This window comes from Crossiella sp. SN42 (assembly GCF_023897065.1).
In the GTDB taxonomy this organism is placed as follows: domain Bacteria; phylum Actinomycetota; class Actinomycetes; order Mycobacteriales; family Pseudonocardiaceae; genus Crossiella.
On record NZ_JAMHIV010000052.1, the window covers coordinates 1 to 47304 of the forward strand.

Consider the following 47304-nt stretch of genomic DNA (forward strand, 5'->3'; position numbering starts at 1 on the left):
TTGCCCCATGCCACGCCCCAGCGTCCGCGAACTCATCGTCGAGACCGCCCTCACCGAGTTCCACCGCAAAGGCTTCTCCGCCTGCTCCGTCGAGGCCATCACCCGTGCCGCGGGCGTCCCCAAGGGCTCCTTCTACAACCACTTCCGCAGCAAGGAAGAGCTCGGCGTCGAGGTGATCGGCCGGTACGCCGGCAATCCCGACTGGTACCGCGACGCCAAGTCCGACGCGCCGCCGCTGGAGCGGCTGCGGGCGCGGTTCGTGGTGATGCGGGATGTCATGGCGGACAACGAGTTCACCCAGGGCTGCCTGATCGGCAACATGGGTTCCGAGCAGGCTGACCACAGCGCGTCGATCCGGGCCGAGGTGGACGCCAGCCTCGCCTCCTGGTCCGACGTGATCGCCCAGACCATCCGGGAGGGGCAGGCCGACGGGACCGCCAGGGCGGGGCTGGACCCGGACCGGACGGCCCGTTTTGTGCTGAACGCGTGGCAGGGCACGTTGTTGCGGGCGAAGGCGGTCAAGTCGGAGCAGCCGTTCGACGACTTCTTCGCCATGGTGTTCGACGACCTGCTCGCCCCGAACTGAGGCTCGCGCGCCGCGTCAGGTCAGCGTCCGCCGACCTTGCGCGGCGACCGCATCCCCCAGCGCCGCGCCCCGCGCCCGCTCAGCGCGCCCGGCCCTCCTTGAGCATGGCCACCGACTTCGCGATCCGCCGTGCCCTGGTCTCCTCGGTCTTCGCGCCGTCCACGTTGAGCAGGTGCCAGCGCTGGTTGCTGTAGGAGATGCCGTGGAAGAACTCGGCGGCGGCCGGCTCGGCGGCCAGTGCGGCGGCGAAGTCCTCGGGCAGCTCCACGGTGCGGGGCGCGCTGTCCAGGGCCACCGTCACCTCGACCTGCTCACCGGCGGCCACCCCGGCCGCGGTGCGGTTCTCCGCGCTCAGCGGCAGCCAGAACTCCCCGCCCATCACCGCCACCGTGCTGCGGTAGGTGTGCCCGCCGACGGTGACCAGCACCGCGGGCCGCTTGCCCGCCCCCAGCGCCTCGACCACCTCCGCGGGGACCTGGAGCCCGGTCGCGGTCTTGCCGCCGAGCACGACCGTGGTCGAGAACTTCATCGCGGTGTCCTTTCTCCTGTGGTACCAACGCGATCGTGACCACCGCAACGGATCGACTGGATCAGTGGATCCGGACGGAGTTCGCCGACCTCAACACCGAGCTGGAGCAGCGGTACTTCGCCGCCCGCACCGAGATCCTGCTCGGTGACCCCGACATCGACCGCCTGAAGCACACGATCGCGACCCGCGGCGCCGCGCTGATCGCCGAGCTGGACCCGGTGGACAGTTACGACCTGCTCGGCCTGGTCGGCTTCTACCTGGGCGCCTGCCGCCGCCACGAGACCGGCACGGACGCGGAACTGGCCCCCGCGCACGCCGCGGCCAACCGGATCGGCCTGGCCCTCGGCGTCGCGCCGCGGTACGTCTTCGCGCACCAGTCGCTGCACAACCTGGCCGGTCGCGAGGGGTACCGCACCTTCACCACACTGCCGGACGAACGCGTCTTCATCGAGTACAACGGCCTGTCCGTGCTGGCCTACCAGCGCGCTGCCACCGCGCTGCGCCGCATCCCGACCCTGGGCGTCGGCAACCCGCTGGCCGGCTACCTGCTGGCCGAGGCGCACAGCGCGCTGCTGGACGTGCTGCGGTTCAACCAGAGCCTGGCCAAGGAACTGGACGTGGACCGGTTCTTCTTCAACATCCGCCCGTACTTCAAGTCCTACCGGGTCAACGGCATCGACTACCGCGGCGCCAACGCCGGCGACTTCGCCGCGGTGAACGAGATCGACCTACTGCTGGGCCTGTGCCGCCCCCAGGACCCGTTCTACCAGCACATCCTCACCGAGAAGGCGCCGTACCTGCCGCCGGAGGACCAGCCGCTGCTGCGCGCCGCGATGACCCAGCAGCCGCTGCTGACCGCCTTCCTCCGCGAGTCCGCCGCGCCGATGCCCGCCCAGCTGCGCGCCAACGCCGAGCTCTTCCTCGACGTCTGCCGGGCGCACGCGGCCGCCTACACCTATCACCACCACCAGCTGGTCAAACCGTTCCTGGAGGCCCCGGCCCGGCACGCCCCGCCCAGCCGCCAGGACGGCCTGACCGCCAGCGGCCCACCGCTGGCGGTGGTCATCGAGGGCCTGGCCCGGCTCGCGGACCTGCGCGCGGCCAGGGACCGCCCCGGCCTGACCACCGCCCGCGCCGACCTGGACCTGTTGCGTGAGCGCTGCGCCTAGCAGGCCTCGGCGGGCACCAGGTCGCGGAACCGGGCCGCGTTCACGTGCGCGCTGTCGCCGGAACAGTTGTTGAAGACCACGTACGCGGTCTCCGCCCGTGCCGCCAGGTCCCGCACCCGCTCGGCCCAGTCCGCCAGCTCGGTGTCGTCGTAGCGGTACCGGTACCGAGCCAGCTTGTCGCCCCACTCCCACTCGGGGCTCCGGCCGTGCAACCGCAGCACGGCGTCCGGCGCGGTCACCGCCGTGATCGGTGGCACCGAGCCGGGCAGGCCCTGCGTCATGTCCACGCACACGTACGCGATCCCTTGCCTGGCAAGGAAATCCAGCGTGCCGTCCCGCTCCTCCTCGCTCAGCCAGGCCGGATTGCGGAACTCGGCGCACATCCGCAGCGGCGCCACCCGCCGCGCGCACTCGGCCAGATAGTCCCGCGCCCGCTCGCCCGGCCGGAAGTAGGGCGGGAACTGGAACAGCAGCAGCCCCAGCTTTCCCGCTGCCACCAACGGATCCAGCTCACCGAGGAACCGCTGCCACACCTGGTCGAACAGCTCCGGTTCCAGGTCGCCCGGCCGCACCTCGCGCGGACCGGCCGGCCGCAGCTCCGGCGGCAGCATGGCCACCGGCGTCCGGTGCCGGGTCAGCAAGCTGAAAGCCTTGACGTTGAAGACAAAACCCGCCGGCGTGCGGTCGGCCCAGGCCTTGGTGACGGAGGCCCTCGGCAGTCCGTAGTAGGTCGAGTTGACCTCCACGAAGTCGAAACGCTCCGCGTAGCAACGCAACCGCTGCTCCGGCGTGTACACCCCCGGCGGGTACCAGCCCGTCGCGATCAGCGAGGAGTCGGACCAGCCCGCCGTACCAACCCGTATGGCTCCCACCCGCATCGGCTGCCCCGCCGCGCCGCGCCCGAAACGAGGCCAGATGGCGGCTCTACCTATTTAATTCACCGGCTCTTGACCGTGCCGAGCGCCACCGGTCACGCTCCGTACCGTCTTGCTACTCGCAAGTAGGGAAGGTCCCCATGGCTCGGTTCCTGCTCGTGGCCGGTCTGGTCGCGACGATGGCACTGCCCGCCGCGTCGTCCCTCGCAACGGCCGCGCCGACCGCCGTCCAGCGCTATGTGGCACTGGGCGACTCCTTCGCCTCCGTCGGCACCATCACCAACATCCACCTGGACCCCGTGGGCTGCGCGCGGTCCAAGGACAACTACCCGGCCCAGCTCGCCGCCCGCCTCAAGCCCAAGACCTTCGTCGACCGCAGCTGCGGCGGCGCCAGGACCCCCGACATGACCGCGCCCCAGACCGTCCCCCTCGGCGTCAACCCGCCCCAGCTGGACTCCCTCACCCCCGACACCGACCTGGTCACCCTGTCCATCGGCGGCAACGACATCGGCTTCGCCGAGATCGTGCTGACCTGCGCCACCCTGAGCGCCACCGACCCCGCCGGCGCGCCTTGCAAGAAGCACTTCACCAAGGACGGCGACGAGATCAACCGCCGCATCGCCGATCTGGGCCCCAAGGTCACCAAGGTGCTGGAGGGCATCAAGTCCAGGTCTCCCAAGGCCCGCATCGCGGTGGTCGGCTACCTGCGCATCCTGCCGCCCACCAAGGGCTGCTGGCCCCTCGTGCCCATCTCGGCCGGAGACGTGGCGTACTTCGAGCAGGTCCAGTCCCACCTGAACACCAGCATCGGCAGCTGGTCGACCCAGGCAGGCGCCACCTTCGTCAACCCAGGCCTGGTGACCGGGCACGACGTGTGCCAACTGCCGGGCGTGAAGTGGGTGGAGGGCCTGATCCCGACCTCGCTGTCGGTCCCGGTGCACCCCAACGCCAAGGGCCAGGAGTACGTGGCCGGCCTGACCGCCACCGCCCTGCGCTGACCCGCGTCGCGGCTGCTCGCCCCGCTCAGCCTGAGGCGAGCAGCCGCCGCACCCGCTCCGCTTCCTGTCCGCGCCGCTGCTTCTGGAACAACTCCAGCGCTTCCGCCCGCACCGCCTGCGCCTGCGCCGGATCCACCTCGGCCAGCGCGTCACCCAGGCGGTCGAGCACATCCGCCTCCGTGGCGGCATCGGTCCGCTGGCGGCACAGCTCCAGCGCCTCTCGGTAGAGCCGGATCGCCTCGTCCAGATCGCCGCTGCGGTGCGCCAGGTAGCCCAGGCTGAGCAGGCAACGGGGGATGCCGCGCAGGTTGTCGTCCCGCTGGCAGCGGGCCAGCGCGTCGAGGCAGTGCGCCCGCGCGGTGTCCAGGTCCCCGAGCTGCGCGGTGTACCAGCCGACCTCGTTGAGCGCGTGCGCGCCGCTGACTGCCTGGAGCTCCTCGTACAGCGCCAGCGCAGCCTGCGAATGCGTCAGCGCCTGCTGGTAGTCCTTCAGCTGCGCCCAGGCCGAGGCCACCGCGCGGTGCGTGTGCGCCTGCCCGAGCCGATCGTCGGCTGCCTGGGCTGCTTCCAGACCCAGTTGCAGCTGTCGCAGCGCCTCATCGTGTTGCCCGAGCTGCGTGCAGGCCCGCCCCAGGTGCCGATGCGCCTGGATGCGGCAGGTCCAGTCGCTCAGGTGCGCCGCCGCCGCAGTCCCGGCCTGCCACATGGTGAGGTTGTCGCGCAGGTAGCCCTGGCTCAGGTTGTACGAGGTCAAGGTCCAGGCCAGCTGCCACACGGCCGCGTGCCAGTCCAGCTCCACCGCCAGCTGCTGGGCCGCCATCAGGTTGGCGTGCTCGGCGGCGAACCACTCCCCGGCCTCAGCCGCGGTCTCCGGCAGCACGGGCGCGCAGCCCTCCCGCAGACTGGGCAGCTCGATCGGCATGTGGTGCCGGTCGATCAGCACGTCCGCGCCGTGCGCCATGTGGCAGTAGAAGTCGAGCAGCCGCCGCTGGGCCTGCTCCCAGTCCTGCTCGGACAGGCGCTGCCGGGCGACCTCACCGGCGTACAACCGCACCAGGTCGTGCATCCGGTACCGCTCGTGTTCGCGCTGCACCAGCGACACGTCCACCAGCTCGTCGAGCAGCCGCTCGACCTCGGCCTCCGGCAACCCGGCCAGGCTGGCCGCGGCCGCAACGCTGATGTCCTGCCCCGGCGCCAGCCCCAGCAACGCGAACACCCTGGCCTCAGCGGCTGGCAACGCCTGGTAGGAGCAGGACAGCACGGTCCGCACGGAGTGCGACTTGCCGCCATCCAGGGCAACCAGCCGCCGGCTCTCCTCCCGCAGTTTCTTCGCCATCCGGGCCAGCGACGCTCTGCTGTCCAGCCGCGCGGCCACAATGCTCAACGCCAGCGGCAGTCCGGCACACCAGCGCAGCAGCTCCGCAGTCGCCTCCGGCTCAGCTGCCAGTTGCGCCGCATCCAGCCGCCTGGCCAGCAGCGCCCGCGCCGCCTCGTCATCAAGAACGGTGACTTCCAGCGGGTGGAAAGGCGTGCTCACCCGCAAGCCAGCCAGCCGGTCCCGGCTAGTGATCAACACGGTGCAGGTCGGATTCCCTGGCAGCAGGTCAACGACCTGGCCCCCGTCCCTGGCGTTGTCCAGCACGATGAGCATGCGCCGCCCGTGCAGCTCACTCCGGTACAGCCCGATCAGGGCGTGCTCTTCCGCCGGAATCCGTTCCGGCGGAACGTTCAGGGCGTTCAGGAATCCGCGCACCGCCTCCTGCGGGGACATCGGCTGCTCCCGCGGATCGAAGCCCCGCAGGTTCACGAACAGCTGCCCGTCCGGGAACCGGTGCGCGTTCTGGTGCGCCCAGTGCACCGCCAGCCAGGTCTTGCCCACGCCACCGGCGCCGTTCAACGCCGAGATGGCCACCGTGGCGCCTTCGGTCGCCGAGCCGGCAAGCGCGTCGTTCAGCGCCGCCAGCTCAGCTTCCCGGCCGGTGAACGCGCTGGGCGAGGGTGGTAGCTGCTGCGGCCGTGGCCACTCCCGATCGGCCGCGAACCAGACCCCGCCGTGGATGACCCCGGCTTGCACCGACGGCCCGAGCACCGGCCCGTTGACGGTGTTGCGAACCTCGCGGGCGGCTGACATGGCGCACAGTTTGCCCGACTGGCAACCACTATCGAAGGAACTCGCCAGTGTTGTCGCGGCCCGATCACCGCTACTTCGTGTACACCGCGTCGCTTCCGTACAGCTCACGGGTGAAGCTGGAGATGTAGGAAGCCGAGTCAGCCGCGCCCAGGTTGTAGGTCAGGAACACGCCGTACCCCTCGCTCACGGTGCGCCGGGCGAGGCCGGCCGCGGTGCCGGTGGCGGTGCGGCCGATCTCCACGGCCGCGGGGGAGAGGCGCTGCTTGGGCAGGGAGATGTTCGGCACGCCCCAGGAGCCGTAGTACGGGTTCCAGGCGTAGCTGAACTTCGGGCCGATGTTCACCCCGCCGTAGGAGAGCCGGGTGGCCGACGGGCCGATGTTGTACAGCGAGATGATCTTGTTGGGCAGGGTGTTCCGCAGCGCGGTGACCAGGTGCACGAACGAGCTGGCGTTGGGCTGGCCGGTGCCGTTCTCGCCGTACTTGGCGTACTCGTCGTCGAAGTCGATGCCGTCGAGCCCGTACCTGGTGACCGCGTCGGAGAGCTGCTTGGCGAAGGCCTCCGCCGCCGCCTTGGTCGGGAAGTTCGCGAAGCCCGCGCCCTGGTGGTTGCCGAGCACGGACAGCACCACCTTGATGCCCTTGGCCTGCAGCGGGCGGATCTGGGTCGCCGCGTTGTCCAGCACCCGCCGCACGTTCTCGTTGAAGTGCAGGTACGCCGCCTTCTTCGCCGCGTCGTAGTTGATGTTGGCGGCGAAGATGATGCCGATGTCGAAGACGTTCGCGCCGCCCTTGGCCAGCGTGTACTTGCCGACGTTGAGCATGCTGTGGTTGTTGACCTCGACGTAGGCCACGGAGACCGGCCCGTTCTTGGCCCGGGGCGCCGGGCTGCCCGACGCGGCGGCGGGGGTGGTCACGCCGACCGCGAGGGTGGCCGCGGCCAGTGCTGCGAGCGCGGCCGACCGCGCGGTGATCCGACCGAACTTGACCATCGTTGATCAAACTCCCGTCGACTGAGCTGCTGGGATCGCGTGCTGGTCCAGACAACTATCGGCCGCGAGAGCACACTGGTCCATCCGCCGAAGTGTGGGCGCCTGCCTTAGCCGGCGGCGGTGACCGCGGCCAGGCGACGGTGCTCCAGCACGGCCGCGACCAGGAAGCCGCCGGTGCCCGCGATGGCCAGCACCCAGAACAGGCCGGGCGCGCCGAGGAAGAGCGCGGCCGAGGAGATCAGGGTGAGGTAGCTGCCGAGCACGTAGTGCAGGACGTTGCGGCGCACCGCGCCCTCGCCCAGGTACAGCAGGCCGACCACAAATCCGGCCCCGGCCGGCCACAGCATCGAGTGCACGTTCGGCATGCCCGGCAGCGCGTGCAGCCCGTTGATGGTCAGCGCCAGCCCGGCCATGCCGATCACCCAGGCCGCGCCGATCAGCTTGCCGGAGAACGCTTCCGGCCCGCTCAGGCCCTTCTGGGCGCGCAGCGCGGCGAGGGTGGCGAAGACCGTGCCCGCGGCGAGCCCGGCGATCAGCAGCGCCATCGGCAGCCAGCCGGGCAGGGGGACCAGCGGGTTGTCGCCCTTGCTGAGCGCGGAGGCGCCGTGCCCGAACAGGTAGGCGAAGGCGAAACCGAGGTAGGCGGCGCGGCTGTCGACCTCACCGGCGCGGGCGGCGAGGCGGGGGGCCGTCGGGACGGCGAAGGTCGCGGTGGTCATGGCTGTGGCCTTCCGTTCGTGAGGTGGCACAAGGGGATGGTGATCCGCTGGTTGATGTCGGCAGGCCAGGGAAACGGCGTGCACATGGCGCGCTGGTGGGCAAGCCCGTGCAGGCCGAGCCACAGCGCGACCGCGTCGGCCGCCGGTGCGGTGCTGTCGCCATGGCCTCGGGTGACGCAGTCGCGCAGGAGCCCGGCGATGAGCTCCAGCGACGCCGCGCCCAGGGTGGCCACCATGTCGGCGATGAGCCCACCGCGGCCGAGCACGGGTTTCTGTGCGGCATACCTGGGCTTCGCCCGCGGCCACCCGGAGCGCTACCGCCTCATGTTCGACGGCGCGTGGAGGTAGATCGACGGGGCGGCGATGCCGGTGCGGCGAGCCACCGCGCGCAGGGTCACCGCCCGCTCGTCACCACCGTCGTTGATCAGGCCGGCGGCCGCGGCCAGGATCTCCGCGCGCAGCAGCGCCCTCGCCCCGGCGGTTCCTGGTGTGCGCGCGGATGGCGCTGGTCACGGGTGCGGCTGCGCGACGATGACCACCTTGCCCAGCACAGTCCGCGACTCCGCCAGCGCCAGCGCCGCACCGGCCTCCGACAGCGGGAACCGCCCGGCGATCTGCGCGGTGAGCACGCCCTCGGCCAGCAGCCGCAGCACCTGCGTGAGGTCCTCGGCCAGCCGGGCGCGGAAGTCGGCCAGGCGGCGCTTGCCCGCCCAGAAGTTGTAGAACGTCGCGCTCTTGCCGTTGGGCAGCAGGTTCCACACCAGCAGCCGCCCGAACGACTTCAGCACCGGCAGCCGCGAGTTCCCGTCCTCGTTCTTGGTGGCCGCGGTGCCGTAGGAGACGAGGGTGCCGCCGCGGCGCAACAACCGCCACGACTCCGCCAGCCCCGCCCCGCCCACGTGGTCGAACACCGCGTGCACGCCCTCCGGCGCGATCTCACGGATCCGCTGGTACATGTCCGGATCGCGGTAGTTGACCGGGATCGCGCCCAGCTCACGCACCGAGTCGTGGTGCTGAAGGGAGGCGGTGCCGATCACCCTGATCCCGGCATGCCGGGCCAGCTGCACCAGCGTGGACCCAACCCCGCCATTGGCGCCCAGCACCACGATCGTGCCGCCCTCGGGCACCTTGGCCGCCCGGTGCAGCATCTGCCAGGCGGTGATCCCGTTGACCACCACCGTTTCCGCCGCGGCGGGATCCACCCCGTCCGGCACCGGCACCAGATCGGCGGCCTCCAGCACCAGCGAACTGGCCCAGCCCCCGATCTTGGTCACCGCGGCGAACCGCCGCCCGGCCAACGCGCCGTCCACCCCAGGCCCGACCGCGGTGACCGTCCCGACCACGTCGTACCCGGGCACGAACGGAAACGGCGGCTGGTCGTAGTACTTGCCCCGCCGCATCTGCTGCTCGGCGAACGAGACCCCGGTCGCGTCCATCCGCAACACAACCTGCCCCGCGCCCGGCGCAGGCAGCTCCGAGGTCCGCACCTGGAGCCCACTGGAGTCGACCTTGCCAGGCAGAACAACCTGGGTGGCCTGGGTGGTGACAGTGCTACTGGCCATGGCGTGCTCTCCTCCAACGCTTGAACTTACGTCCGTAAGGCTACGCACGTTAGCTAGCTCAGCGCAACGGCTAACACCCGTAAGCCTTTGCTTGTAAGCTAACGCCCATGGAAGACGCCAAGGCCGCGCCCAAGCCCGCCCGCGCCCGCAACCGCCGCGGCGAAGGCGCCCGCCTGCGCGAGGAGATCGTGACCGCGGCAGTCGCCCTGCTCGACGAAACTGGCGACGAAAGCGCCGTCACCCTGCGCGCGGTGGCCCGCCAGGTGGGCATCGCCGCCCCGTCGATCTACCGCCACTTCCCCGACCAGCCGAGCATCATGCTGGCCGTGGTCCAACAGGCCTTCGCCGAACTGGAAACCCGCCTCAGCACCGCCAGAGACGCCGCCCCCCAGCACCCCCGAGCCCGCCTGACCGCCGTCTGCACCGCCTACCTGAACTTCGCCCAACAACACCCCGGCCGCTACCGCACCATGTTCGGCGGCCTGTGGATGCCCGACCTGGACAACAGCACCCTGACCGAATCCGACATGACCGAGCTCGGCCAAGCCGCCATGCGCCTACTCGCCGAGGTCTTGTCGTACTGCGTCACCGCTGGCCTGTCCACCAGCACCGATCCGGCTGCGGACGCGGTTGCCCTGTGGCTGGGGCTGCATGGCCTCGCGCACCAGCGCGCGGTGACCGTGGTCTTTCCGGGACCGGCGGACATCGCCGACCGCATGATCACCGCGCTCGCGCACCTGCGCGGTTAGCGGGGTTACGAGGGGTCTCCGTCTGGCGTGGACAGTGCGACTACGTCGAGCCCCGCGGCTCTGGCACGGAGCACCATGCCCAGGTCGGAAGTGACCAGTTTGATCTTGCGTCCGATCCAGGTCTCGACGACGAGGGCGCTGGCAACGATCTCGTCGTCGGCGCGGGCATGCCGTACGTGTCCAGGCGGGTCGAACAGCAACTCGATGGTGTCGTCAGGGTGGCCGACCGGAGGCGATGGTTGAGCGAGGTCCGCTACTTCGCGCAGCCTGCCAACCGAGTCCGGCTCGGTGAGTTCACGGCTCAGAACCGCAAGGGTGACCCTGGCTCTGCTTCGCGCGCCAGTGCGCTTGAGCCGGTCGAGTTCATCTACGACCACGAGGGGCACCACCACGTGTACGGGAGAGGCCGGAATGCCGATAGCCGCCGCGTAGTCGATGTGCCTGATGCTGTTGCTGTGATGGAGGTAGACGTTGGTGTCCGGCATGACGAACGTGCCGGAACGCTTCCATCTCGCTCGTTCGCGGACCAGTTCTGCGCAGGCCGCTTCGAGCGTGGCCACTCGCTCGTCGAGTTCGAGGGCGGCGATGTCCGCAAGCCGAGTAGCCTCCGAGATCGATCCGGGTTCGGTTAAAAGAAGAACATAGCGTTTTGTCATCACCAGTCGCGAGATGTCTTCCGCGTCGATCTGGGCTCGTAGCTTGCGGTAAGATTCAATTGCCCATTGATGGTAATCGCGGAGGTACTGCTTCGGGTCGGTTCCCCGGACCAAGTTCTGTGCCCCCATGCGTACCTGCTCCAGCGCCATATACAGGTTGGAGATGTTCGCGCCGGGGTGCGGAGTGATGTGCATCGGGTCATCGTTGCAGCAGTTTGTCCTCTGCTGGTCAAGGTGAGATTGCGACACCGGGTTGAGTTCGGTATCAACAGGTTGAGGGAAGCCCGCTGGGTCGATTCCATGCCCCTGGTCCTGGCAGTTTTCCGCCCAGGGGGCCGGGCTATCCGATTTCCGTCCCGATTGCCTCACCGCTCCCCGGGCGATATCCGAGTCGCCTCGAATTCGACTAGCCTGGCGAGGCTGGAAGACCTGTTTTCGACGCTTCAGTCAGAAACGCGCTAGCAGTCATGATCCGACTGTCCGAAGTGGCCTTGCGCGAAGAAGGCTCGGCATCGTCAGTTCCTGTGACGTGAGCCGCGTACGACGCGGCGTGCCTGCTGCCGTCACGTTGAAATTATGGCAAGCTCTGGTTATGAGTCACAAATCTGCCGCAGTCAGACGAGAAGAAGATGCAGAAGCCTTTGTCAGGGCAAGGATGGCTGCGCCCGTAATTGGCTATACGACCGCATTCTTGGCGCAGTCACCGTTGCCGTACAGAGCTCCGCGTGACGGGTTCATGTGGCGGCGCGATTTGTCGAACTCAACATTTGTAGCGAACTCTGGTTTTGTGGCTGATCGCCATGGCGATATGCAGCCGATCGGTCTCCCGTATGGCATTTACCCGCGTCTTCTTTTGATCTGGCTGTGCACCCAGGTGTATCGCAGTGGAAGTCTGCAGATCAAGTTCGACAGTAGTTTTGCGGAATTTGCTCGTGAATTGCGACCAGGGTTTCGATCCAGTGGAGGGCGCAATGGAAGTCTGACGCGTCTCAGGGACCAGAGGGCGAGGCTGTACGGCTCTTCCCTTTCTTTCTGTGGATTCGAGACAAATGCTACTGTCGACGCCAGGTACCTTGCGGGTATGACTCCGGTGGCAACAGAGAATATGGATGGATCGGTGACCGTTGCATCCGAACTTCTGCGGCAGGTGCAGGAGTACTGTGTTCCCCTTAATCTCAGGGTGCTCTGGGCTTTATCGAGGTCGCCTATGTGTATGGATCTGTATGTCTGGCTGGCGTACTTCCTCAGTCGGCGGCGTCATGATATCACTGTTACATGGGATTCTCTTCACAAGCGGTTTGGTGCGGAATTTAGAGACAATCATCAGGGTAGGTTTGCGTTTCGCAAGACGTTCAAAGAGTACCTTAACCAAGTGCTACTTGCTTGTCCCGATGTCAGGGCTGAGGTGTATGCGACCGGAGTTCATATAATGTCGGAATCAAACTCTCTCCCTGTCGGCGATCTAGCGGCAATAGATAGGTCTGCTGGAGATCGAACGCTACAGCTGGGAATTCACAATGAATTATCGGGAGTCATTTATGGTTCTGTAGTGCAAATTGGCAAATTGTGCCACTGTGTTAAGTTAGGGGATCGATGACTTTCTGTGCACCTTCTTAAGCAGGAGGCGTTGAGTTTGATGGAAGAGTTTTATGCCCCTTGGATCGGCCGGTGACAATCTGTCTCCGTTGCGGTGTGCGGCCCAGGATGCCTGGTCGATCTCTGCGAGATACCCTCGCCCGTGTGGCCAGGTTGTCGCCAGGTCGTCCTGGTTGTCCCAGGGAAGGTGAACTCGGGGCGCTCCAGCGAGGCGTCCACTCGGCGAGACGGTGCGACTCAACGGTTCCACGCCGTGTGGATCCCGCCAGAAGGGGGTGGGGCGCTGCACGGCGTGAAGTCGGAGCTTCTGGCGGATCTGTACGGCATGGTTGACCCGCAAATCCGCTACACACAAACGGCCCACGTGGCTGATGCGAGCATCAAGTCAGTAGGCCGTGTGAGTAGTGCTGGTGTCCGAGGGGGGACTTGAACCCCCACCCCCTTTCGGGGACTAGCACCTCAAGCTAGCGCGTCTGCCATTCCGCCACCCGGACCGGTGGTGACCCCCTGACCTGCGTCAGCGGGCTCATCCCGCTCAGCGTAGCGCACACCGCCCGTCCCCTGGTCCGCGGGTCGTTCAGACCGGCCGTGACGGGGCTGTCGGGGGTGGTGGTTACCCTCGCGGCCGTGCTGACCGTGTCGACCGTGAACGTCAACGGCCTGCGGGCCGCCGCCAAGAAGGGCTTTTTGCCCTGGCTCGCCGCTACCAAGGCCCAGGTGGTGTGCCTCCAGGAGGTGCGGGCCGAGCCGGGGCAGTTGAGCGATAAGGTGCGTGAGCCTGCGGGGTGGCATGTGGTGCACGCGCACAGTGAGCTCAAGGGCCGCGCCGGGGTCTCCCTGTTGACCCGGGAACAGCCCAGTGCGGTGCGGATCGGGTTCGGCGTGGCCGAGTTCGACAACAGTGGCCGCTACGCCGAGGTCGACCTGCCCGGGCTGACCGTGGCCAGCCTTTACCTGCCCAGTGGCGATGTGGGGACCGAGCGGCAGGACGAGAAGGAGCGGTTCATGGCCGCCTTCCTGCCCTACCTCATCGAGCGCCGGGAGAAGGCGGCGACCGAGGGGCGGGAGGTGCTGGTGTGTGGGGACTGGAACATCGCGCACCGGGAGATCGACCTCAAGAACTGGAAGAGCAACCAGAAGGAGTCCGGGTTCCTGCCCGAGGAGCGGGCGTGGCTGGGGCGGGTGCTGGACGAGGGGGGTTACGTCGACGTGCACCGTGGGCTGCAGCCGGAGGGGCCTGGGCCGTACACCTGGTGGTCCTACCGCGGCAAGGCCTATGACAACGACTCGGGCTGGCGGATCGACTACCACATGGCCACGCCCGGACTGGCCGAGCGGGCCCGGACCGCGGTGGTGGAGCGGGCCGCGACCTACGCCGAGCGCTGGTCCGACCACTCGCCGGTGACGGTGGAGTACGCCGCCTGATCCCCGGACCAGCTGGGTGTCTTATTCCCGAACTCTCGGTGATATTCGGAACGACCCGACCGGTCCGCGCGTCGTTCCCTCCGCTCACCGCACATGCCTAGGCTGCGGGAGTGACCGCGGATGATCAGCGACCCAGCCCATCGGCGATCCGGCGTGCGCTTCGGCGGGCCCGGGACGGTGTCAGCCTGGACGCGGCGGAGGCGGCCGTGTTGCTGGCCGCGCGGGATGAGGAGTTCGAGCAGCTGCTGGCCGCGGCGGCCACGGTGCGGGACGCGCACCTGCGGGCCGAGGGTCGGGAGGGCCTGGTCACCTACAGCCGCAAGGTGTTCATCCCGCTGACCCGGTTGTGCCGGGACCGCTGCCACTACTGCACCTTCGTCACCGTGCCGCACCGCGTGCCCGGCGCCTACCTGGAACGCGACGAGGTGCTGGAGATCGCCCGCCAGGGCGCGGCGATGGGCTGCAAGGAAGCGCTTTTCACCCTCGGGGACCGGCCGGAGGAGCGCTGGCCGCAGGCCAAGGAGTGGCTGGACGAGCGGGGCTATTCCTCCACCGTGGAATACCTGCGGGCCTGTGCGATCGCGGTGCTGGAGGAGACCGGGCTGCTGCCGCACCTCAACCCCGGCGTGCTCAGCTGGGAGGAGCTGCAGCGGCTCAAGCCGGTGGCGCCGAGCATGGGCATGATGCTGGAGACCACCGCGACCCGGCTGTGGAGCGAGCCGGGCGGTCCGCACTACGGCTCGCCGGACAAGGAACCCGCGGTCCGGCTGCGTTCGATCACCGACGCCGGCCGGGTCGGCGTGCCGTTCACCACCGGCATCCTGATCGGCATCGGCGAGAACCTCACCGAGCGCGCCGAGTCGCTGCTCGCGATTCGCCAGATCGCCCGCCAGTACGGGCACATCCAGGAAGTCATTGTGCAGAACTTCCTGGCCAAGCCGGGCACCGCGATGATGCACGCGCCCGACGCCGACCTGCGCGAACTGGCCGCCACGGTCGCGGTCGCCCGGCTGCTGATGCCCTCGGGGGTGAGCGTGCAGGCGCCGCCGAACCTGGTCGGCAACGAGCACCTGCTGATGCTGCGCGCCGGTATCGACGACTGGGGCGGGGTGTCGCCGCTGACCGCCGACCACGTCAACCCGGAGAAGCCCTGGCCGCAGATCGACTCGCTCGCCGCGACCACCGCCGAAGCCGGGTTCACGCTGGTGGAGCGGCTGACCGCGTACCCGAAGTTCGTCCGCCAGGGCCAGCCTTGGTTCGACGTCCGGGTGCTGCCGCACCTGAGCGCGCTGGCCCAGCCGGACGGCCTGGCCGACATGGCCGCGCCCGTGGTCGGCCGGGAGTGGCAGGAGCCGGACGGCGGGCTGGCCGGGACCGGCCGGGTCGACCTGCACACCAGCATCGACACCGAGGGCCGCACCGGCGACCGCCGCGGCGACTTCGACAGCGTCTACGGCGACTGGGACGAGCTGCGCGCCCAGGCCGGGGGAGCGGTCTCGCCGGAGCGGCTGGACGAGGACGTGCGGGCCGGGTTGCGGCTGGCCGAGTCCGACCCGGCCGCGCTGCTTGAGGAGCGCAACGCGGCCGCCGCGCTGGCCCTGTTCACCGCCGACGGCCCCGCGCTGGAGGCGATGACCAGGCTGGCCGACCAGCTGCGCGCGGACGTGGTCGGCGCGGACGTCACCTACGTGGTCAACCGCAACATCAACTTCTCCAACGTCTGCTACGTCGGCTGCCGGTTCTGCGCCTTCGCCCAGCGGGAGCGGGACGCCGACGCCTACCGGCTGTCCCCGGAACAGGTCGCCGACCGGGCCGAGGAGGCCTGGAACGAGGGCGCCACCGAGGTCTGCATGCAGGGCGGCATCGACCCGGAGATCCCGGTCACCGGCTACGCCGACCTGGTGCGCGCGATCAAGGCGCGGGTGCCGGGCATGCACGTGCACGCGTTCAGCCCGATGGAGATCGTCAGCGGCGCGACCAAGGCCGGGGTCAGCGTCACCGAGTGGCTGACCGAGCTGCGCGACGCCGGGCTGGACACCATCCCCGGCACCGCGGCGGAGATCCTGGACGACGAGGTCCGCTGGGTGCTGACCAAGGGCAAGCTGCCCACCGCCACCTGGCTGGAGGTGGTCGGCACCGCACACAAGCTGGGCATCCGCTCCAGCTCCACGATGATGTACGGCCACGTCGACCACCCCGGCCACTGGCTCGGCCACCTGCGCACGCTGGCCAGGCTGCAGGACGAGACCGGCGGCTTCACCGAGTTCGTGCCGCTGCCCTTCGTGCACCGCAACGCGCCGATCTACCTCGCCGGGGTGGCCAGGCCCGGCCCGACCCGGCGGGACAACCGGGCGGTGCACGCGATGGCGCGGCTGGCCCTGCACGGCCGGATCCCCAACATCCAGTGCTCCTGGGTCAAGCTCGGCGACGAGGGCACCGCGGACGTGCTCACCGGTGGCGCGAACGACCTCGGCGGCACGCTGATGGAGGAGACGATCAGCCGTATGGCCGGGTCAGAGCACGGTTCGGCGCGCACTGTCCAGCAGCTTCACTCGATCGCGGCCGCGGTGCACCGGCCCGCGCGACAGCGCACTACCACGTATGCCTAGGAGTTGATCAAGTAGCCGGGTGAAAGCGGGTTGTCACCAGCCCGCTACTCTTCCACCGGTAACGAAGGTGCAACCGGCGGCAAATATGAGCGGGTTGACACGTTCGGTAGCTTTTCCCCGCAGAACCACAGGTACCCTCACTCGAACGGGTTAAACCGTGCATTGGGAGGAACGCTCGTGAGCAGCCGCACCGCTCGTGCCGGTCAGCGCGTGGTCACCACGCTCGTGGCCGTCCCGGCAACCGGTCTTCTCGCCTCCGGAGTCGCCAGCGCAGGCGAGACCGCCCAGGCGGCCGTCGCCACCGTCGGCACCACCGGCCTGGTGCCGATCGTCGCGGTGGCCCTCGGCGTCGGCGGCATGGTCGCCGGCGTGGTGCGCGGCCTGCGCGGGCAGACCAAGGTCGACCCGGCGAACGAGCGAATCAACCCGTAGCGCGAACGCCGGTCGCGGCACCTGAGAGAATCCAGGCGTGCCAACCGACGCGTCCGCCCCCGTGACCGAGCCCCGGCCCAGGGTGCTCTCCGGAATCCAGCCCACCGCCGACTCCTTCCACCTCGGCAACTACCTCGGTGCGCTGCGGCAGTGGGTGGCCCTGCAGGACGACCACGACGCCTTCTACTGCGTCGTCGACCTGCACGCGATCACGGTCGAGCAGAACCCGGCCCAGCTGCGCCAGCGCACCCGCGTCTCGGTGGCCCAGCTGCTCGCCCTGGGCATCGACCCGGAGCGCGCCACCCTGTTCGTGCAGAGCCACGTGCCCGAGCACGCCCAGCTCGGCTGGGTGATGCAGTGCCTGACCGGCTTCGGCGAGGCCGGGCGGATGACCCAGTTCAAGGACAAGTCCGCCCGCCAGGCCGCCGAGCACGTCAGCGTCGGGCTGTTCACCTACCCGATCCTGCAGGCCGCGGACATCCTGCTCTACCAGGCAAACCGGGTCCCGGTGGGCGAGGACCAGCGCCAGCACCTGGAGCTGACCCGCGACCTGGCCAACCGGTTCAACTCCCGGTACAGCCCGACGTTCACCGTGCCGGAAGCGCACATCGTCAAGGGCACCGCCAAGATCTACGACCTGCAGGACCCGACGGCCAAGATGAGCAAGTCGGTCCCGGCTGGCGTGATCGAGCTGCTGGCCGACCCGAAGGCCTCGGCGAAGAAGATCCGCTCCGCGGTCACCGACACCGAGCGGGAGATCCGCTTCGACACCGAGCACAAGGCGGGCATCTCCAACCTGCTCACCATCTACTCCTCGCTCACCGGCAAGCCGGTCGCCGAGCTGGAGGCGGAGTACGCGGGCAAGGGCTACGGGGACTTCAAGTCCGACCTCGGCGAGGTCGTGGTGAACTGGGTGACCCCGATCCAGAGCAAGGTCAAGGCCTACCTGGACGACAAGGCCGAGCTGGACAAGATCATGCAGCGCGGCGCGGAGCGGGCCAGGCACGTGGCGAGCCGGACGCTGGCCAAGGTGTACAAGAAGGTCGGGTTCCTTCCGCTCGGGGGCTGACTCCGCCGCCAGGGTGAGTTGATCAAGCGACGGTGGCTCGCCCCGGTTAGCTTTCCGGGGTGAGCACCGACCAGCCCTCCTGGTTCACCAGGCAGCGTCAGCGATTTCCCTGGCTGGACCACCTGATCCGGTCCGCCCTGCGCTACCAGGAGCGCTACGGCGACCACTACGCGGCCGCGATCACCTACTTCAGCGTGCTGTCACTGGTGCCGGTGCTCATGGTCGCCTTCGCCGCCGCCGGCCTGGTGCTCTCCGGCAACCTCGAGCTGCTCGAACAGGTCAAGAACGAGCTGGCCGCGGCGGTGCCGGACAAGGCGCTCAGCGAGACGCTGACCCTGGCGGTGGACCAGGCCATCAAGCAGCGGTACGCGGTCGGCATCACCGGTCTGGCGGTCGCGCTGTACTCCGGCATCGGCTGGATGACCAACCTGCGGGACGCGATCACCGCGCAGTGGGGGCAGGCCCGCGAGGACCTGCCGATCGTGCGCACCTACGTGGTCGACTTCCTCGCCCTGATCACCCTCGGCCTGGCCCTGGTGCTCAGCTTCGGCCTGACCACCGTGGTGCAGGCCTTCGCCGAGGATCTGCTGGAGCTGGTCGGCCTGCACAACCAGGGCCTGCCCAAGGTGCTGTTCATCGGCCTCGGCCTGCTGCTGTCCGTGGCGGCCAACTGGGGTGTGTTCCTGTGGGTGCTGGCCTGGTTGCCGCGCAAGCGGGTCACCGTGCGCAGCGCGATCAAGGGCGCGCTGGCCGCGGCCATCGGTTTCGAGCTGCTCAAGCAGGTCGGCGGCATCTACCTGCGCAGCATCAGCGCCTCGCCGGCGGGCGCGGCCTTCGGTTCGCTGCTGGGCCTGCTGGTCTTCATCTACCTGGTCTCGCGCTTCCTGCTCTTCGTCACCGCCTGGACCGCCACCGCGCGGGAGAACCGGCAACCCGAGCCGGTCCAGCCGCCGCCGCCCGCGGTGATCCGGCCGGTGGTGGAGGTCCGCAGCGGACCCGCGCCCCGGCAGACCGCGACCCTGCTGGGCATCGGCGCCGCCGCCGGACTGCTGCTGCGCGCCCTGTTCCGCTCCCGCCGGGACTGAGGCGGAGAGCCCGGAAAAGCACTGTGCCGCCCTCCCGGCCAGGGGAGGGCGGCACAGTCAGCTCAACGCGTCAGCGGGCCGCTCAGACCGCCGCGGCGGCGGCTCTGGCCTTGGCCGCGGCCTTCGCGCGCTTCTTCCGCACGTACAGGAAGGCGAAGATGAGCACGAACACGCCCGCCGCGATGGTCAGCGGCAGGCCGACCGTGCCGAACGGGGTGATCGGCGCGGCCGAGGGGTTCTCCGGCACGTTGATGCCGTTGTTGCCGTCCTGCTTGGCCTGGGCCGCGCCGCCGTCGCCGCTGGACGCGGTCTCCGCGGGCGCCCGCTCCACCAGCTGGCCGATCGGCTCGGTCGAGGGCTTCAGGCTGAAGCCGTACTCCAGCAGCTTGGCCGCCTGCTGGTAGGGCGCCATGTTCGTCGCCTTCTCCGCCCTGATCAAGACCGCGACCAGGCGACGGCCGCTCTTCTCCGCGGCGCCGATGAAGGTGTGCCTGGCGTCGTCGGTGAAGCCGGTCTTGCCGCCGATCGCGCCGGCGTAGGCGGTCAGCAGCTGGTTGTCGTTGTTCACCCGGAACGCCGGCTTGCCCGCGAAGCCGGGGAAGTTCATCGACTTGGTGGCGACCGCCTTGGCGAACTCGGGGTTCTTCAGCGCGGCCTTGAAGATGACCGCCTGGTCGTAGGCCGAGGTGGACATGCCGGGGCCGTCCAGGCCGGACGGGGTGGCCGCGCGGGTGTCCAGCGCGCCCAGCTGGCGGGCCAGCTGGTTCATCTTGCGCACCGTCTCCTCCACGCCGCCGAGCTTGCGGGAGAGCGCGTGCGCGGCGTCGTTGCCGGAGTCCAACATCATGCCGGTGATCAGGTCCTTGACGGTGTACTTGCCACCGACCCCGATCCCGACCTTGCTGCCCTCCTGCTCGGTGTCGGACTTCTCGCCGGTGATCACCGTCGAGGGGTCCAGCTCCTTCAGGGCGACCAGCGCGGTCAGCACCTTGATGATGGAGGCCGGGCGGTGCCGGGCGTGCGGGTCCTTGGCCGCGATGACCGCACCCGAGTTCAGGTCGGCGATCAGCCAGGACTGGGCGTTGACGAGGTTCAGCCCTGGCGGGGCGGCCACGCCGTTGGGCGGGATCACCCCGCACTCGTACAGGCGGGGGCCGCCGACCGGCTTGGCCGGCACCGGCAGCGGGCCGGGCGCGGTCTTGCCGGGTTTGGGCTGCTCGGACATGTCCACCGCGGGCGGCGGGACACTGCGGTCCGGGCAGGAGGCAGCCTGGCTGGACGAGGTCGGCGACGTGTTGCCCGGGGTCTTCGACGGCTGGGCCTGCACGACCGGAGCGCTCAGCACCGCGGCAGCCAGCAGCGCGCAGACAGAGGCGACCAGCGCCGTTGCGGGGCGGTGGGCGGTAGAAGGCACAAGGGCAGGCTAGCCACCCCAGCCCGGGAACGGTATTCGGCCCACCGGATACTGCGGTGGTGACGCTGTCCCGCCGTGCCTCGCTGTTCCTGTTGGCCTTCGCCGTCTGGACCTGGTGGATCTGGCCGACGTTCCTGGTGAACATCTCCCGGGACGCTCGTTCCTGGGCGCCGGACGGCTCACCGACCGGCTTCTTCACCGTGCACCTGGTGCTGGTCGTCACGTCCCTGGTGCTCGGAACTGTGATCGGTGTCATGGGCTGGCGCGGGTTCCGTGCCATACGTAGGCAGACTACGGCATCCTGATCTGAAGAACTGCTGAATTCGTCCCACCACGAAGGAGACCGCCGTGGAGTTCGTGCGGCTTGTCCTGGTTTTCCTGCACCTGCTCGGCATGGCCATGCTGGTCGGGATGATCCTGCTCCAGCTCAAGACCGCCAAGGACGGCCCGCTGAACAAGGGCTGGCTGCACGGCGTGCTGCTGCAGCTGGTCACCGGCGTCGCCCTGGTCGGCATCCAGTACCCGCTCGGCCGGGACGTGGACAACATCAAGATCGGCGTGAAGCTGCTGGTGCTGATCGTCATCGGCGCGCTGGTCGCGGCGAACCTGAGCAAGCAGAAGATCGCTAGCTGGATGGTGCCGACGCTGGCGGCGCTGACCGTGCTGAACGTGGGTGTCGCGGTCTTCTGGCGGTGACCCGGCCCTGAAACGAAGAGAACCGGCGTGCGGATCGCACGCCGGTTCTCGTTCAGCTGGGTGAGCTCAGCGGCGGAACAGCAGCGCTCGCTTCACTTCCTGGATCGCCTTGGTGACCTGGATGCCACGCGGGCAGGCGTCGGTGCAGTTGAACGTGGTGCGGCAGCGCCAGACGCCGTCGACGTCGTTGAGGATGTCCAGGCGCTCCTCGGCGGCCTCGTCCCGGCTGTCGAAGATGAACCGGTGCGCGTTCACGATCGCGGCCGGGCCGAAGTAGGAGCCCTCCACCCAGTACACCGGGCAGCTGGTGGTGCAGCAGGCGCACAGGATGCACTTGGTGGTGTCGTCGAAGCGCTCGCGGTCGGCCGCGGACTGGATGCGCTCCTTGGTCGGGTCCTGGCCGTAGTTGATCAGGTACGGCTTGACCGCGCGGAAGGCCTCGAAGAAGGGCTCCATGTCCACCAGGAGGTCCTTGTGGACGGGCAGGCCCTTGATCGGCTCCAGGGTGATCGTGGTCGGCTTGCCCTTCTTCGCCATCAGGTCCTTGACCAGGACCTTGCAGGCCAGCCGGTTCACGCCGTTGATCCGCATCGCGTCCGAGCCGCACACGCCGTGCGCGCAGGAGCGGCGGAAGGTCAGCGACCCGTCCACGTACCACTTGATGTAGTGCATCAGGTTGAGCACTCGATCGGTGGGCAGCGCGGGCACCGAGAAGGACTCCCAGCGCGGCTCCGCGTCGGTCTCCGGGGTGAACCGGCGGATCCGGACGGTGACGAGCGTGGACCCCTCGGGGGCGGGGGGAAGGGCGCCGCGGGAACCAGCCGCGGGGGCCTCAGCAGTCGCGGTCATCAGTACTTGCGCTCCATCGGCTGGTAACGGGTGATGGTGACGGGCTTGTAGTCCAGGCGGATGTCCGCGGTCAGGCCGTCACCGTGCTTGTAGGCCATGGTGTGCCGCAGGAAGTTCACGTCGTCCCGCTGCTGGTAGTCCTCGCGGGCGTGCCCGCCGCGGGACTCCTTGCGGTTGAGCGCGCCCTGCACCAGCACCTCGGCCAGCTCCAGCAGGAAGCCCAGCTCGACCGCTTCCAGCAGGTCGGTGTTGAACCGCTTGCCCTTGTCCTGGATCGCCACGCCCGCGTACCGCTCCTTGAGCGCCTGCACGTCGTGCAGGGCCTGCTTGAGCGTCTCCTCGGTGCGGTAGACCGAGGCGTTGAGGTCCATCGTGGTCTGCAGCTCGCCGCGGATGTCGGCCACCCGCTCGCCGCCGGTGGACTCCAGCATGGTCGAGACCATGCTCTCCACCAGCGCGGCCGGGTTGGCCGGCAGCTCGGTGTGCTCGACCGTCTTGGCGTACTCCGCGGCGGCGATGCCCGCGCGGCGGCCGAAGACGTTGATGTCCAGCAGCGAGTTGGTGCCCAGCCGGTTCGCGCCGTGCACGGACACGCAGGCGCACTCACCGGCGGCGTAGAGGCCGGGGACCACGTTGTCGTTGTCCCGCAGCACCTCGCCGGTGATCTTGGTCGGGATGCCGCCCATCGCGTAGTGCGCGGTCGGGTACACCGGCACCTGCTCGGTCACCGGGTCGATGCCGAGGTAGGTGCGGGAGAACTCGGTGATGTCCGGCAGCTTCGCGTCCAGCACCTCGGCGCCCAGGTGGGTCAGGTCGAGGTAGACGTAGTCCTTGTGCGGGCCCGCGCCGCGGCCCTCGCGCACCTCGGTGGCCATCGCGCGGGCGACCATGTCCCGCGGCGCGAGGTCCTTGATGGTGGGCGCGTAGCGCTCCATGAACCGCTCGCCGGAGGCGTTGCGCAGGATGCCGCCCTCGCCGCGGGCGCCCTCGGTGAGCAGGATGCCCAGGCCGGCCAGACCGGTCGGGTGGAACTGGTAGAACTCCATGTCCTCCAGCGGCAGGCCCTTGCGGAAGACGATGCCCATGCCGTCGCCGGTGAGGGTGTGCGCGTTGGAGGTGGTCTTGAAGACCTTGCCGAACCCGCCGGAGGCGAAGACCACCGACTTGGCCTGGAAGACGTGGATCTCGCCGGTGGCCAGCTCCAGCGCCACCGCGCCGGAGCAGACCGGGCCGTTCTCGGTCTCGGTCAGGCAGATGTCGAGCACGTAGAACTCGTTGAAGAACTCGATCCCGTGCTTCACGCAGTTCTGGTACAGCGTCTGCAGGATCATGTGGCCGGTGCGGTCCGCGGCGTAGCAGGCCCTGCGCACCGCGGCCTCGCCGTGGTTGCGGGTGTGCCCGCCGAAGCGGCGCTGGTCGATCCGGCCCTCGGGCGTGCGGTTGAACGGCAGGCCCATCTTCTCCAGGTCGAGCACCGCGTCGATGGCCTCCTTGGCCATGATCTCCGCGGCGTCCTGGTCAACCAGGTAGTCGCCACCCTTGACCGTGTCGAAGGTGTGCCACTCCCAGTTGTCCTCCTCGACGTTGGCCAGCGCGGCACACATGCCGCCCTGGGCCGCGCCGGTGTGCGACCGGGTCGGGTAGAGCTTGGTCAGCACCGCGGTGCGAGCCCGCTGGCCGGACTCGATCGCGGCCCGCATCCCGGCGCCACCAGCGCCGACGATGACGACGTCGTACTTGTGGAACTGCATGGTGGGAGCCTCGCTCAGCCGAAGTTCGGGGTGAAGGTGAAGATCACGAACGTGCCGAGCGCGACTGTCAGGATCACGGACACGTACAGCAGCATGGTCAGCCAGAAGCGGGTGCTGTCCTTGCGCGAGTAGTCGTTGATGATCGTGCGCATGCCGTTGCCGCCGTGCAGCATGGCCAGCCACAGCATGGACAGGTCCCAGAACTGCCAGAACGGCGAGGCCCAGCGGCCGGCCACGAAGGCGAAGTTGACCTTGTGCACACCGCCGTCCAGGAACAGCATGATCAGCAGGTGGCCGAGCACCAGGAACACCAGCACCAGGCCGGACAGTCGCATGAACAGCCAGCTGGCCAGCTCGAAGTTGCTCCGGCGGGCCTGCTTGCGGCGCGGGTGCCGCGGCGGGGCCAGGTCGGGGGCGGACAGGCTCATGTCAGCGCTCATCTCACATCCCGCCCATCAGCATGCTGTAGGCCTTGGCCAGCAGGTGGTAGGAGCCCGGGATCATCAGCGCGGCCCAGATGACCAGCACGGTCCACATCATCGGGCGCTGGTAGCGCGGGCCCTTGCCCCAGAAGTCGACCAGCATGACCCGGATGCCGTTGAGCGCGTGGAAGAGCACCGCGGCGACCAGGCCCAGCTCGAACAGGACGAAGAACGGTTCCTTGTAGGTCGCGATGACCTTGTCGTACGCCTCCGGCGACACCCGCACCAGCGCGGTGTCCAGGACGTGCACGAACAGGAAGAAGAACGTGAGCACCCCGGTGATCCGGTGGGCGACCCACGACCACATCCCCAGGTCTCCCCGGTACAGCTTCCCACCGCCGCGGGAACCCCGCTGCTGGGTTGCCGCGGCCTCAGTGCTGGCCATGGTGGACGGCCTCCAACGTCATTGCTGGATCTCTGGCTACCGGTGTTCGGGTACCGGGGGCCTTGACCCACGGGATGCTAGCCGTGTAGGCGCTGCACGACCCACTTGGCGTAGCCCGCTGTGATCGACGAGACAGCCTGATGGGGGGAGTCGCGCGCACGTCGCAACGCGCGCGTAACTCGCGCGCGCGAACTCTCGGCGCGAACGGGGCGGCCTGTGGATGGAGCGCCCAACAATTCGGTCACGTCGGGCAGACTGCCTGCGGAGGGCGCCATACCGGCGGGTACGGTTCGGCGTTTGTAAGACGCCCCTGTCGATGGAGCCGGGGGTTGTGTCGGGCAGTCGCGAGGCTGTTCGGCGAGGCCATGTGAAGGAGACGAGAGCCGTGCGTCGGATGCGAAACGCCGCGGTGGCCGCGGTCGCGATCACCAGCGTCCTGTCGCTGGTCGCGTGCGCGAAGGACAGCGGACCGGGCGGCGCCCCTGGGGGCAACGCCACGGGCAACGGGTGCGAGAAGGCGGCCCCGCCCGCTGCCCCGGCCGGGTCCACCAGCAGCAGCACGACCGGGACCAAGCCCGACGCCAAGGCGCTCAAGGTCGGCCTGACCTTCGACATCGGCGGCCGGGGCGACGCGTCGTTCAACGACGCCGCCGCCGCGGGTGTCGACCGCGCGATCGCCGAGCTTGGCCTGCAGAAGAGCAACGTCAAGGAGGCCTCGGCCGCCGCGGGCGACACCGAGGACGTCAAGTCCAGCCGCCTGCGCCAGCTGGCCAGCGAGGGCTACAACCCGGTCATCGCGATCGGCTTCGCCTACGCCGACGCGCTCAAGGTGGTCGCCGCGCAGTTCCCGAACACCCGCTTCGCCATCGTGGACGCGGGCGTGGAGGGCGCGAAGAACGTCACCCCGCTGCTCTTCGCCGAGGAGCAGGGCTCCTTCCTGGCCGGCGTGATCGCCGCCTACAAGAGCAAGAAGTGCTCGGTCGGCTTCGTCGGCGGCGTGAACGTGCCGCTGATCCAGAAGTTCGAGGCCGGCTTCTACCAGGGCGCCAAGGCCGCCGCGCCGAACATCAAGGTCGAGAAGAAGTACCTCACCCCGGCGGGTGACCTCTCCGGCTTCAACGACCCGAACAAGGGCAAGGTCGCCTCGGACGGTCTGATCGACGGCGGCGCGGACGTGCTCTACCAGGCCGCGGGCGGCTCCGGTAAGGGCGTGTTCAGCGCGGCCAAGTCCCGGGGCGCGCTGGCCATCGGGGTGGACTCCGACCAGTACAAGCAGACCACCGTCGCGGACTCCAAGGACATCATCATCTCCTCGGTGCTCAAGCGGGTCGACGTGGCCGTCTACGACTACATCGCCGCCTCCGCCAAGAACGACCTGACCACCCTGCCGAAGGTCTTCGACCTGAGCGTGGACGGCGTCGGCTACTCCATCAGCGGCGGCAAGATCGACGACATCAAGGGCACGCTGGACGCCTACAAGGCCGCGATCGTGTCCGGTCAGATCAAGGTCTCGGACAAGCCGAGCAGCTGAGCAAGCAACAACACGCGATGGGCCTGGGCCGCATTCCCAGGCCCATCGCGCGTTAGCCGCCACCACTGGGAGACCTCGAAGATGAGCAGTTCCCCGGATGCCGCCCAGCACTCGCCGACCGCGGTCCGGCTTGCCGGCATCACCAAACGCTTCCCCGGCGTGATCGCCAACTCCGACGTGCACCTGAGCGTGGCGCGGGGCGAGGTGCACGCGCTGTGCGGGGAGAACGGCGCGGGCAAGTCCACGCTGATGAAGATCCTCTACGGCATGCAGCAGCCGGACGAGGGCACGATCGAGGTCAACGGCGAGCAGGTGCACTTCCGCTCACCCGCGGATGCGATCAAGGCCGGCATCGGCATGGTGCACCAGCACTTCATGCTCGCCGACAACCTCACCGTGCTGGAGAACGTGGTGCTGGGCGCCGAGGCGCTGCACGGCATCGGGGCCAAGGCGCGCAAGCGGATCGCCGAGCTGGCCGGGCAGACCGGGCTGCACGTCAGCCCGGACGTGCCGGTGGAGTACCTCGGCGTGGCCGACCGGCAGCGGGTGGAGATCCTCAAGGTCCTCTACCGCGGCGCGAAGATCGTCATCCTGGACGAGCCCACCGCGGTGCTGGTGCCGCAGGAGGTCGACGAGCTGTTCGTCACCCTGCGCGGCATGCGCGAGCAGGGCTACACGTTCCTGTTCATCTCGCACAAGCTGGACGAGGTCAGGGCCATCGCGGACAGCCTCACCGTGATCCGCCGCGGCAGCACGGTCGGCACTGCAGACCCCAAGACCGTCACCTCCCGCCAGCTCGGCGAGCTGATGGTCGGCAGCGAGCTGCCCAGCCCGGAGACCCGCGAGTCCACCGTCACCGACCGCCCGGTGCTCACCCTCACCGAGGTGCGGCTGTGCGCCGACGGCGGGCAGCGGCCGGTCCTGGACCACATCACCCTGACCGTGCACGCGGGCGAGGTGCTGGGCATCGCGGGCGTGGAGGGCAACGGCCAGACCGAGCTGGTCGAGGCCGTGATGGGCGTTCGCAAGATCGACAGTGGCTCGGTCGCCCTCGGCGGCGCGGACATCACCAAGGAGTCCACGCTGGCCAGGCGGGAGGCCGGGATCGGGTACGTGCCCGAGGACCGGCACCGGCAGGGCCTGCTGCTCACCCAGACCCTGTGGGCCAACCGCATCCTCGGCTACCAGACCCGCCGCCCGGTGGTCCGCGGCCGCTGGCTGGACCTGGAGGGCGCGCGGGAGGACACCCGGCGGATCGTCGAGCAGTTCGACGTGCGCACCCCCGGCATCGAGGTGCCCGCGGCCGCGCTTTCCGGCGGCAACCAGCAGAAGCTCGTGGTCGGCCGCGAGCTCTCCGGGGACCCGGTGCTGCTCATCGCCTCACACCCGACCAGGGGCGTGGACGTGGGCGCGCAGGCGGTGATCTGGGAGCAGATCCGCACCGCGCGGGCCAACGGCCTGGCCGTGCTGCTGATCTCGGCCGACCTGGACGAGCTGATCGGGCTCTCCGACTCGATCAAGGTCATGTCGCGCGGACGCCTGGTGGCCGACGCCGACCCGAACGTGGTGACGCCCGAGGACCTCGGTGCGGCCATGACCGGCGGCGAGGCGGCCGCCGGCGCACCGGAAGGGGACGAGCGGTGAAGCTGAACGCCCGCGCTGTCCTGCTGCCCCCGCTGCTGGCGATCGCCGCGGCCCTGCTGCTGTGCTCGATCGCGCTGATGATCTCCGGCGGCAACCCGCTGGAGGCCTTCGCCGCGATGATCGCCCAGGTCGGCCGGGGCACCACCGCGGTGGACATCGTCAACACCGGCAGCACCTACTACCTGGCCGCGCTCGCGGTGGCCATCGGCTTCCAGATGAAGCTGTTCAACATCGGCGTCGAGGGCCAGTACAAGATCGCCGCGATCATCGCGATGGTGGCCGGTGGCTCGGTCGTGCTGCCGCCGGTGCTGCACACGCTGTTCGTCCTGGTGGTCGCCGTGCTGGTGGGCGCGCTGTGGGCGGCCATCCCGGCCATCCTCAAGATCACCCGCGGGGTGAACGAGGTCATCTCCACGATCATGCTCAACGCGGTGGCCACCGGCATCGCCGCGTACCTGATCCAGGACTCGGTCTTCGGCGAGCTGCGCGGCAACAACCTGGGCACGCCGCTGGTGGCCGAGTCCGGCCGGGTGCCCGGCCTGTCCCTGGGCGAGGCCGGCACGGTCTTCGGCCTGGTCGTGCTCGCGGTGCTGGCCGGGGCCGGCTACTGGGTGCTGATGAACCGCACCCGGTTCGGCTTCGAGCTGCGCGCCTCCGGCGAGTCGGCCACCGCGGCCACCGCGGGCGGGGTCAACGCGAAGAAGATGATCCTGGTCGCGATGCTGCTCTCCGGCGGTATCGCCGGCCTGGTCGCGATGCCGGAGCTGCTCGGCCGGGACTACACCTACACGCTGAACTTCCCGGCCGCCTACGGCTTCACCGGTATCGCGGTGGCGCTGCTGGGCCGCAACCACCCGGTCGGCATCGCCTTCGGCGCGCTGCTGTGGGCCTTCCTGGACAAGTCCTCGGTCGCGCTGGAGAACGTGGGCGTGCCCAAGGAGATCGTGACCATCATGCAGGGCTCGATCGTGCTGTCGGTGGTGGTGGCTTACGAGGTGGTCCGGCGGATCACCCTGGCGGCCGAACAACGCAAGGTCGGGCAGCAGCTCGGCACGACGGACGAGGTGGCGGCATGAGTCCTGCTAGCAGGGACGAATCATCGACACAGGGCGCCAGCGTGACGAGCCTGCTCCCTCAACACCCAGGGAGCTCGGCCTTCCTGTCCGGGCCGCAGCAGCGCAAGCTGCCCAGCTGGGGCACCGGCCTGCTGCTGGTGGCCGCGGCGATCGTCGCGCTGTCCACCGCCTCCTACCTGACCGGTGTGCCGCAGCTGACCTCCTCCGGCACCTTCCAGACCGCGGTGCTGCTGGCCATGCCGATCCTGCTGGCCGGGCTCGGCGGGCTCTGGTCCGAACGCGCGGGCGTGGTCAACATCGGCCTCGAGGGCATGATGATCCTCGGCACCTGGGGCGGCGCCTGGGCCGGTTACCAGTGGGGCCCGTGGGCCGGGCTGGTCTCGGCCGCGGTCTTCGGCGCGCTGGGCGGCCTGCTGCACGCCATCGCCACGGTGACCTTCGGGGTCAACCACATCGTCTCCGGTGTGGCGATCAACCTGCTGGGCGCGGGCGTGACCAAGTACCTGTCCACGCTGCTGTTCCTGCCGGTGTCGAACAACCCGCGCGAGTCGCCGCCGGTGCCCAAGTTCGACACCTTCTCGCTGCAGCCGATCGGCGACTGGCTGGCCGCGCTGGAGAACGAGCAGCGGGTCGGCATCTCCGACGTGGCCGGCATCCTGCGCGGCCTGGTCACGCACGTGTCCCCGCTGACCATGCTGGCCCTGGTGCTGGTGCCGGTCACCTACCTGGTGCTCTGGCGCAGCCGGTTCGGCCTGCGGTTGCGCTCCTGCGGGGAGAACCCGGTGGCCGCCGAGTCGCTGGGCGTCAACGTCTACCTGCACAAGTACGCCGCAGTGATCATCTCCGGCGCGCTGGCCGGGCTGGGCGGGGCGGCGCTGCTGCTCAACCCCGGCCAGGCCGGTTACCTGGAGAACCAGACGAACGGCCGGGGCTACATCGGCCTGGCCGCGCTGATCTTCGGCAACTGGCGGCCCACCGGCCTGCTCGGCGGCGCCGCGCTGTTCGGCTACGCGGACGGGTTGCAGCTGCGCAGCGGCGGCGGCGCGGTGCTCGCGCTGCTGTACGCGGCGGTGCTGGCGCTGGGCGTGGTGGTCGTGGTGCAGCTGTGGCGGCGGCGCTGGGTGGCCACCGCGGTGACCGTCTCCGGCGCGCTGATCCTGTACTGGGTGTACTGGTCCTTCGACGAGCTGCCCAGCCAGCTGACCACCTACCTGCCGCACCTGGTGACGCTGGTGGTGCTGGCGGTGTCCGCGCAGCGACTGCGGCCACCGGCGGCGAACGGCGTCGAGTACCGGCGCGGCTGACAATGTCCACTGTGGACTGGGAACTGCTGCGCGAGACCGCGGTCAAGGCCGCCGGGCACGCCTACTGCCCCTACTCGGGGTTGCAGGTGGGCTCGGCGGCCGTCTGCGACGACGGCCGGATCGTCACCGGCTGCAACGTGGAGAACGCCTCCTACGGCCTCGGCCTGTGCGCCGAGTGCACGATGGCCGGGCAGCTCCGCCTGACCGGCGGCGGCCGCTTCATCGCGGTGACCTGCCGCTCCGGCGCCGGCGAGCTGCTGATGCCCTGCGGCCGCTGCCGTCAGGTGCTCTACGAGCTGGGCGGCCCGGACTGCCTGCTCGACACCCCGCGCGGGATCCTGCCGATGAGCGAGGTCCTGCCGGATGCCTTCGGACCCGACCAGCTGCCGGAGCCGCCAGCATGAGTCACAACGCCATTGACGTGATCCGCGCCAAGCGGGACGGAAATCGATTGACCGACGCCCAGATCGACTGGGTGATCGACGCCTACACCCGGGGCGCGGTGGCCGACGAGCAGATGTCCGCCCTGGCCATGGCGATCTTCCTGAACGGCATGACCGCCGAGGAGACCGCCCGCTGGACCGCCGCCATGGTGGCCTCCGGCGAGCACCTGGACCTGTCCGCGGTCACCAGGCCCACGGTGGACAAGCACTCCACCGGCGGCGTCGGCGACAAGATCACCCTGCCGCTGGCCCCGCTGGTCGCGGCCTGCGGCGCGGCCGTGCCGCAGCTCTCCGGCCGGGGCCTCGGCCACACCGGCGGCACCCTGGACAAGCTGGAGTCCATCCCCGGCTGGCGGGCGAACCTGTCCACCGCGGAGATCACCGCCCAGCTGAACTCGGTCGGCGCGGTGGTCTGCGCGGCCACCGAGGGCCTGGCGCCGGCCGACCGCAAGCTGTACGCGCTGCGCGATGTCACCGGCACGGTCGAGGCCATCCCGCTGATCGCCAGCTCGATCATGAGCAAGAAGATCGCCGAGGGCGCCCAGTCCCTGGTGCTCGACGTCAAGTCCGGCACCGGCGCGTTCATGAAGACCGAGGCCGACGCCCGCCGCCTGGCCGAGGCCCTGGTCGCCATCGGCAAGGCCAACGGCCTCAACATCAGCGCCCTGCTCACCGACATGTCCGTCCCGCTGGGCCGCGCGGTCGGCAACGCGGTGGAGGTGGCCGAGTCCGTCGAGGTGCTCAAGGGCAACGGCCCGGCCGACGTCACCGAGCTGACCATCGCCCTGGCCCGCGAGATGCTCGCACTGGCCGGCGTCGACACCGACCCGGCCCCGGTCCTCGCCTCCGGCCAGGCCTACGAGACCTGGTCCCGCATGATCAGCGCCCAGGGCGGCAACCCCGAGGCCCCTCTGCCCACCCCCGCGCACGTGCACCTGGTCGAGGCCCAGGAGGACGGCGTGTTGGCCGAGCTGGACGCCTACGCCGTCGGCGTCGCAGCCTGGCGCCTGGGCGCGGGCCGGGCCCGCAAGGAAGACCCCGTGCAGCACGCCGCGGGCATCCTCTGCCACGCCAAACCCGGCGACCGGGTCACCAAGGGCCAGCCCCTGCTGGAACTGCACACCAACACCGAGGACGCCATTCCCGCCGCACTCGCCGCCCTGGACGGCGGTTACCGCATCGCCGAATCGGCCCCCGAAACCAAGCCCCTGCTCCTGGACACCCTGCGCGGCTGAACCACCGAGACCGCGACTGGCCCGAGCGGCACACGTCTACCGGACCATGCGCATTGTCCCCGGCATTCTCGCCCTCGCGGTCGCGGCGACATCCGGCAAGCACTTCGTGCAAAGCTTCGAGACGACCACCCAGGGCGGTCCCTATTCCGAGCTGCCGCCGGCCCGGAATTCCCGGATCGTGAGCGCCAAGGGCAAGGCGAGCACAGAGCGGACATTCCTCATCGACCTCGCCCGAATCCCGCCCAAACAACGCGACGAGGGCTTCGACGTCACCGTCGACGACCAGGGCACGATCACTCAGGTGGACTGGCTGTACGTCCCGTCCTGGTAGCCCCGCGACGGTGGGGCGCCCGGTCGCACCGCAGGACAGCCCCGGCAACCCGATCGCCCGCGCTCCGCGCCACCGGGCAATGGGCCGCCCGACGGCTCGCGGCTCTGCGATGGTCCTCGCGGCTCGCGGCTCGCGGCTCGCGGCTCGCGGCTCGCGGCTCGCGGCTCGCGGCTCGCGGCCCGCGGCCCGGTGGTCCGATGCTCGGTGGTCCGGCGCCCGATGGTCTGGCGTGTGGCGCGCAGCGTCTTGTGGCGCGGTGCGGGGTGGCAGTGCGCATTGTGGCCCGGTGTCGATGCCGGTGCTCGGCAGTCGCGGTCCGGTGCTGTCGCAGCCTTTTCCTCGCTCCGGCCCGATTTTCCGTCCCCGGCCCAGTCGCCCCGCGCTGGCGGGACCGGCGTGGTCCTTGCCTCCACAGCACAGCGCCCCGGAAGCCTGGGCTCCCGGGGCGCTGTGGGCGGTGCTGGGTCAGCTGTCGATGTCGACGTCTACGCCGTCTGGGTCGACGGACTTCTCCGCGTCGCGGGACTTGCCGGAGCTCTTGGCGCGGCTGCGGCGCTGCTGCCGCGGCATCACCGCGGGCGGCGGGGGCGGGGTGGGCGCGCCGCCGCCGAGGATCAGCTCGGCGAAGGTGGCCATGGCCTCGTCCAGCTGGCCGGCGTGGCGCTGGTCGGACTCCTGGTTCGCCTGGCGGACCAGGCCGAGCAGGGCGTCGGTGTCCGGGCGCTCGGTGACCGCGCCGGTGACCCGGTTCAGGCCCTGCTTGACGTTGCCGTCCAGGTCGCCCAGGCGGCCGGAGACGTTGTCCTCGACCTCGTCGATGCGGCCGCCGACCTGCTCCAGGCGGGCGTTGAGGGCTTCCAGGCGCTCGGCCAGGCTCTGCAGGCGCTCGGTCGGGTCGACCGCGGGCCGGGAGAGCAGGTCGTCCAGCTTCTCGTTCTGCTCGTCGCGGGCCGAGGACAGCGCGTTGTGCAGGCTGTTGTTGCCGTCGTTGATGCTGTTGCGCAGGCCGGTGTTGCCCTCGGTGATGCTGGTCCGCAGGGTGTTGGTGCCCTCGGTGATCGCGCCGCGCAGCGAGTTGTTGCCGTTGTCGATCGAGCTGCGCAGGGTGTCGGTGCCCTCGTTGATCGAGCTGCGCAGGGTGTCGGTGCCCTCGGCGATCAGGCCGCGCAGGTTGTCGGTGCTCTCGGTCAGCGAGCGCTGCAGCGCCTCGCGGGTGCCGTCGAGGTGCTCGTGCACGCCCTCGTCCACCTCGTCGATCCGGCCGCGCAACACGGTCTCCAGCGCCTCGACGCGCTCGCGCACCGGGTTGGTGATCGCGGCGGGCAGCGACTCCAGGCGGGCGTCCTGCTTGTCCAGGTGCCGCTCGACATTGCCGCCGAGGTCGTCAAGTCGCTTGTGGATGTTGGACAGCTTGTCCTCGAGGCCGTCCATCTTGCCCTGGACACCCTCGAAGCGGCCGGCCACGCCGTCCAGGCGGCCGTCCAGCTGGGCGAAGGGCTTGGCCAGCTTGTCGACCAGGCTCTCCACCGCGCGGCCGAGACCGGCGATGGCGCCGTCCTGGGCCTCCAGCCGGGCGAGGGTCTCGTCCAGCCGCTCGGCCAGCACGCTGACCTCGGTGCGATCGGGCAGCTCGGAGAGGCGCTTGCGCACCGAGCCGAGCGACTCCAGCGGCGAGAGTCGAGCGTGGATCTCGTCCAGCGCGTCGAAGATCTGCTGCTGTTCGCTCTCACGGATCTCGGCTGCGCGAATCAGTGTGTTGCGCATCCGATCGAAAGACATTGTGGAGTGGTTGTTCTCGCTCACGGCAGGGACCTTCGTCGAAGGGAGGGGACCGACGGACGCGACTCTAGCCAGTCGCCCGAGTTGTTGTTCACCGCCCCCCGGCCGAACTTCGGCGGAAGTTGGCTAGGAGTACGCCATTCGGGTGACTGGCTGCAGGAAACGCCAGTGGTTTGATCTTCAGTGGTTGCTCAGCGCAGAACCGCGTTCCCCATTCGAGCTACATGCATCCCCGACCATGATCGACGTTGCGTGGCAATGCAGCCACAACGACGCCTCAGAACCATCCGACAGAGTGGACTTGCCACTAGTCGCACAAGTCAGATGATCATAGCGCTCGCTCTCCGGAACGGCCCGGCAACACGCCGGTCGACCTACCGACCGAGCGCCGGTTCACGTGTGTGGGTGCGGGTACCGTGTCGCCATGTCAACCCCGGTGACTCTGGAAACCATCCGCACCGCACCGAAGGTGCTTCTGCACGACCACCTCGATGGCGGCTTGCGACCGCAGACCGTCATCGACCTGGCCGACGCCGGCGGCTACGCCAACCTGCCCACCACGGACGCCGCTGAGCTCGGCGACTGGTTCGCCGAGGCCGCCGACTCCGGCTCCCTGGTCCGCTACCTCGAGACCTTCGCGCACACCGTCGGCGTCATGCAGAACACCGACGCGATCGTCCGGGTGGCCGCCGAGGCCGCCGAGGACCTCGCCGACGACGGTGTGGTCTACGCCGAGGTCCGCTACGCCCCCGAGCTGTTCACCGAGGGCGGCCTGGCCCTCGAGCAGATCGTCGAGGCGGTGCAGGAGGGCTTCCGGCAGGGCGAGGCCACCGCGGCCGCCCGCGGCAAGAAGGTCCGGATCGGCACCCTGCTGTGCGCGATGCGGCAGAACGCCCGCTCGCTGGAGATCGCCGAGCTGGCCGTCCGCTACCGCGACGCCGGTGTGGTCGGCTTCGACATCGCCGGGCCAGAGGCGGGCTTCCCGCCCACCCGCAACCTGGACGCCTTCGAGTACCTGCGCCAGCAGAACGCGCACTTCACCATCCACGCCGGTGAGGCCTTCGGCCTGCCGTCGATCTGGGAGGCCCTCCAGCACTGCGGCGCCGAGCGGCTCGGCCACGGCGTGCGGATCGTGGACGACATCAAGGTGGAGGAGGACGGCACCGTGCACCTGGGCCGCCTCGCCGCCTACGTCCGCGACCGGCGCATCCCGCTGGAGATGTGCCCCAGCTCCAACCTGCAGACCGGCGCCGCGGCCTCCATCGCCGAGCACCCGATCGGCCTGCTGCACCGGCTGCGCTTCCGGGTCACGGTCAACACCGACAACCGGCTGATGAGCCACTGCTCGATGTCGAGTGAGATGGCCGCGCTGGTGGAAGCCTTCGGCTACAGCTGGGCCGACCTGCAGTGGTTCACCGTCAACGCGATGAAGTCCGCCTTCATCGGCTTCGACGAGCGCCTGGCGATCATCAACGACGTGATCAAGCCGGGCTACGCCGCGCTCCAGGCCTGAGCCGCGACGACAGCGGGGCCGCACCGGCGATCCGGTGCGGCCCCGCTGTGCACAAGGGGTTCAGTGCGCGCGCAGGCGTTCCTCGAAGCCGGCGACCAGCTTCTCCCAGGACTCCACCTCGGCGGTGAACGGGGCGCTCGGCGCCAGCCGGTTCGGGTCCGGCCGGACCACGAAGGAGACCAGCCAGCCCAGGCTCTCCGACTTGGCCAGCGCCTTCTCCACCGAGTCGTCGCCAGCCCACTGCGCCGCGTCGGTGATCAGCTCGACGGCCAGCTCCAGCTGGTACGGGTCGACCTGCTCGACCCCGCCAGCCAGGTCCTCGGCCAGGCCGGTCAGCACGTAGGTGTTGTCCTGCTCGACCTCGATCTCCAGCTCGCCGTTGGTGGCCGCGGCCACCACGTCCTCCCAGGTGACCACGGCGGCCAGGTCGTTGTCGTGGTCCTCGGCCGAGTCGCCCTCGCCGGTGGCCAGGAAGCGGGCCAGCGCGCGCGGCGAGCCGAAGACGTCGATCCGGCCCTCCGAGCCGAGGAACACCGGCTTGTCATCGAGGTAGCAGCGCAGCGTGTAGTGCTCGCCGACGGAGGTGATGATCTTGATCGGGTCGATGCCGACCTCGGCCCAGAAGCCGGTCGGCTCCTCCTCGACCTCGGTCTCCTCGCCCTCCGCGGCGTCCTCTTCCTCGGTCTCCAGCTCGTCCAGCTCGGCCTGGGCCACGGTCAGCGCGGCCTCGTCCACCTCGGGCTGGGTGACCACGGCGTCGATCGCGTCCAGGACCTTGTCCCACTCGTCGATGACCACCCTGGCCAGGTCGTTCCAGCGGGCCTCGCCGTCGCGGCCCTGGAACGGGTAGGTGCCCTGGTTGAGCAGCGCGAACCCGTCCGCGGAGTCCAGCACCTCGTGCACGGCCTCCAGCTCGCACACCTCGGCCAGCGAGCGCACGATGGCCACCGTCTCGGCCAGCTCGCCGATGGTCCAGGTGTCCGGCTCCTCGGCGACCAGCTCGGGCACGCCGACCAGGTCGTAGCGGCGCTCGTCGTCCGGGATCAGCTCACCGGCGTGCAGGCCGGGCACCTGCGCCCAGGCCGGGTGGTCGGTGAGGTCGTGCTCGGTGGCCTTGCGCAGGTAGGCGGCCAGGTGCGCGGCGTCGGCGAAGCCGTAGAGGTCCTCCCCGTGGCCGAGGAAGGCCTCCCACTCCTCGCCGTCCTCACGCCATTTCGGCGCCCACAGTGTGACCAGGTCACCCTGCGGAAGACCGAGCTCGATGGGGACGATGTCCTGAGCCATTCCCTGCCTCCGGGTCGCCGACGGATTCGGCCGCAGCCTACGGGTTCACCACGGGTGCTGGATCACCGGTCCGAGCGAAGGCTCGACAGGTCGAAGGAGAACACGTCCTCGTCCTCCTCCGGCTGCGCCGCCTGCCTGCCGGTCGTGGCCGCCGGGCCGGTCACCGCGGCGCTGTCCCAGCCTGCCGCGCGGGCGGGCACGGTGCCGCCGACGGCTTCCACCACCGCGGTGAACTCATCGCCCAGCGCGCGGGCGAGCACGTTGTAGGAGCGCTGCACGGCGAACTCGGCGGCCTGCCGCGCGGTCTCGGTGATCGCCTGGCCGAGCCGGTCCGCGCCCAGGTTCACCGCGGCCGGGTCCAGCCACAGCTGCACCAGCTCACCGCTGGCGTTCACCGTGGCCGCGACCAGGCCGTCCTGGCTGCGCGCCTGGCCGATGACCCTGGCCATGTCCGCCGCCAGCCGCTGACTGGCCTCAAGCCGGTCCTCGGCCTCGCGGGTCTCATCGGGCTGGTACGGCTCGCTCATCGCGTCCTCCGCAGGAAAGACCCGCCATCCTCGTCATCATCGTCGGCCACCGGCTGCGGCGCCATGCCCAGCGCGCTCAGCCCGTCGGCGGCACGCGCGTCCAGCACCCCGTGCAGGGACCGGTGCAGCCGCCCGGCCGCGTCCCTGGTGGCCCGCTGGGCCTGCTTGAGCACCTCGGCGGCCAGCTGCGCGGAGCCCATCTGCAGTGCCCTCGGGTCGATCCGGACCTGCTGGACCTCCCCGCCGGGCGCCACGGTCACGCTGACCGCGCCGTCGCCGGAGGAGGCCTTGCCCAGCACCGGCCCGGTGCGGGCCAGCCGCTCCACCACCCGCTGCTCGGTGTCGGCGATCTTCGCCGCCGCCCGCGCGTTGTCCGCCTCGACGTAGTCCTCGTGCATCGACCTACCCCCGCTCAGCCGGTCGGCCGGAAGAAGCCCATGAACGGCATGCCGCTGTTGGTGGTGCGCAGCTTGCCGATCTGCACCGGGTCACCGGCCTCGATGATCTGCCCGTCGCCGATGAACATCGCCACGTGACCCTTCCACACCACCAGGTCGCCGGGCAGCAGCTCGCCCGGCGGCACCTGCGCGCCCATGGCCTGGGCCGCGGAGTGCCGGGGCAGCTCGAACCCGGCCGCCGCGTAGGACCACTTGGTCAGGCCGGAGCAGTCGGTGCCCTGCGGCGGGTTGGAGGCCGCCCAGACATACGGCGTGCCCAGCGCGGTGAGCGCCTTGCGCACCGCGGCCGCGGCGATCTCGTTGGGCGCTTGCACGGTCTTGCCGCCGGGCAGGTTCACGTCCACGCCGGAGCCGGGCTGCGGTGGGATGGCCACCGGCAGGTTCGACGCGGGCGCGCCACCCCCGCCACCGCCGCCGCCCCCACCGCCACCGGAACCAGAGCCAGAGCCGGAGCCGGAACCCGAGCCGCTGTTGTGGCTGCCGGAACCGTTGCGGCCGTTGGCCCCCGCGGTGTTCGTGCCGTCCACCCCGCCGCCGAGCGCGCCGCCCATGCCGCCGAGGGAGCCCACGTCCACCCCGGGGATGCCGCGCAGCTTGCCCGCGGCCTCGCTGAGCGCCTGCTTGGCCTTGGTGATCTCCTGGTTGCCCTTGAGGTGGTAGTTGGCCGCGGTGCACCAGCACTGCTGGATCGCCTGCGGCACGCTGGCCTTGTTGCCGCCGTGCTTGCCCGCCAGCGCCGCCTCGACCTGCGGGGTGACCGTGCCGCGCAGCTCGTTGACCAGCTTCTCGATGTTGCCCTTGGCCGTGGTGACCGCGTTGTGGGCGTTGTTCACCGCGTCCTGGGCGGTCTTGCAGTTGGCGGCCAGCTTGTCCAGCGAGCCCTCCAGGGTGGCGACCCGGCCCTGGAAGACGTTCGCGCGGTCGCCGTACCAGCCGTTCATCGCGCCCTTGAACGCGCCGTTGTGCTTGCCCTTGAGGTCGGCCAGCGCGGTGTTGGCCTGGCCGAAGGCGGTGGCCGCGCGCTGGGCCGCGCCGTGGTCGCCCTCCAGGTCCTTGAGGTTGTTGCGCAGTGGCTCGGTCAGCCCGTTGAGCACGGCTTCGACGTCGGACATGGCGTGGATCCCCCTGTGCTCAGCGCTGCGCGGAGCGCTTGACGTTGGCCGCGTGCTCGGCGTCCTGCTGGTGGTAGTCGGTCACCGTGCCGCTGACCGCCGCGCCCAGCTCGCCGAGGGCCTTGGCCGCGGCGCTGATGCCGTCCAAGATGCCCTGCGCCGCCGGGGTCAGCGCGCCGGAGACCTCCGCGCCGATCTTGCCGAAGGCGTTGCCCGGCACCGAGTTGGCCCCGGCGAGCGTGCCGGTGCCGACCTTGCCCAGGTCGCCGGACATGCCCTTGACCGCGTTGGCGTAGCTCGTCAACGCGGCCGGGTCGACCTTGAAACCCTTCTCGGCCATCGCTCCCCGTCTGCCTCTCCCCATGAGTCCCTGTGGCCGGTTCGACGCGGGGAGACCTCCCGCGGTTCCGGCCGATGCTCCAGCTTGCCGCACGTCAGCCCACCTGTGGGCGCGGATGGCCGGATTCACGCGACCGACTAGGTTGCACAGCCAGCTAGATGGCGATACCTTCTAGTCGTGAGTCCGGTCGAGGTGCGGCAGGCGCAGTGGCTGCGCGGCGTACTTGACCTGGCCGTGCTCGCCCTGCTCGCCGAGCACGGGGAGAGCTACGGCTACCTGATCTCCCAGCAGTTGGCCGAGTCCGGCCTTGGCGAGGTCAAGGGCGGCACGCTCTACCCGCTGCTCAACCGGCTGGAAGAGGGCGGGTTGCTCAACAGCTCCTGGCGGGCCGGCGACGGCGGGCCGGGGCGCAAGTTCTACGAGATCAGCCGGAGCGGCAGGCGGTTGCTGGCCGAGCACGCTCCACAGTGGACGGCCTTCGCGGGCGCGGCGACCACGGTCGTGCAGCGCGGCCTGCGCGAGGCGGCGCTGAGTCCCGGCTGACACTCGGGGAGAGTTCGGCGGGGCCGGCGTCGGGGGCCGGCTCCGCCGAGTTCGTTAGGACACTTGCTCCGGTCGGACCAACGATGATCACGGGTTGGCGGCACCGAACAGGCCCGTGAGCTGCGATCATGGCCTCATGGACGTTGCCGAGGGCTGGGGCCGGCTGTGGACCTGGCTGGCCGCGAGCGCGCCCACCACACACGAACTGCTCCGGCCGGGCGCGGCGCCCGCCGAGGTCGAGGAGCTGGAGCGCCGCCTGGGACTGAGCTTCCCGGCTGAGCTGCGCCGGTGGTGGACGCTGTGCGACGGCACCGTGCGCACCGACTTCGCGGAGATCTTCCCGCCCTTCTACACCCCGCACAGCACCCGCAGCGCCTTCGACGCCAGGGAGTGGCGCAGGCTGCGCTGGCGCGCCCAGTGGGCCGAGCCGGATGCCGAACCCGAGGCGGGCACCGCCGCCCGCAGCTTCCACCCGGCCTGGGTGCCGATCGCCTTCGACGGCTGCGGCGACGCGCTCGTGGTCGACCTGCGCCCCGGCCCGCTGCACGGCTGTGTGCTGGAGTGGGACCAGGATCGCTCCGAGGTGCACAAGCCGGAGTGGACCAGCCTGGGGGAGATGGTCTTCGCGGTGGCCGAGGCCCTGGAGACCGGCACGCCGGTCGGGCACAGCCACCCCACGGTCACGCCGGACGGCAGACTGGACTGGCGGATCCGCTGACGGTTCTCGCTTTTCCGCACAAGAGTGCTGGGGACAGATGTACAACGTTGAAAACGAGCCGGGGTTCGTGGTCTGGCAGGTGCTGGGCGGTGCCGGTGCTGCTGCTGGTCGCGGTGCTGCTGGTGTCCGGGGCGCTGACCTGGTCCGGGGTGTGGATGCACCGGGGGCCGGCGGTCCGGCGGGCGGCGAACACGGCCGTGGACCAGCGCTGGCTCATCCAGTCGCGCTGAGTGGTGGGGGCGGCCGGAAGCCGCCCCCACCACTGGCTCAGACGCCCGTCGGGTGCCAGACCGTCTTGTGCTCCAGGAACGCGCGCAGCCGGCTGATGTCCGGCTCGGCGGTCCAGTCCGGCTCCTTGGCTGGGACGCGCAGCACTCGCTTGACCGTGCCCGCGGCGGCGCGCTCCAGCTCGGTGCGCGCCTCCAGCGGCACGCCGGTGGGGTCGATCGCGTTCACGTCGGCGTGTGCGGCCAGCCACGGCGAGAGCTCCGCGGTGCCGCCGGTGAGCAGGTTGACCACACCGCCCGGCAGGTCGGAGGTGGCCAGCACCTCGGACAGGGTGATCGCGGGCAGCGGGCGCTGCTCGCTGGTGACCACCACGCAGGTGTTGCCCGCGGCGATCACCGGGGCGACCACGCTGACCAGGCCCAGCAGCGAGGAGGACTGCGGGGCGAACACCGCGACCACGCCGGTGGGCTCAGGGGTGGTGAAGGAGAAGTACGGGCCCGCCACCGGGTTGGCCGCGCCGAAGACGGTGGCCAGCTTGTCCGTCCAGCCCGCGTACCAGACCCAGCGGTCCACCGCGGCGTCCACCAGGGTCTCCGCCTTCTTGGCCGCGATTCCCTCGGCCGCGGCCACCTCGGCGGTGAACTGCTCCCGGCGGCCCTCCAGCATCTCGGCCACCCGGTAGAGCACCTGGCCGCGGTTGTAGGCGGTGGCGCCGGACCACTTGGCGAAGGCCGACCTGGCCGCGCCCACGGCGTCCCGCGCGTCCTTGCGCGAGGCCAGGGACGCGTTGGCGAGGAACTTCCCGCGTGCGTCGTTCACCGGGTACACCCGTCCGGACTCGGAGCGGGGGAACTTCCCGCCCACGTACAGCTTGTAGGTCTTGGCCACGCTGATCCGCTCAGACATCGAGGTACGCCTCCAGACCCGCCCGGCCGCCCTCGCGGCCGAAGCCCGACTCGCCGAACCCGCCGAAGGGCGCGGTCGGGTCGAACCGGTTGAACGTGTTGGCCCACACCACACCGGCCCGCAGCTGCTGCGCCATCCACAGGATGCGCGAGCCCTTCTCGGTCCAGATGCCCGCGGAGAGCCCGTACGGGGTGTTGTTGGCCTTGGCCACCGCCTCGGCCGGGGTGCGGAAGGTGAGCACCGAGAGCACCGGGCCGAAGATCTCCTCGCGGGCGATCCGCATGGCCTGCTGCACGCCGGAGAACACCGTGGGCGCGAAGTAGAAACCCTTGTCCGGCACCGGGCACGGGCTGGTCCAGCGCTCCGCGCCGTCCGCGTCACCGGAGGCGACCAGCTCGCGGATCCGCTCCAGCTGCGGCTTGGAGTTGATCGCGCCGATGTCGGTGTTCTTGTCCATCGGGTCGCCGAGGCGCAGCGTGGACACCCTGGCCCGCAGCTTGGCCATCAGCTCCTCGGCGATGGACTCCTGCACCAGCAGCCGGGAGCCCGCGCAGCACACGTGGCCCTGGTTGAAGAAGATGCCGTTGACGATGCCCTCGACCGCCTGGTCCAGCGGCGCGTCGTCGAAGACCACGTTCGCGGCCTTGCCACCGAGCTCCAGGGTGAGCTTGCGCCCGGTGCCGGCCAGCGACTTCTGGATCAGCTTGCCCACGTCGGTGGACCCGGTGAAGGCCACCTTGTCGATGCCGCCGTGGTTGACCAGCTCGCTGCCCACGTCACCGGCGCCGGGCAGGATGTTGACCACCCCGGCGGGCAGTCCGGCCTGCTGGCAGATCTCGCCGAAGACCAGCGCGGTCAGCGGGGTGGTCTCGGCCGGCTTGAGCACCACGGTGTTGCCGCAGGCCAGCGCGGGGGCGATCTTCCAGGCCAGCATCAGCAGCGGGAAGTTCCACGGGATGACCTGACCGGCCACGCCCAGCGGCCTGGGGTCCGGCCCGTAGCCCGCGTAGCCGAGCTTGTCCGCCCAGCCCGCGTGGTGGAAGAAGTGCGCGGCCGCGGTCGGCACGTCGACGTCCCGCGACTCCTTGATCGGCTTGCCGTTGTCCAGCGTCTCCAGCACGGCCAGCTCGCGGCCGCGCTCCTGCATGATCCGCGCGATCCGGAACAGGTACTTGGCCCGCTCGGCGCCGGGCATCCGGCCCCACACCTTGTCGTAGGCGCGCCTGGCCGCCTTGACCGCGGTGTCCACATCGGACGGCGCGGCGGTGCTCACCTCGGCGAGCACCTCCTCGGTGGCCGGGTTCACCGTCTTCAGCGGCTCGCCCGCACCGTCGACGAACTTGCCGTCGACGAACATCTGGTAGTTCGCCTTGAGGTTGGCGATCGCCCTGGACTCCGGGGCCGGGGCGTACTCCCACACGGGATTGCTCATCTCAGTCCACCGTCACGTAGTCGGGGCCGCTGTAGTGGCCCTCAAGCTGGGTCCGCCGCTGCATCAGCAGGTCGTTGAGCAGGCTGGAGGCGCCGAACCGGAACAGCGTGTTGGTCAGCCACTCCGGGCCCGCCACCTCGTGCACCGCGACCAGGTACCGGACCGCGTCCTTGGTGGTGCGGATGCCGCCGGCCGGCTTGACCCCGCGCAGCTCGCCGGTCTGGTCCCGCCAGTCCCGCACCGCCTGCAGCATCAGGTGCGTGGTGGGCAGGGTGGCGGCGGGGGAGACCTTGCCGGTGGAGGTCTTGATGAAGTCGCCACCGGCCAGCAGCGCCAGCCAGGAGGCCCGGCGGATGTTGTCGTAGGTGGCCAGCTCGCCGGTCTCCAGGATGACCTTGAGGTGGGCGTCGCCGCAGGCCGCCTTGACCGCCTTGATCTCCTCGAAGACCTGGCCGTAGCGCCCGGACAGGAACGCGCCCCGGTCGATCACCATGTCGATCTCGGTCGCGCCCGCCTCCACCGCCAGCTGCGTGTCGGCCAGCTTCACCATGCGGTTGGACCGCCCGGAGGGGAACGCGGTGGCCACACTGGCGATGCCGACCCCGCTGCCGGCCAGCGCCTCGACCGCGGTGGCCACCAGGTCGGGGTACACGCAGACCGCGCCGACCCTGGGCACCTCCGGGTAGTCCGGATCGGGCCTGCGCGCCTTCGCGCACAGCGTGCGCACCTTGCCCTGGGTGTCGGCGCCCTCCAGCGTGGTCAGGTCGACCATGCTGATGGCGGTGTCGATGGCCCAGAGCTTGGAGGCCTTCTTGATGCTCCGGGTGGCCAGGGTGGCGGCGCGCTGCTCGAGCCCGACCGCGTCCACGCCGGGCAGGCCGTGCAGGAACCGGCGCAGCGCGGTGTCGTCCCTGGTCGCGTCGGCCAGTGCAGGGGGGAGCGCCGGTCCACCGGAGGGGGCGGGTACGCCCGGTCCGGCAGCCGTCGCCGATGACGGTGCAGCCATGGACCTGAGTCTAGGGTCGTGACCGCGCTCACCCGGACAACCATCCACAACCGGCAGTTCAAGACCCAAATGGACCATCGCGCTACCGTCTTCGGTCATGGACGTTCTCGTCGTCGACCACCCGCTGACCCGCGCCCGGCTCACCACCATGCGCGACGCGAGGACCGACAGCGCCGCGTTCCGCGCCGCGCTCCAGGAACTCACCCAGATGCTGATCTACGAGGCCATGCGGGACGCGCCGGAGGCGGTGGAGCGCATCCACACGCCGGTGGCCCGCACCGACGGTTTCCGGCTGGCCAACCCGCCGCTGCTGGTGCCGGTGCTGCGCGCCGGGCTGGGCATGGCCGACCAGGCGCACAACCTGATCCCGGACGCGCAGATGGGCTTCGTCGGGCTGGCCCGCGACGAGGAGACCCTGCAACCGACCCCGTACCTGGAGTCGCTGCCGGCGAGCCTGGCCGGGCGCCCGGTGCTGGTGCTGGACCCGATGCTGGCCACCGGCGGGTCGATGATCTACACCATCCGGCTGCTGGTGGACCGGGGCGCCACCGACATCACCGCGGTGTGCGTGCTGGCCGCGCCCGAAGGGGTGGAGAAGCTGGCTTCCTCTGGCCTTCCGGTGCGCGTGGTCACCGCCAGCGTGGACGAACGGCTCAATGACTCCGGGTTCATCGTCCCCGGCCTCGGTGATGCCGGGGACCGCCTCTACGGGGCGGTGTAACCGCAGCTCGGCACCGGTCGACCCGACGAAGGGCCTGTCCACGACACCCGTGGGCAGGCCCTTCGGTTTGGTCCGATCGTGGGTCCATTTGGACCAGTGAACACCTCGCCACACGGCCCAATCGCTTGTGGCGGAACAACATTCACGTTTCGCTAGGCCGAACGAGTGACTGATTGGTCTAGACCTTGACGTTCTGTGGTCTGAACCACATGGTGTTGGCAAGCGCGCTGACACCGTGCCCGCACCACCTGAGTTTCGCCGCCGCCGCCTCGCACGTGCTCCACCCACGCCATGGGTCCGCCAACCCTGGGAGCCCTGAAGAGATGAGGTCGCGATGGCTGCCGCAGATCGCCACACCCGCGTCATGACTCCCTGTCCGCGGCGGATCGAGGTGACCGGCTTCCGGCCGGGACCTGGGTGCCACTGACCCCAGCCCGGCCGGTTTCACCCACCTCCACGCTCCACCCCCCTGCTGCGCCTTTCGCTCCTGACGCGAGGAGAGACATGCCCATCCGCCGATGGCGTGCCACCGCGATGCTGACCGCCCTGCTGCTCGCCCTGTTCGGCCTGTCCGCCCTGCCGGCGAACGCGGCCACCGGGGTGACCGCGAAGTTCACCAAGACCTCCGGCTGGGACACCGGCTACGAGGGCAAGTACACGATCACCAACAACGGACCGGCGGCGATCAGCAGCTGGACGGTGGAGTTCGACCTGCCTGCCGGGCACCGGCTGGGCTCGCTGTGGGAGGCCACGCACACCGTCAGCGGCCAGCGGGTGACCGCGAAGAGCCAGTCCTGGAACGGATCCCTGACCGCGGGCCAGTCCGCCAGCTTCGGCTTCGGCGTGCAGTTCACCGGCGCCTACCGCGACCCGGGCGGCTGCAAGGTCAACGGCGCCTCCTGTGACGGCGGCAGCGGCGAACCGGACACCCAGGCGCCCAGCGCGCCCGGCCAGCCCTCGATCACCAGTGTCAGCAGCTCCAGCCTCTCGCTGAGCTGGCCCGCCAGCACCGACAACGTCGGCGTCACCGGCTACGAGATCGTCGGCGACGGCGTGGTGGTGGCCACCGCGACCAGTACCTCGGCCACCGTGACCGGACTGGCCGCGGACACCTCCTACACCTTCACCGTGCGCGCCAAGGACGCCGCCGGGAACACCTCGGCGGCCAGCCCCGCGGTCACCGGCAAGACCGGCAAGGGCGGCGACCCCGGCCCCTCGGGCAACCGCAAGGTCGGCTACTTCACCCAGTGGAGCGTCTACGACCGCGCCTACCACGTGAAGAACCTGGACACCTCCGGCACCGCGGCCCGGCTGACCCACCTGAACTACGCCTTCGGCAACGTCAACGCCGAGGGCAAGTGCTTCCAGGTCAACCAGGCGGGCCAGGGCGACTCCTGGGCCGACTACCAGCGCCGCCTGCCCGCCGAGCAGGCCGTGGACGGGGTCGCCGACGTCTACAACCAGCCGCTGGCCGGCAACCTCAACCAGCTCAAGAAGCTCAAGGCCAAGTACCCGCACCTGCGGGTGCTGATCAGCCTCGGCGGCTGGACCTGGTCGAAGTACTTCTCCAACGCCGCGCTCACCGACGCCTCGCGCAAGGCGCACGTCAGCTCCTGCATCGACATGTGGATCAAGGGCAACCTGCCGGTCATCGGCGGCGACCCGCAGGGCGGGCCCGGCTCCGGCGCGGGCATCTTCGACGGCGTGGACCTGGACTGGGAGTGGCCCGGTTCCGAGGGCAACACCGGCAACATCGTCCGGCCCGAGGACAAGCGCAACTTCAGCCTGCTGGCCGCGGAGTACCGCGCCCAGCTGGACGCCCTCGGCGCGAGCACCGGCAAGAAGTACGACCTGACCGCGTTCCTGCCCGCCGACCCGCGCAAGGTCGACGCCGGGTTCGAGGTCGGCGAGGTGGTCAAGAACCTGACCTTCGGCAACGTGCAGGGCTACGACTTCCACGGTGGCTGGGAGAAGGTGGCCAACCAGCAGTCCTCGGTCAAGCACCCCGCCGGTGACCCGAGCCCGTTCGCCTACTCCGACGAGATCGCGGTGGACGCCTGGATCAGCCGGGGCGCGCCTGCCAACTGGGTCGTGCTCGGCGTGCCCTTCTACAGCAGGGGCTGGACCGGCGTGACCAACGCCAACAACGGCCTCTTCCAGGCCGCCACCGGTCCCGCGCCGGGCACCTACGAGGCGGGCATCGAGGACTACAAGAAGATCAAGAACCTGGTGAGCAGTGGCTACACCGTGCACCGGGACGCCGTGGCCGGGCACGCCTGGCTGTTCAACGGCAGCACCTTCTGGACCTTCGACGATCCCACCGAGATCACCAGGAAGGTCAACTGGGCCAAGAGCAAGGGCCTGGGCGGCGCGATGATCTGGTCCCTCGACGGCGACACCGCCGACGGTGAGCTG

At 70.0% G+C, this 47304-nt stretch carries 48 protein-coding genes and 1 tRNA gene; 25 read left to right on the forward strand and 24 right to left on the reverse strand.

Going from position 1 to position 47304, the window contains the following annotated elements:
- Positions 1–586, forward strand: a 586-nt coding sequence (locus M8C13_RS40905) for a TetR/AcrR family transcriptional regulator (RefSeq protein ID WP_252486213.1), incomplete at its 5' end; no start/stop codon positions are given.
- A 79-nt stretch (positions 587–665) separates the two neighbouring features.
- Here the strand turns inward: M8C13_RS40905 and M8C13_RS40910 are convergent.
- Positions 666–1115: a YdeI/OmpD-associated family protein gene (locus M8C13_RS40910; RefSeq protein WP_252486214.1), complete on the reverse strand. Its 450-nt coding sequence runs from the start codon at positions 1113–1115 to the stop codon at positions 666–668.
- Between the two features lie 35 nt (positions 1116–1150).
- Here M8C13_RS40910 and M8C13_RS40915 point away from each other — a divergent pair, with 35 nt between their 5' ends.
- On the forward strand, positions 1151–2284 hold the full coding sequence (locus M8C13_RS40915) for a monodechloroaminopyrrolnitrin synthase PrnB family protein (RefSeq protein WP_252486215.1): 1134 nt from the start codon (positions 1151–1153) through the stop codon (positions 2282–2284).
- Here M8C13_RS40915 and M8C13_RS40920 read toward each other — a convergent pair.
- Positions 2281–3156, reverse strand: coding sequence for a DUF72 domain-containing protein (locus tag M8C13_RS40920; RefSeq protein WP_252486216.1), 876 nt, complete (start codon positions 3154–3156; stop codon positions 2281–2283). The genes M8C13_RS40915 and M8C13_RS40920 overlap by 4 nt on opposite strands.
- A gap of 143 nt (positions 3157–3299) precedes the next feature.
- On the opposite strand from M8C13_RS40920, the gene M8C13_RS40925 reads away from it, so the two are divergent.
- Positions 3300–4157 (forward strand): SGNH/GDSL hydrolase family protein, encoded by an 858-nt coding sequence (locus M8C13_RS40925; RefSeq protein WP_252486217.1) that lies wholly within the window; start codon positions 3300–3302, stop codon positions 4155–4157.
- A gap of 25 nt (positions 4158–4182) precedes the next feature.
- Here the strand turns inward: M8C13_RS40925 and M8C13_RS40930 are convergent, their stop codons facing one another.
- The 6 genes from M8C13_RS40930 to M8C13_RS40955 all read right to left on the reverse strand — a co-directional run bounded on the left by M8C13_RS40930 (position 4183) and on the right by M8C13_RS40955 (position 9560).
- Positions 4183–6288 (reverse strand): tetratricopeptide repeat protein, encoded by a 2106-nt coding sequence (locus M8C13_RS40930; protein WP_252486218.1) that lies wholly within the window; start codon positions 6286–6288, stop codon positions 4183–4185.
- A 70-nt stretch (positions 6289–6358) separates the two neighbouring features.
- Entirely contained in the window at positions 6359–7279 is a 921-nt protein-coding gene (locus M8C13_RS40935) for an endo-beta-N-acetylglucosaminidase H (protein ID WP_252486219.1), read from the reverse strand.
- Positions 7280–7386: 107 nt separating this feature from the next.
- Positions 7387–7998 carry an ABC transporter permease gene (locus M8C13_RS40940; protein WP_252486220.1) on the reverse strand — a complete coding sequence of 204 codons (612 nt, stop codon included), beginning with the start codon at positions 7996–7998 and terminating at the stop codon, positions 7387–7389.
- Positions 7995–8234 (reverse strand): TetR-like C-terminal domain-containing protein, encoded by a 240-nt coding sequence (locus tag M8C13_RS40945; RefSeq protein WP_252486221.1) that lies wholly within the window; start codon positions 8232–8234, stop codon positions 7995–7997. The genes M8C13_RS40940 and M8C13_RS40945 overlap by 4 nt, the downstream gene beginning before the upstream one ends.
- Before the next feature lie 78 nt (positions 8235–8312).
- Complete coding sequence (locus M8C13_RS45900) at positions 8313–8462, reverse strand: TetR family transcriptional regulator (RefSeq protein WP_374213337.1); 150 nt, start codon at positions 8460–8462, stop codon at positions 8313–8315.
- A 45-nt stretch (positions 8463–8507) separates the two neighbouring features.
- Positions 8508–9560 (reverse strand): medium chain dehydrogenase/reductase family protein, encoded by a 1053-nt coding sequence (locus tag M8C13_RS40955; RefSeq protein ID WP_252486222.1) that lies wholly within the window; start codon positions 9558–9560, stop codon positions 8508–8510.
- Positions 9561–9667: 107 nt separating this feature from the next.
- On the opposite strand from M8C13_RS40955, the gene M8C13_RS40960 reads away from it, so the two are divergent.
- Positions 9668–10309: a TetR/AcrR family transcriptional regulator gene (locus M8C13_RS40960; RefSeq protein WP_252486223.1), complete on the forward strand. Its 642-nt coding sequence runs from the start codon at positions 9668–9670 to the stop codon at positions 10307–10309.
- 5 nt (positions 10310–10314) lie between these two features.
- On the opposite strand, the gene M8C13_RS40965 is transcribed toward M8C13_RS40960, so the two are convergent.
- Positions 10315–11160: a PIN domain-containing protein gene (locus tag M8C13_RS40965; RefSeq protein WP_252486224.1), complete on the reverse strand. Its 846-nt coding sequence runs from the start codon at positions 11158–11160 to the stop codon at positions 10315–10317.
- A 613-nt stretch (positions 11161–11773) separates the two neighbouring features.
- Between M8C13_RS40965 and M8C13_RS45905 the strand changes: the two genes are divergently transcribed.
- Positions 11774–12562, forward strand: a complete 789-nt coding sequence (locus M8C13_RS45905; protein WP_374213338.1) for a replication protein RepA — start codon at positions 11774–11776, stop codon at positions 12560–12562.
- Positions 12563–12969: 407 nt separating this feature from the next.
- Here M8C13_RS45905 and M8C13_RS40970 read toward each other — a convergent pair.
- Positions 12970–13055, reverse strand: a tRNA-Leu gene (locus M8C13_RS40970).
- Positions 13056–13188: 133 nt separating this feature from the next.
- Between M8C13_RS40970 and M8C13_RS40975 the strand changes: the two genes are divergently transcribed.
- The 5 genes from M8C13_RS40975 to yhjD all read left to right on the forward strand — a co-directional run bounded on the left by M8C13_RS40975 (position 13189) and on the right by yhjD (position 19181).
- Entirely contained in the window at positions 13189–13986 is a 798-nt protein-coding gene (locus tag M8C13_RS40975) for an exodeoxyribonuclease III (protein ID WP_252486225.1), read from the forward strand.
- Positions 13987–14096: 110 nt separating this feature from the next.
- Positions 14097–16595 carry a bifunctional FO biosynthesis protein CofGH gene (locus M8C13_RS40980; RefSeq protein ID WP_252486226.1) on the forward strand — a complete coding sequence of 833 codons (2499 nt, stop codon included), beginning with the start codon at positions 14097–14099 and terminating at the stop codon, positions 16593–16595.
- Positions 16596–16772: 177 nt separating this feature from the next.
- Entirely contained in the window at positions 16773–17027 is a 255-nt protein-coding gene (locus M8C13_RS40985; protein ID WP_252486227.1) for a hypothetical protein, read from the forward strand.
- Positions 17028–17064: 37 nt separating this feature from the next.
- A complete protein-coding gene (gene trpS / locus M8C13_RS40990) occupies positions 17065–18096 on the forward strand; it encodes a tryptophan--tRNA ligase (RefSeq protein ID WP_252486228.1) in 1032 nt (343 codons plus the stop codon).
- 59 nt (positions 18097–18155) lie between these two features.
- Complete coding sequence (yhjD, locus tag M8C13_RS40995; protein ID WP_252486229.1) at positions 18156–19181, forward strand: inner membrane protein YhjD; 1026 nt, start codon at positions 18156–18158, stop codon at positions 19179–19181.
- 82 nt (positions 19182–19263) lie between these two features.
- Here yhjD and M8C13_RS41000 read toward each other — a convergent pair whose 3' ends face one another.
- Positions 19264–20595 (reverse strand): D-alanyl-D-alanine carboxypeptidase family protein, encoded by a 1332-nt coding sequence (locus tag M8C13_RS41000; protein WP_252486230.1) that lies wholly within the window; start codon positions 20593–20595, stop codon positions 19264–19266.
- A 59-nt stretch (positions 20596–20654) separates the two neighbouring features.
- Here M8C13_RS41000 and M8C13_RS41005 point away from each other — a divergent pair, with 59 nt between their 5' ends.
- A complete protein-coding gene (locus M8C13_RS41005) occupies positions 20655–20900 on the forward strand; it encodes an SCO4848 family membrane protein (RefSeq protein WP_252486231.1) in 246 nt (81 codons plus the stop codon).
- 43 nt (positions 20901–20943) lie between these two features.
- Positions 20944–21291: a hypothetical protein gene (locus M8C13_RS41010; protein ID WP_252486232.1), complete on the forward strand. Its 348-nt coding sequence runs from the start codon at positions 20944–20946 to the stop codon at positions 21289–21291.
- A gap of 66 nt (positions 21292–21357) precedes the next feature.
- Here M8C13_RS41010 and M8C13_RS41015 read toward each other — a convergent pair whose 3' ends face one another.
- From M8C13_RS41015 to sdhC, 4 genes are read right to left on the reverse strand one after another with little or no spacing between them, the layout of a single operon-like run.
- On the reverse strand, positions 21358–22140 hold the full coding sequence (locus tag M8C13_RS41015) for a succinate dehydrogenase iron-sulfur subunit (protein ID WP_252486233.1): 783 nt from the start codon (positions 22138–22140) through the stop codon (positions 21358–21360).
- The gene (gene sdhA, locus M8C13_RS41020; protein ID WP_252486234.1) at positions 22140–23891 is read right to left on the reverse strand and encodes a succinate dehydrogenase flavoprotein subunit; all 1752 of its coding nucleotides are present in this window, start codon (positions 23889–23891) and stop codon (positions 22140–22142) included. Before sdhA ends, M8C13_RS41015 begins: the two co-directional genes overlap by 1 nt.
- Before the next feature lie 14 nt (positions 23892–23905).
- A complete protein-coding gene (locus tag M8C13_RS41025; protein ID WP_374213335.1) occupies positions 23906–24331 on the reverse strand; it encodes a succinate dehydrogenase hydrophobic membrane anchor subunit in 426 nt (141 codons plus the stop codon).
- A 1-nt stretch (position 24332) separates the two neighbouring features.
- On the reverse strand, positions 24333–24758 hold the full coding sequence (sdhC, locus tag M8C13_RS41030) for a succinate dehydrogenase, cytochrome b556 subunit (protein WP_252486235.1): 426 nt from the start codon (positions 24756–24758) through the stop codon (positions 24333–24335).
- A gap of 394 nt (positions 24759–25152) precedes the next feature.
- On the opposite strand from sdhC, the gene M8C13_RS41035 reads away from it, so the two are divergent.
- The 7 genes from M8C13_RS41035 (at position 25153) to M8C13_RS41065 (ending at position 32322) form a co-directional block, all read left to right on the forward strand.
- Entirely contained in the window at positions 25153–26289 is a 1137-nt protein-coding gene (locus M8C13_RS41035; RefSeq protein WP_252486258.1) for a BMP family protein, read from the forward strand.
- An 81-nt stretch (positions 26290–26370) separates the two neighbouring features.
- The gene (locus M8C13_RS41040; RefSeq protein WP_252486236.1) at positions 26371–27933 is read left to right on the forward strand and encodes an ABC transporter ATP-binding protein; all 1563 of its coding nucleotides are present in this window, start codon (positions 26371–26373) and stop codon (positions 27931–27933) included.
- 2 nt (positions 27934–27935) lie between these two features.
- Positions 27936–29009: an ABC transporter permease gene (locus M8C13_RS41045; protein ID WP_252486259.1), complete on the forward strand. Its 1074-nt coding sequence runs from the start codon at positions 27936–27938 to the stop codon at positions 29007–29009.
- A gap of 107 nt (positions 29010–29116) precedes the next feature.
- Positions 29117–30313, forward strand: a complete 1197-nt coding sequence (locus M8C13_RS41050; protein WP_374213340.1) for an ABC transporter permease — start codon at positions 29117–29119, stop codon at positions 30311–30313.
- A 2-nt stretch (positions 30314–30315) separates the two neighbouring features.
- The gene (locus tag M8C13_RS41055) at positions 30316–30717 is read left to right on the forward strand and encodes a cytidine deaminase (RefSeq protein WP_252486238.1); all 402 of its coding nucleotides are present in this window, start codon (positions 30316–30318) and stop codon (positions 30715–30717) included.
- Entirely contained in the window at positions 30714–31991 is a 1278-nt protein-coding gene (locus M8C13_RS41060; protein WP_252486239.1) for a thymidine phosphorylase, read from the forward strand. Before M8C13_RS41055 ends, M8C13_RS41060 begins: the two co-directional genes overlap by 4 nt.
- 46 nt (positions 31992–32037) lie before the next feature.
- Positions 32038–32322 (forward strand): hypothetical protein, encoded by a 285-nt coding sequence (locus M8C13_RS41065; protein WP_252486240.1) that lies wholly within the window; start codon positions 32038–32040, stop codon positions 32320–32322.
- A 465-nt stretch (positions 32323–32787) separates the two neighbouring features.
- Here M8C13_RS41065 and M8C13_RS41070 read toward each other — a convergent pair whose 3' ends face one another.
- Entirely contained in the window at positions 32788–34086 is a 1299-nt protein-coding gene (locus M8C13_RS41070) for a hypothetical protein (RefSeq protein WP_252486241.1), read from the reverse strand.
- Between the two features lie 439 nt (positions 34087–34525).
- Between M8C13_RS41070 and M8C13_RS41075 the strand changes: the two genes are divergently transcribed.
- Positions 34526–35614 (forward strand): adenosine deaminase, encoded by a 1089-nt coding sequence (locus M8C13_RS41075; protein ID WP_252486242.1) that lies wholly within the window; start codon positions 34526–34528, stop codon positions 35612–35614.
- A 60-nt stretch (positions 35615–35674) separates the two neighbouring features.
- On the opposite strand, the gene M8C13_RS41080 is transcribed toward M8C13_RS41075, so the two are convergent.
- The 5 genes from M8C13_RS41080 to M8C13_RS41100 form a co-directional block, all read right to left on the reverse strand.
- Positions 35675–36898 (reverse strand): primosomal protein, encoded by a 1224-nt coding sequence (locus tag M8C13_RS41080; RefSeq protein ID WP_252486243.1) that lies wholly within the window; start codon positions 36896–36898, stop codon positions 35675–35677.
- Between the two features lie 62 nt (positions 36899–36960).
- Positions 36961–37425, reverse strand: a complete 465-nt coding sequence (locus tag M8C13_RS41085) for a YbaB/EbfC family nucleoid-associated protein (RefSeq protein WP_252486244.1) — start codon at positions 37423–37425, stop codon at positions 36961–36963.
- Complete coding sequence (locus M8C13_RS41090; protein WP_252486245.1) at positions 37422–37823, reverse strand: YbaB/EbfC family nucleoid-associated protein; 402 nt, start codon at positions 37821–37823, stop codon at positions 37422–37424. The genes M8C13_RS41085 and M8C13_RS41090 overlap by 4 nt, the downstream gene beginning before the upstream one ends.
- 14 nt (positions 37824–37837) lie before the next feature.
- Positions 37838–38995, reverse strand: a complete 1158-nt coding sequence (locus tag M8C13_RS41095; protein ID WP_252486246.1) for a C40 family peptidase — start codon at positions 38993–38995, stop codon at positions 37838–37840.
- Between the two features lie 19 nt (positions 38996–39014).
- Positions 39015–39335 (reverse strand): hypothetical protein, encoded by a 321-nt coding sequence (locus M8C13_RS41100; protein WP_252486247.1) that lies wholly within the window; start codon positions 39333–39335, stop codon positions 39015–39017.
- A gap of 177 nt (positions 39336–39512) precedes the next feature.
- Here M8C13_RS41100 and M8C13_RS41105 point away from each other — a divergent pair, with 177 nt between their 5' ends.
- The 3 genes from M8C13_RS41105 (at position 39513) to M8C13_RS41115 (ending at position 40826) form a co-directional block, all read left to right on the forward strand.
- Positions 39513–39878, forward strand: coding sequence for a PadR family transcriptional regulator (locus tag M8C13_RS41105; RefSeq protein WP_252486248.1), 366 nt, complete (start codon positions 39513–39515; stop codon positions 39876–39878).
- Between the two features lie 136 nt (positions 39879–40014).
- Positions 40015–40596 carry an SMI1/KNR4 family protein gene (locus tag M8C13_RS41110; RefSeq protein WP_252486249.1) on the forward strand — a complete coding sequence of 194 codons (582 nt, stop codon included), beginning with the start codon at positions 40015–40017 and terminating at the stop codon, positions 40594–40596.
- An 89-nt stretch (positions 40597–40685) separates the two neighbouring features.
- Complete coding sequence (locus M8C13_RS41115) at positions 40686–40826, forward strand: hypothetical protein (protein WP_252486250.1); 141 nt, start codon at positions 40686–40688, stop codon at positions 40824–40826.
- Positions 40827–40863: 37 nt separating this feature from the next.
- Here M8C13_RS41115 and M8C13_RS41120 read toward each other — a convergent pair whose 3' ends face one another.
- Genes M8C13_RS41120 through deoC form a run of 3 tightly spaced genes read right to left on the reverse strand, consistent with a single transcriptional unit; the run spans position 40864 to position 44168 of the window.
- Positions 40864–41730, reverse strand: coding sequence for an aldehyde dehydrogenase family protein (locus M8C13_RS41120; protein WP_252486251.1), 867 nt, complete (start codon positions 41728–41730; stop codon positions 40864–40866).
- On the reverse strand, positions 41723–43162 hold the full coding sequence (locus tag M8C13_RS41125; protein WP_252486252.1) for an aldehyde dehydrogenase family protein: 1440 nt from the start codon (positions 43160–43162) through the stop codon (positions 41723–41725). Before M8C13_RS41125 ends, M8C13_RS41120 begins: the two co-directional genes overlap by 8 nt.
- A 1-nt stretch (position 43163) precedes the next feature.
- Complete coding sequence (deoC, locus tag M8C13_RS41130) at positions 43164–44168, reverse strand: deoxyribose-phosphate aldolase (RefSeq protein ID WP_252486253.1); 1005 nt, start codon at positions 44166–44168, stop codon at positions 43164–43166.
- Between the two features lie 97 nt (positions 44169–44265).
- On the opposite strand from deoC, the gene upp reads away from it, so the two are divergent.
- Positions 44266–44889: a uracil phosphoribosyltransferase gene (gene upp, locus M8C13_RS41135; RefSeq protein WP_252486254.1), complete on the forward strand. Its 624-nt coding sequence runs from the start codon at positions 44266–44268 to the stop codon at positions 44887–44889.
- A gap of 504 nt (positions 44890–45393) precedes the next feature.
- Positions 45394–47304: glycoside hydrolase family 18 chitinase (locus tag M8C13_RS41140; RefSeq protein WP_252486255.1), on the forward strand; the 1911-nt coding region annotated here is incomplete at its 3' end.

Bases quoted from the DNA above. Each gene is read 5' to 3' on its own strand.
- M8C13_RS40910 (WP_252486214.1), bottom strand. From the start codon at position 1,115: ATGAAGTTCTCGACCACGGTCGTGCTCGGCGGCAAGACCGCGACCGGG.
- M8C13_RS40925 (WP_252486217.1), top strand. From the start codon at position 3,300: ATGGCTCGGTTCCTGCTCGTGGCCGGTCTGGTCGCGACGATGGCACTG.
- M8C13_RS40930 (WP_252486218.1), bottom strand. From the start codon at position 6,288: ATGTCAGCCGCCCGCGAGGTTCGCAACACCGTCAACGGGCCGGTGCTC.
- M8C13_RS40935 (WP_252486219.1), bottom strand. From the start codon at position 7,279: ATGGTCAAGTTCGGTCGGATCACCGCGCGGTCGGCCGCGCTCGCAGCA.
- M8C13_RS40940 (WP_252486220.1), bottom strand. From the start codon at position 7,998: ATGACCACCGCGACCTTCGCCGTCCCGACGGCCCCCCGCCTCGCCGCC.
- M8C13_RS40945 (WP_252486221.1), bottom strand. From the start codon at position 8,234: ATGGTGGCCACCCTGGGCGCGGCGTCGCTGGAGCTCATCGCCGGGCTC.
- M8C13_RS40955 (WP_252486222.1), bottom strand. From the start codon at position 9,560: ATGGCCAGTAGCACTGTCACCACCCAGGCCACCCAGGTTGTTCTGCCT.
- M8C13_RS40960 (WP_252486223.1), top strand. From the start codon at position 9,668: ATGGAAGACGCCAAGGCCGCGCCCAAGCCCGCCCGCGCCCGCAACCGC.
- M8C13_RS40965 (WP_252486224.1), bottom strand. From the start codon at position 11,160: ATGCACATCACTCCGCACCCCGGCGCGAACATCTCCAACCTGTATATG.
- M8C13_RS45905 (WP_374213338.1), top strand. From the start codon at position 11,774: ATGCAGCCGATCGGTCTCCCGTATGGCATTTACCCGCGTCTTCTTTTG.
- M8C13_RS41015 (WP_252486233.1), bottom strand. From the start codon at position 22,140: ATGACCGCGACTGCTGAGGCCCCCGCGGCTGGTTCCCGCGGCGCCCTT.
- sdhA (WP_252486234.1), bottom strand. From the start codon at position 23,891: ATGCAGTTCCACAAGTACGACGTCGTCATCGTCGGCGCTGGTGGCGCC.
- M8C13_RS41025 (WP_374213335.1), bottom strand. From the start codon at position 24,331: ATGAGCGCTGACATGAGCCTGTCCGCCCCCGACCTGGCCCCGCCGCGG.
- sdhC (WP_252486235.1), bottom strand. From the start codon at position 24,758: ATGGCCAGCACTGAGGCCGCGGCAACCCAGCAGCGGGGTTCCCGCGGC.
- M8C13_RS41035 (WP_252486258.1), top strand. From the start codon at position 25,153: ATGCGAAACGCCGCGGTGGCCGCGGTCGCGATCACCAGCGTCCTGTCG.
- M8C13_RS41040 (WP_252486236.1), top strand. From the start codon at position 26,371: ATGAGCAGTTCCCCGGATGCCGCCCAGCACTCGCCGACCGCGGTCCGG.
- M8C13_RS41055 (WP_252486238.1), top strand. From the start codon at position 30,316: ATGTCCACTGTGGACTGGGAACTGCTGCGCGAGACCGCGGTCAAGGCC.
- M8C13_RS41060 (WP_252486239.1), top strand. From the start codon at position 30,714: ATGAGTCACAACGCCATTGACGTGATCCGCGCCAAGCGGGACGGAAAT.
- M8C13_RS41065 (WP_252486240.1), top strand. From the start codon at position 32,038: ATGCGCATTGTCCCCGGCATTCTCGCCCTCGCGGTCGCGGCGACATCC.
- M8C13_RS41070 (WP_252486241.1), bottom strand. From the start codon at position 34,086: ATGCGCAACACACTGATTCGCGCAGCCGAGATCCGTGAGAGCGAACAG.
- M8C13_RS41075 (WP_252486242.1), top strand. From the start codon at position 34,526: ATGTCAACCCCGGTGACTCTGGAAACCATCCGCACCGCACCGAAGGTG.
- M8C13_RS41080 (WP_252486243.1), bottom strand. From the start codon at position 36,898: ATGGCTCAGGACATCGTCCCCATCGAGCTCGGTCTTCCGCAGGGTGAC.
- M8C13_RS41085 (WP_252486244.1), bottom strand. From the start codon at position 37,425: ATGAGCGAGCCGTACCAGCCCGATGAGACCCGCGAGGCCGAGGACCGG.
- M8C13_RS41090 (WP_252486245.1), bottom strand. From the start codon at position 37,823: ATGCACGAGGACTACGTCGAGGCGGACAACGCGCGGGCGGCGGCGAAG.
- M8C13_RS41095 (WP_252486246.1), bottom strand. From the start codon at position 38,995: ATGTCCGACGTCGAAGCCGTGCTCAACGGGCTGACCGAGCCACTGCGC.
- M8C13_RS41100 (WP_252486247.1), bottom strand. From the start codon at position 39,335: ATGGCCGAGAAGGGTTTCAAGGTCGACCCGGCCGCGTTGACGAGCTAC.
- M8C13_RS41110 (WP_252486249.1), top strand. From the start codon at position 40,015: ATGGACGTTGCCGAGGGCTGGGGCCGGCTGTGGACCTGGCTGGCCGCG.
- M8C13_RS41120 (WP_252486251.1), bottom strand. From the start codon at position 41,730: ATGTCTGAGCGGATCAGCGTGGCCAAGACCTACAAGCTGTACGTGGGC.
- M8C13_RS41125 (WP_252486252.1), bottom strand. From the start codon at position 43,162: ATGAGCAATCCCGTGTGGGAGTACGCCCCGGCCCCGGAGTCCAGGGCG.
- deoC (WP_252486253.1), bottom strand. From the start codon at position 44,168: ATGGCTGCACCGTCATCGGCGACGGCTGCCGGACCGGGCGTACCCGCC.
- upp (WP_252486254.1), top strand. From the start codon at position 44,266: ATGGACGTTCTCGTCGTCGACCACCCGCTGACCCGCGCCCGGCTCACC.